This window comes from Metabacillus hrfriensis, from assembly GCF_030127205.1.
GTDB classification, from domain to species: Bacteria; Bacillota; Bacilli; order Bacillales; family Bacillaceae; genus Bacillus_P; species Bacillus_P dongyingensis.
Window position 1 is genome coordinate 3,095,761 of sequence record NZ_CP126116.1, and the last position, 57,671, is coordinate 3,153,431.

The window sequence follows — 57,671 nt, forward strand, 5'->3', positions numbered from 1 at the left end:
GATTAACTAAACCATGCATGGCAAAACCTATACCAATTATCAGGGATTTATCTGCTTTGCTATTCTCTAGCACTGAGTAGATGCTTTCCTTTATAAGGGTAATAAAATCTTCTTTAGAAGGAAGAGTTTCAAGCTCTTTAGAAAGATTATAGACAATGTGCCCATCCATTGTTGTCAGACTAACACGAATGATCTCCGCTGCCGCATAGACACCGATTATGTAACGAGCTTTATAATTAATACTGAGCATGATTGGCCTTCTGCCGCCTTGCTTTGAACTATTTGATTCTTTTTCTATGACCAGATTCTGTTCAACAAGGTTACTCACAATATCCCCTACTGTAGGACGCGTTAATTTTGTAATCTTCGCTATCTCTGCTCTCGATATTGGTTCTCTCAAGCGTATAAGATTGAGCACGGAAGATTGATTTAGGGATCTCATCCCTTCAAAGCTTCCCGTTTTAAGAGTAAACGTCATTTTATTCATCACGCCTTTTTTATGACTTCAGTTTTGTCATGTGCACTGCATAGAATTAGTAATTCTTTGTTAATTAAGTTACTTTACATTACTATAATATACTCCTAATAAATATACAAAAATATTCCTATAAGAGCTGCTAGGCAATTATAAAATCTATTTGCCCTTTAAATAAAGGAAAGTGATTATTTTTGTTGAACTTTTCTACAAATGTGAAAAAAGGAGAGCTATTATGATAGAAAAAGAACTTTCCGGCAGTGAAATGAATCTAACGACGCTAACAAAAGATCTTGCGAACTATAACCTATGGGCAAATACGAAAATGACCGGGTGGCTCAAAACAAAACCGTCTGAAAAAATGGTACAGGAAGTCCCTTCGAGTTTTCCAACTATCAAGCTGACGCTCAAGCATATTGCGGATGTTCAAAATTTTTGGCTGCAAGTGATTAAGCAGGAATCACCGCCAGATTTGGGTCAGTTTGGAGAGAAATCCACTCAGTCAATGGAGGAAGTGTTTAGTATGGTGGAGAAAAGTTCAAAAGAGTTATCTCAATATGTTCATTCACTTACCGAAAATTCCATAACAGGACCTTGTCAAGTTGAAACTCCATGGTTTAATGAAACTCGACCCAGATTTGAATTTATCCTCCAAGTCATGAATCACAGTACTTATCACCGAGGTCAGATTACAACGATTGGCCGTAATGCGGGATTAACAGATGCACCTATGACAGATTTTAATGTCTATAGTTTTTCAGGAAAGCCATCATGTTACTAATGGATTTCGCTGAAATCTGTTAGACATTGCTATTAATCAAAACTTTAAAACCCTTCCATGCTATTCTGATTGAATAAATGGAAGGGTTATTGCTTTTCTTTCTAAAGGCATATCTTTTCTTCTAATTCCCGCTTCTGACGTAAATGATGACGAAAATGCATGTCGACAAGATCGAACCATTCCTTTGCATTGAGCCAGCCGAAGCCCCCATGTTTTACTTTGAAGTTAGGATTAATGACATTTACCTTCTCTTCCCACACTCTCATTCTCTTCTCTACTTGAATGAGCCCCTGCATAAGTTCCTCTTTCCTTTTGGTATTGCTTGGTGTGTTTTCTGGATCTGCCGGCAGCTTGATTTTAATTGGAGGAAATCCTCCGCGTTTGTACAAAATCTCTCCTGCTTCCGTCTTTCCAAGTTTTTGTTCTTCAGATGCTGCTGAACAAGCTTCAACATTCTCAAGATACTCAAATGCAACCTCAATCAAGTGGAGATACATTTGCCCGATAGACCAGGTCCCTTCAGCAGAAATATGTCTTAACTGATCCTTCGAAAAGTGCTGCAGGTGGTTTTTGTAGATTTCAATTGTGTGATAATCATTCAAATTAAACACCTCTTTTATATTCTTTTATTCCAGGTTTACAGTTTCTAAAATATTTACTGCCAATCATTTATAGAACTATTCTAATCCGCCTTGTAAAAAAGCGGATGCTCATAGTTCGGCAATAGCGCCCGATTGTTGAATATCATACTAACTTCTATTAGCTAGTTTAGCTTAAATTTTCTTTTTAAAGGAAGTTAGAGATAAACGTTCATTTACTCTTGTTTCACCTATTTTTGAGAATCCGTTTTTTTCATAGAAATTTACTGCTGGTGTATTTTTGGAACCCGTTGACACTATTATTGTTTCAATGCCTTCTATATGGCTTTCAATGAAATCCAATAACATCTTGGCAATGCCTTTTTTAAAATAGTTTGGATGCACTATTAACCGATGTATATCCATTACATCTTTTTCAACCTTTATAGAAATAGCCCCGCATAACTCTTCGCTTATGTAATAACCAAAGAAAGTTTCACTACATTGCAGCAACGTTTCAACAGTATCTTTTAATGGCGGTATTTCATAAAAGTCAATTATTTCTGCCTCTACCTTATAAGATGGGAGTTGAACGTTTAAAACTTCTTCAGCAAATTTCGGATTAGTAATATCAATTTTTTTAATCAAATCTATCCCTCATTTAATTAGATTATGTTTCATATTCTTATAAAATAGTAAACGCTAATTCCGTCAACAATGGACTACTGAAATAGTCCATTGTTGCTCAATTCTTGCGCCGATACTTTAATAAACATTTTACTTATCTTAACTTAAACATGCTTATTTTCTAATTTATACTTTGATTTTTACTATTAATATAAGAATGTCTAAAAAACAAAAATAAAGGAAGAGCTAAAGATAATCCAACTGTAAACAGTGATATAAGACAAATCCATTTTTCTTTAATGTTATATTTTCGTGATTCATTGAACATAAATACCAAGAAAACAACACATGAGATTAAAAAATCAACTGCAAAAAAGGCCGATATCGTGTTAGAAAATAATAATTCCATTAATAAACCTAAATCAAGTCCATAATCCCTGAGGAACTGAATAAAAAAATAATACGGAAAAACAGTACCAATTAACCCTAAAATTAAATATAATTTTTTCACTGGATAATTTCCCCTTTTTTAACAAATTTACTATTAGATTACCATAACTAATTCTAAAATCGTTCAAAAAATATATATTATTTAAGATTCCTTTACTGAACAATCTGACCATTTAACTAAAGAGGATAGAAAATGACTCTTCCACAATCCAGCCCGTTAGTTTAAGTGAAAATCATCACAATTTCTGTTCTGTTTTTGAACAAAAATTTACGTTTATATATAGAAAACGTTCCTCAACAATCTGGCCATTTAACAGAACACAAGCTATCATTTCATAACAGCTGCAGAAAATTTTCCATATTAAAAAGAGCAGCTACCGCTGCTCTTTTATATGATTTGTATTAGCAAATAAGGTAATTTGACTGCTAGTTAATCAAGATATAAATGGGAGTTGTTTTGTTATTCTATTTATGTTTAACAGTCAGTTTATTGAACCAGTTTGCACCTTCAAAATACATTTTTCCAAATCCTCCAGAAGTATGGATCTCTAGCAGAAACACGATTGATTAATTGTGAAAAACATTGTGACACATGCTGATGTACATAAGAAAACTTTATATTTGAAAATTAGAAAGAAATAATATCCTAGAATGAGTTTTCAATTTTTGGTAAAATCATTGTTATAATACGCATCTATAAAACCATTAACATTATCAGAGTTAATTAGTAATCTTTTATAAATAAACAAGGGAGAAGGGAATTATTATTGTTTCAATCGAAAAAGTCCTGCCGACTAAAAAGATCCTTTTGTTTTTTATCCCCTTAGGATTATCAGCGAGCTTAGTTACGTTTTCCCATATGATAATTAATGGAACTTTAACAAGAGGAGAGAATCCCGAGGTCATTATTGCTAGTTATGCCATAGCAATGAGCTTATTTGGCATAACAGAACGTCTTGGTGTTTTATTGCGTAATGCCTGTTCTGCTTTGGTGCGTGACAAGGTGTCGTTTAAGGTGATGACGATTGTTGGTGCTTATGTTTTAACGGCTTTAATGGTGGTTTCTGGAACAATTGCGTATACACCTATCGGCAATTGGGTTTTTACTACACTTTTTGGTGCTAATGAGAACATGATTGCACAAATAGTTGATGTTTATCAAATTCTGATTATCGTAACCTTTTTTTCAGCAATTCGCTGTTTATTTCAGGGAGTTATTATTATAAATAGACAAACGAAGTGGTTGACAATTGGAATGGTCATACGGCTCATCGTGATGTATTTATTATCTTTAGTTTTTATTAATACCGGTCATATTAATGCCAAAACAGGAGCTTATATCTTTTTGGCAGGTATGATGATTGAAAGTATAATTAGTTTTACAGAAGGTAGAATTCTAGTGAAGAAGATGGTTGATGATGATAAGAAACATACCATTACAAAAAAATCTCAAATTTTTCGGTTTTATAATCCGTTAATTCTATCATCATTAATAATTGTTATGGTTGGTCCAGTTATTAATGTTTTTTTAGGAAAAACTAATGAAATTGAACTTGCGATTGCGTCTTATGCAATTGCCTTAAGTATTACACAATTATTCTTGAGCTTCTTCACTTATACTCATCAAATCGTCCTAACATTTTATAAAGATCATCCTCAAAAAGTTCAAAGATTCACATTAATAATAGGGTTTATTCCTACAGGTATTTTGTCTCTGTTTTGCTTTACTCCAATTGGTGCCTTTTTTATTGAGCATGTATTAGGTGCAAACGAACTCCTAGTAATGGCAAGTTTGGATAGTTTAAACGTTTTTTTATTAATGACACTTGTTTTTCCTTTTATAGACTTTTGTAATGGATTATTAATGGTACGGAACAAAACAAAGGTGATGGTTCTTTCTCAGTCAGCCAATTTACTCTTAACATTTCTTGTTTTAGTCATAACTTCTAGTATTGTTCCATATTGGAACGGGAAAATTGGTGCTATTGCACAATCAATAGGAATGTTAACAGAATTATGTGTATTGGTTTTTATTATATACAGGGTTGAGAAGAAAGTGTGCAATGAAAAACCAGGTAAAAGCAAATATATAAATGGATAAAAATTCTATAAATAAGTTTTTTAACTACATTGAGATGTTATTGAACCGGGTAAACATCTTTCTATGGGGGTCAATCCTGCCAAGCCTGAACTCCTTTTCAAAAAAAATGTATGCGCTCACAAAAAATGTTTGGAATAAAAGGTACGGTTATATTCTTAATTATACAGGGTGGACAAAAGAAAGGAATACCGCGGCTATCTTCACCGTATTTAGATATACAACAATAAAGTCGTTTAATATAAGTTAGCTTCTTCCACAATCGCAATAGGTAAGCGTTTGAAGCTATCTCCGGAATTTCCCCTGCTCCACACGGAACGTGCGAGTTTTCCCCCATTCCGCGCTCCCTTTAACCGAATCTACTTGATCATAAGTTCACCGTTACTTACACTGCAGCATCCTCCTAACAGAAGGGATGTTCCCACGTTCCTATCTGATTGGGGCAATGCACCAATCGTTCTTTCCCGTTAGACTTGGGCTGTTCCTCTACTCCCATTACAGGAGGTTCATCAGTCATGCCCCTATTTATTAAGCGACCATGCACTATATTGTAAATTATCATAAATTTAATTAAAAATTAAAATGTGATTTACATTATTCATCAGTTTCGTGGAGCCGGAAATTGTCTTGCACCATCAAATTTGCTAAACGTTTCTTTAAGTAAAATATTTAACACTCTTTATAATGACATTAACATAAATATCCAACATTAAATTTATCATGTATGGAAAACTAAAATATAGCCTCAGTCAAAAATCACTCAATTTTTCTTAAACTAAAGCACCCTATAGTTCTATAAGAAATTATTAAAAAACAGCAAGATTTTTTGGTATAAAAAGAGGCCACCCATAAGTATGGGTGGCCTCTTTTGTATCTGTTTTACAAAAATGAAAAAAAATAAATATGAACTTTTTTACAGTTTTATTTAGGTCTTGTAGCTCTTATTTTCCCACTTTCACCTAGCTCACGAGAAAACTCATCATCCACACGATCCGGTTCTATTTTTAAGTTTTTGGGAGTTTGAGGTAATGAATTTTTACTGCTAGATGGTTTATGATTGTTTGATCTTCCCATAATATTGCCTCCTAACGAAATTTTTAGTCTTTATTAGTATGGCTAAGAATCACAGTTTTATATCTAGATTTGCTCTTGAACGAACATTTTTATCTTAAATCCGTTTTTGGGGACAGCTCCTTCTTATTGATCTAATGCACCCTGCAGTTTAAGTGCATAATTTTACAATCTATCCCCTGCCGCCCTTCTGTAATAACGAATTTAGGGCCGAATAATACCTTTTAGGTATTAATTTAATGCAAATTAACAATTAGAAGTTATGAGTAAAGGAGCGTATTATTAAAGAGAAATAAAATCATAAGTGAGGTCATTCAAGTGGATTGGCATCAAATCAAGTATTTTCAAACAGTTGCACAAGTTCAGCACTTCACACGAGCAGCAGACCTATTATCCATTTCTCAGCCTGCACTTAGCCGGTCAATTTCAAAACTGGAAGACGAATTAGGCGTACAGCTTTTTGATCGTAAAGGCAGAAATATCTATTTGAATCGTTATGGAAGAATGTTTTTAAACCGTGTTGAGCAATCGATAAAACAAATTGAAATCGGCAAACAGGAAATATGGGATGAAATACATCCAGATAATGGGACGATATCCTTATCCTTTTTGCCTTCTCTTGGAATAAATGTTGTTCCCAACATAATAAGCACTTTCCAAAAAACTTACCCAAACGTCAAATTTCAATTAACACAAACATCGAATCAACAAATTATAGAGCAATTAAAATCGAGAAATGTGGATCTAGCTCTTACTTCATTGCTTCACGATGATAAGGACGTTTTCTGTCAGTTACTATTAACTGAAGAATTATATTTAGCTGTTTCCGTCGATCATCCACTAACTTTTTATAGTGAAATCGATTTGGAAATGGTTACAAATGAACCATTTATCTCTTTTAAAGATACTAATGTACTTCAAACAATTATTAAAAATTTATGTAAAAAAGCTGGTTTTTCACCAGAAGTTGTGTTTGAAGCAGAAGATATTGGCACTGTATCAGGGTTAGTCGGTGCGAAATTGGGCATATCTTTGTTGCCTGATTTGCAGCTTCTGGATAAAAGGAAAGTCAAACTTATCCGAGTCAATAATCCGGTCTGTAAACGGGAAATTGGAATGGCTTGGGTAAAAGATGGCTACATATCACCTGTTGTGGAGGGATTTATTCAATACATTAATCGCTTTTTTATAAAGCATTAAAGGGAGTAAGGTGTTAATCAATGACTTACATCAAACGTGGAACATCTGAATTTAAAAAAGTTAATATTGCTTTATTTGCAGGCGGATTCTGTACCTTCGCTTTACTATGGGGAACACAGCCCTTACTCCCCGAGTTCGCAGAAGAATTTCATATATCACCAGCGAGTTCAAGTATAAGTCAAACTTCAACAACAGTTGCTTTGGCTATCAGCCTTTTAATAGCGGGTTCCTTATCCGAGATTTTTGGACACAAGACTGTAATGTTCATATCTTTGGTCGCCTCATCAATACTTTCTGTCATCACAGGATTTGTTCCAAATTTCGGTTTGCTAATTCTATGCAGAATTTTACAAGGGATAACGTTAGCTGGTCTTCCGGCAGTCGCAATGGCTTATTTGGGAGAGGAAATTGAAAAAAAGAGTTTAGGTATGGCAATGGGTTTATATATTAGCGGAAATTCTATCGGAGGAATGGCAGGTCGTATTATTAATGGGATTTTGACTGATTATTTTGGTTGGCACATTGCTTTAATAGGAATTGGAATCGTTAGTTTACTTGCAACCTTTATTTTCTGGCTGGTCCTCCCTCCATCAACTCATTTTAAACCCCGAACATTTAGGATGAAACACTTAGTAATCACATTATTTAGCCAGTTTAAAGCACCTGGACTCATTTATCTATTTTTCATTGGATTTTTATTACAGGCTGGCTTTGTTTCTTTATATAACTACATAGGGTTTGAATTAATTAAACCACCTTATTCACTCAGCCAAACTTCGATTGGATTTATTTTCGTTGTCTATATTGTTGGAACATTTAGTTCAACGTGGATGGGGATGTTAGCAGATCAATATGGTAAAAGGAAGATTTTACAGTTATCGATAATCATTTTGTTAATTGGGGTTTGTATCACTTTAAACCTCAATATTTGGCTGAAAATTTTTGGATTAGCTATCTTTACCTTCGGCTTTTTCGCCGGTCATTCGATTGCCAGCAGTTGGGTTGGTGAATTGGCTGCCAATAATAAGGCTCAGGCAGCCTCATTATATTTATTTAGTTACTATTCAGGTGGAAGTGTAATGGGAACAGCAACCGGTGTTTTTTATGATTGCTTTGATTGGCTTGGTGTTGTTGCTATGATTGCTGTTCTTTCATTAATTTCACTCCTATTTCTGAATCGGTTAGGAACGGTTACAAAAGAAAAATTTAAATTTTCCCCTCATAAAATTTATTAATTACGCCTATGGGCGTTTTTTTTATTAAATTAACTGCCCCTTTACTTTAGAAGGATAGGCAACACTTTATTAAGCAATCGCCCCCGTTAGCTGAACAAATCCTTTCTATTTTGCTGCATATAATCTTCTTGCTGTTCACACCAATATTCGCTAATATTTACCAAACTATGTTATGATTGATAGATATATATATTTTATTTGTTTGGGACCTTTGAGACTTCTCTTAGTCAACCCCCCTATTAAATAGAAGGGAGACTAAGACGATATGTCCTTAGATCACATAGAATCTATGTTAAAAACCTTACAACAGTACAATAATTTTGAAATAACACTACCTTTCAAAAACAAGCATCAGGTTCCCATATTGTTAGTACGCTACCATAACAAGCGTTTTCAACTAACCTATTTTAATAATCACACGATCGAAACTTATGACTATAATAACAAGTGTTTTCAGCTAACTTATTTGAATAATCACACGATCGAAACTTATGATTATATTGAACCTGCAGTTTCAGCTATCGATAAAGCTTTACAATCTGACTTAAAAGAAGCTTCTAAATAATTTAGAGGTTTTTTATTTTTTTTATGAATTAATAAAATGTTACCTCGTGAAGCCCTTTTCACTTTTCTTGTGCTTTTTGTCTTCAGAATAGTAAATGAATACCGAACAGTTTGGGTAAGCATAACATAAATCATGACAGCTGCCACTGCACAGATAATTGCTAAGCCCGACAGTGCAATTTGCCAAGTCAGGTGAACTGTGATTGCCGACGGCGAGGGTCACGCTTTTCTGGGCGAACCTAGAACCTCCAAATAGTGCTGATTGTACATAATGCCCAGGATGTTCCCAAAAGGATCGACCACGGAAGCAGTTATGAACCCCTCGCCGCGCTCTGTGGGTGCCTCGTACTCATTCGCTCCCATAGAGAGCAACTTCTTGAAAGTTGCTGTTACATCGTCGACGTGCCAGTACACTACAGCACCGGCCGGGCCATTCGCTGAACCATCGGGCGCGTAGCGTCTATCGATCAGGCCCAGCTCGTGCTGGTAGTCGCCGAGGCGAAACTCAGCATATCCTGGACGTTCGAAGTATGGTTCGATGCCCAATAGCTCTGAGTACCACTTCCTTGCCTCTGCTAGATCATCCGTCCAAAAACTGACTGTGGTAAGTCCTCGTAATGTCTGTGTGTCGCTCATAATCGATTTCCTCCTTAATGTTGAGTAATACGTTTCGATGCTAAACTAAATAATAGCTTCTAAATTAACTTCGATTTACTTGCGAATAATCCCTTCTCTTATTCAAGAAAATGGCCCGATTGTTGATCAGAACAATTGACACCACTCTTCAATTAAACTGCCCTTTAGTTGAAAATGCTTTTCTGGATTTCCTTCTCAATTGGGGTGAAAAATAATAGCTTGTTCAATCCGTAATAGCGCCATCACCCACTTTTTCACAATGATCGCAGCGCCTACATAAAGCGGGGTTCCTGACACCTAAGGAAATTTGTTCGTAACAAACGAAAGCACACCTCCTAACCTAGGAAAGTGTGCTTATTGTAAACTATTTCGCTGTAAATGTGACGTTGTATGCTTCCGCCCAATCAATGAGAGGAACAATCGTATACGTTTCGCCTGACGTTAATGTACCTTTCACATCAAAGATTCCAACTGCTCCTTTTCGTGAAGAAAAACGATATTGAGCATCAACTGTACTGCCATCCTCTGCTTTTAACTGCAAACTTCTTCCAGCAAACAGCTCCATGCCGGGATCAGCATTTAGGGTAATTTCTAAAGATTTATTATCAATGGCATTAGCCGATTGAATGTTTAGCGGCTCAAAGTCAGCTGCTTTAAATGTAGCGTTCTTCACATCAGCCCATTCAGAAGTTACCGTGTAAGTTACACCGGGATTGAACGTTTCTCCAGCCGGCAGGCGGAATTTCGGAGCTTGTCTCATGTCAGCTGCTTGTGTGAACGGTACATAGTTTGCTGTAAATGTGTCGCCGTTGTCACCTTTTACGGTTATGACACGGTCACGAAGAGATGAAATAATTTCATACTGTATGCCGTTTTCGTCACGGTTCTGACGGTCTAACTCAAAAGATTGCTCTCCTCGGTTTGATCTGTAAGCTTCAATGATGTTCGCATAGTCTGTGACACCATCTTCTCGGAATGACTCGATCTCAAACGTGTCATCTGTTACTTGACGAGTATCACGGATATTGATTTTTTTATCGCTTCCTTTAAACTTCTTCGTACGTTCCCCTTTGTAGCTCAACGTATAAGGGATTCCTTCTTTTTGCATCGTCACGGGAACAATGTACGTGCTTTTTGCACCGATCTTCAATTGTGGTACGTTCACGATGCTCAAGTCATGGTTAAATGAGAAATGCTTCTTGATGTTTTCTAAGTTGCTTGGGTTCACATCTTCAGCTGCAAGCGGCTTGTTAAACGTCACTTGCAGTGTCATCGTGTTAAGTACATCAATGTTTGTAATGCGTGCTTCTTTCTGTTGCTGCTGTTGTGCTGACTTTTCCGCATTCACATAGTCTGATTGGTTATATGTTACAACACCTGCTGCTATAACTGAAAAAGCAAGTGCTGCTGTAAGGATTTTTTTACGTGGTTTCATTAATTCTTCTCTCCCTTTGTTATGGATTATTTGGCTCCTGCCTCAATTAGTAAGGTCTCGATTTCTTTAAATCCTTTTTGTTTCGCATGTTCTAGCGGTGTTACCCCTTCACCATCCGCCAAGTTGACATTTGCCCCATGCTGAATCAATAGCTCTACCGTTTTCTGCTGCTTTTCATTTCCGTTATTTAAGATAATCGCTTCTAACAGCGCCGTCCAGCCAAGATTGTTCACATGGTCCACATTGACATCTGTTTTCGTTAAAAGCATGTCCACAACTTCCACATAACCATGTTCAGATGCAGGAATTAATCCTGTTCCGCCGTATCGGTTTGTGATTTTCGTGTCAGCTTCTGCACCAATGATTATGCGCAGGATATCGCTGTAGCCTTCCGCACTTGCATACAGATACGGGTTGTTTTTCATGTTATCTTGAATGTTTACATCTGCGCCTGCTTGAATTAAAACCTTTGCAGTGTCATAGTCTTCGTTGTACGCAGCAATCATTAGAGGCGTTCGCCCTTGAGAGTCTTGTGCGTTTATATCAACGCCGTCCTTAATTAGTTTTTTCACTTGTTCGGTATCTTGCTGTTCTGTTGCTCGATGAAGTTCATTTGTCATGATTGATGTCTCCTTTCCTGGCGTATTGGTGCTTTCGCTTTTGTCGGTACACCCTTGCAGAAGTAACATAATGCTGAGTCCTGCTGCTGACCATTTCATCTATTCACCCCTCTTTTACATCTCTCCTTACTTGTTTTGTCTTACACAGATAAGGATAGAGGGAATTCATAAATTCCATCTAAACAAATTCTTAAGAAAAGCTTAAAAAAATATCCCGGGTCATATTCCGGGATAATAAATTATACGTTAAAGCGATAGCCTGCACCCCAAACGGTTTCTAAGTGTTCAGGTTTTGCCGGATTTTGTTCAATCTTCTCCCGAAGTTTTCGGACGTGAACCGTAACCGTTGATACATCAGCCGCAGAATCCATTCTCCAGATCCGCTCATACAACTGATCCTTCGATAGCACTTGATTCGGGTGCATCACGAAAAACACGAGCAGGTCAAATTCTTTTGTCGTAAACGGTACGTCTTTTCCGTTTACCTGTACTTTACGTGAGGATTGGTCAATTGATATCCCTTGTACAAAAAGCACTTGGTTTCTTGGCTGTTGACCTGCAAGCCGTTCATAACGTGATAGATGTGCCTTTACTCTCGCAACTAATTCACTTGGTGAAAAAGGTTTAGTAATATAGTCATCAGCTCCAAGACCGAGTCCTCTAATCTTATCGATTTCTTCTTTTTTAGCGGACACGAGCAGAATTGGGATATCTTTCTCAGCTCGAATCTGTTTACAAATTTCAAATCCGCTCATCCCAGGCAGCATGATGTCGAGGATAATGAGGTCAAAATCACCTTGCAAGGCTGCTGTTATACCTGACTTTCCATCATGCTTCATATCTACCTGGAAGCCTTCAATCTCTAAATAATCTCTTTGCAGCTCAGCAATGCTCACTTCATCTTCAATCAGCAAAATCCGTTTCACGGTGATCCCCCTTTTTTAACGTAAAGTATACAGATGTACCTTCTCCAAGATTGCTGTCTGCTTCAATTATTCCCCCGTGTGCATGTATGATTTGTTTCGCGATGGAAAGTCCAAGTCCGCTTCCACCTGTTGCCGTGTTCCGTGAAAGTTCAGACCGGTAAAAGCGGTCAAACACAAACGGAAGTGCTTCGGGGTCAATGCCTTGTCCGTTATCTGTGATGATAACCATAACATCTTCATTGTTTTCTTGTAGACTAATAGCAATTTTCTTCTCATCTTTATCTAAAAACTTTACACTGTTCTGAATTATGTTCATCATAACCCGTTTTATTTTTTCACGGTCGGCCGTCACAATAAGTGATGGAGCTATTATTGAAGCGTCCAGTTGGATGCCATGCGGCTGCAAATCGAATTGAACTTCTTCCGATATATCTTTAATAAACGGAACAAGATCCACTTTTTCAAAAAAGAACGGCTCCCTTTTGAGGTCTAGCTTTGAGAACAGGAAGAGCTCATCGATTAGAGAGTCCAAATCCCGCGCTTTTAAAGATATAGTTGATAAATACTTTGCTGTTTTCTCTGGCGTATTGGCAACACCGTCCCGTATCCCTTCTACATAACCGATGATGGATGTGATAGGCGTCTTTAAATCGTGCGAGATGTTAGACAGCAGCTCTTTTCGGTTTTCTTCGTATTTTATCTGAAGTTCTGTAGATTCCTTCAGCCGAATCCTCATCTCTTCAAAAGCAAGGTGAAGCTGACCCACTTCGTCATTAGAAGCTGGTGTGACTTTGAAGTCGAGATCTCCTGATTTGATGCGGTCCGCTGCTTGTTTTAAAAAGGAGACCGGCTTAATAATGCTTCTGGAAACCAGATAGTTCAGAAGACCAATGATCAATACAAACAAAATTACCAATAAAATTAATAATAACGGAAATAGCTCACGTGTCAGTTCCGCTACTGAACTTGCTTTTCGTAAGACGAAGATGCTGCCCTGCTCACCATCTTCAAAATAAAAATCAAACTTCACATACGTGTAGAACCTATCATCAATCCGTATTGTATCGCGGGTGTTTATATTGATTTCTTCAAATTCAGGCAGAAAACGCTGTAGTTTTTCTCGATTCTGCTCGTCAGTTGAATAGACGATTTCTCCGCCTTTCCTTACGGCAATATCAATCCCGACTTGTTTAATGTTTTGAAGTTCATTTGTATTTAAAAGTGTATTGGGATCTTTTTTTGCAAGTAATTTAAGATCTAAAAAGGTGCTTTCCTCCTCTGTTGTCAGAGGCTTTTGAATATAGGTTTTCTTAAATAAGTGCTCAACCGAATTTGCGTCTCCTGTGACTGTAAAAAGCATCAAAAAACCGGCTGCAAGACATAAGATGATTGAGACAACGATAACGCCTATATAAGACAGAAGAAATCTTATTTTAATCGACATGCTTTTAATCTCCTCATTACCGCAAGTTATTCTAGATATAGGTTTTCTTCCTTTATCTGTTTTAACCATCCTGGCGGTTTATCTGTACCACTTTACCACGTAAATCTTAAAATTTTCTTAAATGATCCTATTAAAAATGATCAACTTCGCTCTTGTTTTTTTAAGAGATAAAAAAATGACGTGCTTCTCAGCACGACTCAGACCGTAGACAAACCCCTCTTTGAACTTGAAGTTTAAAGAGGGGTTTATTCGATTTATTGAATTAAACTACAGTATTATTTTAAGGATGAAGATCTTAACAGATTATTAGAACTCGGATTTTCTAGCAGTTCTAGACGAAAAATCATAACAGATGATTTTATAAAAACAATATTAAAAAGACCAGAACATGATCTTAAAGAATTTTTAATCGCTCATTATCCTTCTCATTTCCTCTAAATAGACGCTTGGTTAGTATATGCTTAAGAATCTTAAACCCCGATTGTGGAAAATTACTCTGCATTACCGTGCTGCATAAATACATTCTATTACTGATCCGCTTGCTTTTACTTATTTAAATTGCTAATATAACTAACGAACGTTCGTTAAATTTGAGGTGATATTATTGAAAAGCAATGAAATTAAGCAGGCAGCTCTAAAATATTTCACAATTCATGGTTATGAAGGAGCATCCCTTTCTCTGATAGCTGAAGAAGTCGGCATGAAAAAGCAATCCATTTACGCCCATTTCAAAGGAAAAGATGATCTTTTTCTGAAAGTTTTACGTGATGCGAAAGAGACAGAGCTATCTTCGAAACTTCACTATTTTAGTAAAGTTGATTCAAAAAATCCTGAAAAAGATTTGTACGGATTTCTACAATTGGTCATCGATCTTTTCCAAAAAAATGAACAATTAAAGTTTTGGCTGCGTATGTCTTTTTTTCCGCCAGCCCATCTTGAAAAAGCAATCGAACAGGAAGTTATAGATATCGAGGAAAAGGTGCAGACGATACTGGAAAAAAAATTTCAGGATTGGATCAATGCTAAATTAATCATCGGAGATGCAGCAATAACACCCACCTTTGCTTTCTTAGGAGTAGTCGATTCCCTAATGCTGGAACTTGTATACGGCAATGATGAAAAACGGCTGAAAGATAAATTAGCCGCTTCTTGGACAGTATTTTGGAGAGGTATTTCACTTCAATGATACATACAGAAAAAGGTGTTAATACATGAAGAAACCAATAAAAAAACAAAAAGCAGTATTAATTATTCTTCTAAGCAATATATTCATTGCATTTCTGGGAATTGGACTTATCATACCCGTTATGCCATCTTTTATGAATATCATGCATTTATCAGGAAGTACGATGGGTTATCTTGTTGCCGTATTTGCGGTAGCTCAACTGCTTATGTCACCATTCGCAGGTCGTTGGGTTGACCGTTACGGCAGAAAGAAAATAATCATATTCGGCTTATTCCTTTTTGGTGTTTCAGAACTTATCTTTGGTGTAGGCACGAACGTATCGGTTCTTTATATATCAAGGATTCTAGGGGGAATTAGTGCCGCCTTTATTATGCCAGGTGTTACAGCATATATTGCAGATATTACATCCGTTCAGGAACGGGCAAAAGCGATGGGCTATATTTCTGCCGCCATTAGCACTGGATTTATTATAGGCCCTGGTATCGGTGGATTTATTGCAGAATATGGTGTACGCTTGCCCTTCTTCTTTGCAGCAGCCATTGCTTTTTTAGCATGCTTTTCATCGATATTTATTTTAAAAGAGCCGCTAACAAAGGAACAGCTTGCAGAAATTTCTGCTAAAACAAAGCAAACAAACTTTATAAGCGATTTTAAAAGATCACTTAATCCACATTACTTTATTGCATTTATCATTGTATTTGTACTTGCTTTCGGTTTATCAGCATATGAAACTGTTTTTAGCCTATTTTCTGATCATAAGTTCGGCTTTACGCCTAAGGACCTTGCCGCTATTATCACAATAAGCTCAATCTTTGGAGTTGTTGTGCAAGTATTTATGTTTGGAAAAATGGTAGATATACTCGGTGAAAAGAAAATGATCCAATTATGTTTAATTATAGGTGCAATATTGTCGGTGGCGTCCACCGTTGTATCTAACTTTTTGGGTGTACTATTGGTAACTTGCCTCATCTTCCTCGCATTTGACTTGCTTCGTCCGGCATTGACAACATTTTTATCAAAAGCTGGCGGGAAAGAGCAAGGATTTGTTGCAGGGATGAACTCAGCTTATACAAGCTTAGGAAATATAGTTGGGCCAGCCATGGGCGGCATATTATTTGACGTAAACATCCACTATCCCTATCTTTTCGCAGCTGTCATTTTGCTTATTGGCCTTGGTATTACAGTCATGTGGAAAGAAAAGCAATTGGCTGAAAGCTTTGCGGAATAATTAGAAAAGCACGATGCTCCCTCGGAACAAAACAAGAATCGTAAGAGAGGTAAAATAGAAGTCCAATAAATGTTTCATTAGAAAATGACATAAGGAATTACTTCACAGGTCTTAAAGAAAAGCTCCGAACCCTTGGATGCAAAGGGTTTAGAGCTTTTATTTAAGATTATTCAACTCAAAATTAACAAGTCACGCTTCCAAGCCAGAGTATTTTCAAATCTAGTAAACAAAATGAACATTGATTACCTATCCAAACGGTACTTAAAGGGCTGTGAATAATACGCTATCCTTGTTCTGGATAAGCGCCCTAAAATGCAATAACTTATTACTATGCCTCAATGTCAGGGTTGGCCCATAGGATTGCCTCGGTGGTCTCACAAAGTCTAGGCAGGAAATCAATGACGTCTTTGGATCTGCGGATGAGGTCGGTACTAGAAGTGATGCCCAAATCAGAGACGATTTCTTCAAAGGCTGGAGCAAGTGCGCGTTGCAGGTCTTGTGAAGTGTCTGCAGCCAGGACCGTGTGGCAACGTGCATATGTAGCAACAATCCAGAAGACCGCTTCGCGGTGGTAACCGGAACGTATAAGTTCTCGACTTCCATCAATTGCAATTGGCCGTGCTATGTTTGTGATGTCGGTGCTGAAAAAGAACGGTGTATTGGCAACTTCGACAGTAGCGTCGAACGTTCGAGCAAGATTATCGAGATGATGCTCGATGCGCTGTTTAGTTAAATGAGCGCAACCAAGCAATTTCAGCAAATCTGGATACAGGCTGGCTTGTCCGTATTCTATAAGCACCTCTCGTGCTGCAAGGTAGCGAAGCCGTACAGTAGGATTACGGAGCGCGGCCACGAGGAGAACGTGCGTTGTCACTCCAGTTGGGAACAGCCAGCCCATAACCTGATCTTGGAAGGGTGCAGAGGTATCGACTGCCCGTAACCCATTCATAACTCTGTTCAGTGCATTTTCACATCGGCGTCTTACCCAGGCCCGATCTGCAAAGTGGCGAGACACCCGTTTTTGTAATCTACTAACCTCTCCCGTGGGGTCGGCTATAATCGTGTTCACTCGAAAACTATTGGCCAGATGATAGGATGTCAGAACCTCTTCGACCGAGGTGAACTGGTACCAGGACAAATAAGTAACCTCCAAAAGCGTGCCCTTGTATACGAATTTCCCTAGTTTGAGTGGTGGCTCAGTTAGTGTGGTAATAATCATGACATCCAAATCAGAGCTATCCGGCAACATTGCCTCACCGGGTAGTTCAATGGTCGAACCGCTGAAGTAAGCTCCCTTGAACCAAGCTTCCCGACTTGCATGCTCCATGACCCATTCAATCGCTGCAGCTCTAGCTGATTCGATTCTCATAGACACCACCTTCACTTCGCTCGGTATTTTGGTTTGTGTTAAACAAATTTCGAACACTGGATAAGCATGCCGCTTTTCTATAAATCACTTTAAAATCTTCTCTTATGTTTTTTACACAAATCAACATAGAAGAGGTACCTCCTAGCATAAACACAGTATGATTAACTTAAATCAACTGAAGAATACCTTGATAATTAGTTAGTTGTTATGTAATGAATATTATAAAGTCACAGTCACTTTGCATATCTGCATCGCCTACCGCAAAAGAACCTTTTAAATTATCTCCAAGTATATTACTAGCAGATGTAACTAGAATAATAAGTAGTTCATTAAATTCTGAAAACCCAGTAGGATTTGGATTTATATCATCAAGAGTATTCTCCTAAATAAGTAGATGAGATATGTAAGTTTAATATTACTCTCATCTACCTAGGAGGTTAAATATTGATCTTTGCAAGATATAGGCTCAATAAGACGCATGCATTATCCCGTAACAATGACATAGAGTAGAATTCACCATTTATAAGCCAAATTAATCAGCTGAAATATTGACCGATTTGGACCGAGTTACATTGATTGATTTCATTTTCACAGATTTCCAATTGAAGGATAGATAGCGCCAGCTGTTAGCGATGCTTGTTAAGACAATTACACTGCTAAAGGCCACCCATGCCCCGGTCTGTCCGAAGTCATACACGAGAGTTAACAAAATCGTGCTAGGAATAAACAAGACCCAGTTGAGAAAAAATGACATCCTTGACAAATACGTTGTATCGCCAGCGCCTCTCAGCCCTCCTCCAAAAATAATACTTGCTCCGCTAAATAATTGAATAAATGCAGCTAAATGAATCAGGGAAATAGCAGTCAAATAAACCTCAGATTCTGATGTATACAGTTTCGCCACTGGTAAGGCAAAAATAAACAAAAAGATCGAAAACAAAAACATGAATCCCAGTCCAAGATACACTGTGACCAATCCAAATCGTTTGGCTTCCGCCGGCCTCCCCTTACCTATCTCTTGGCCAATTCCGATGGTTGACGCGGCTCCAAATCCATTGGCTGGCATATATCCAAATGAAAGGATATTTAAAGCAATTTCATTGGCTGCAATTGCTGTGGTTCCCAGCCGTGTGATACAACTTGTAAATACTAACAACCCTATACTGTTGGACATTTCCGTGATACTAAGTTTCACACTTTCAGACAGGAGCAACCGAATTTGTTGAAATTCAATCGGCACCCACTTACGGGTGTCATACAATTTGTTTGACAAACCGAAATACACCATCAGATTCAACAAAAATGCAATCCCTTCTGCCCCAACCATACTCCAGGCTGCACCTTGCAATCCCAAATTCGGAAAGCCAAACCTCCCATAGACCAGAACATAGGTCAAGATGACGACCAATGCACTGTTAATCAACGAGATAGTCATCGGTGTGCGTGTATCACCCGTTGCTCGCAAATATGCAAAAAATACCGTGTTAAAAATGGTAAACATTAAAGCTACCATGCGCACTTGAACATGAGGGGCTCCAAGGCTTAGTATCGTTTCATTCGCTCCCATGAGTTGCAAAATAAAATAAGGAAGGGTAAAGCTTGCAAAAAATAAAATCACAGCTTGTAAGGCTGTTCCTATCAACGCAATTTGCATGCGTTGATTACCCAATCTCATATTGTTTGAACCGAAGTTTTGAGCAACCAAATAATTGATGGATCCTTGGTTCCCTGAAAATAGGGCCCACAAATTGTACATTAAAATGTTTGAAATTCCCACCACCGCAATTGCTGCGGGTCCTAATCCTCCAACAATCATTAACACGAGTAAACCTGTAAACGTCATCGATGAAAAGGTTGCAATTGATGGAAGGGCCAAACGAAGAATTTGCTTAATTAATTGCATTCTAAATACCACCTGGTCTTATAAGAATTCAAACATAACGAATAGGTAATCACTCGCCATGAGCTTCAATTAAGTCATCGCACAGTGTAATAATGTCATCTAAGGATAATGCTGATGCTGAATGCGGATCCAACAGCGCTGCTTGATTAATGTATTCTTTCTAGTGATGGCAGCTTCAATGGTCACTAACTGCGTATTGATGTTGGTACGGTTAAGTGCCGCCAACAGAACTGTTCTTCAGATCACCCACATAACACGGAACAATGCCGCTGCGATCGGCCACACAAGGAACCTCTACACAGACATTTTCCGGAAGATTAGAGATTAAACGGCCTGTATTAAACACATTTCCTTCAAGTTTAAAAGCTCTGTTTATTTCAATGGCTTCGATAGTTTGAGATAACGCAGCATGGCAATAATAAAAAGGAGAGAATCAGGTGTTCTCTCCTTTTTATCTATACTAATTGCGGTAACTCCACGCTAACTTCTCTTCCTTGCTCTGATGATCGTAAAATACCATCTATAATCGCTTGATTAATGACAATTTGATCACCTGGGATAGGCGCAGAAGTACCATCTTTAATAGAACCGACGAAATCTCGAACCTTCTCATTAAATATATTTAGTTGATGATCTTTAACTGGAATGGTTGACTCAACATGATGGCCCTTTATGTCATGGAATAAGCTCATCGATCCGATTCCACCATCCCACACACCGCTCCATGGACCACTTCCAGCTGGTGTTAACTTTAAGCCAGCATTTGTTCCAAGGAATAAAGTTGGTCCAAGGGAATCCATATGCATCGCCCATGATATTTTAAAGTTTAAAACGATTCCTCCCTCCAAACGAATCATTGCCACACCAAAATCTTCAACTTCAAACTTTTCTGATTCACTATGATAAGCAGAATTCGTTCCAAAATAATTGGACGTGTAGGCGGAAACCGTTAATGGCTTAGGATAACCAAGAGCATTCAGAGCCAAATCCAAGGAATAACAGCCAATGTCTGCCATAGCACCTGCACCAGCTAATTGTTTATTAATAAAGGTACCCCCGGGCATTCCACGCCGTCTTCCACCACCAATTTCAACATAATAGACATTTCCTAACTGGCCAGACTGTACGATTTCCTTTACCGCTTGCATATTCGGATCATATCTCGGCTGGAAACCAACTGATAGCATTTTACTGGTCTTACGGGATGCATCAACCATTTCAATCGCTTGTTCCAGCGTAACAGCCATTGGCTTCTCAACTAACACATGTTTTCCGGCATATAATGCATCAATACTCGTGTTATGGTGAGCAACATTTGGTGTACATACACTGACACCGTCTATATCCATATTTAGCAGCTCAAGATGATCATCAAACCCTTTGGCATCTTTTAGTTCCAACTGTTCGATGAATAGATTGGCCTTACCAGGAATCACATCAGCAACAGCTACAATTTTGACATTAGGTATTTCCTTATAGGCTCTAGCGTGTGCAGTTGCAATTCCCCCGCTTCCAATAATTCCAATGTTAATTGTATTGGACATTACATTCCCTCCAACTCATTTTTATTAACATCCTAAAATTTAAGGAGTACATTTAATTTATTTCAATGTCAATTATTGAATGGATGTAATTGACTTATATCCTGCTGATTGATAAATTCTCTCCGTGAGCTTTACCACTTCTTTTGCGAAGTCTCCAGGTACCATAACATTGTGATGACCAAGGATCGCATCGATAAAACTTTTATCCGAATTAGTCGTTTGCTGAGGAAGCTCAGGTATGACGGGTTCTTTACCATTCAGACGAAGAACAATCTTACCGTTGTCAAAAAAAATCGCTCCATTTTCCCCACAAAAAACATATGTTTCATGCCAGCATGGGGCATTCCCAACAATATTCAGGCCTGCAACTACATTATTTTCAAAACGAATCGATGTAAATGAATCCTGTTCTACTGGAGTATGATGCTGTTCGATTTTTGATTCAACTTCGATCGGTTTTAATCCTGTCGTCCATAAAAGTACGTCTACAATATGACTGCCAGAATCCATTAGCATTCCTCCACCAGATAACGATGGATATTGCCGCCAGGTACCAGTGGTTAGATGTTTCCAATCCTGATATAGAGAAGCTGTTACCGATGTGAGATTTCCGATTGTGCCGCTTGAGATTGCTTCACGAATATAAAGAAATGCTGGTTCAAAATGTCTTTGGTATGAAACTTGTAGAACTCTGTTTGCCTTTTTTGCTATTTCAATAAGATGTTCTGCTTCCTCTAGCGAACAAGCCATTGGTTTTTCAATCAGAACATGACAATTATGGTTAATTGCATCCATCGCTTGTTTATAATGAAGGGTGTGTGGTGAACAAATAAGAACTGCATCCATTGGAATGTTCTCCAACATGTCAAGATGATCATCAAACTGTGCAATACTATCAAGGTTAAAACTCTTAATAAACGTATCTCTGTTACCTATATTTGGGTCGGCAATCGCAACAATCCTAGCGTTCTTTAATTCTCCCAACTGTTTACCATGTATATGTGATATACCCCCTGTACCAACAATACCGATTTTAACACTTTCCATTTAAATCCCTTCCCTCATAAAAGGATGCCTGACATTTGAAAAAATTAATCTAAACGGACCACATGTGGGTAAAAACGGGAGTTTACTTATTAGATACAAGACTTGATTGTTCTTCAAAATAAACAGCTTTCCCAGTTTTTGCAGATTCATAGATTGCTTCTAAGATTTGTGTAACGACAAATGTTTGTTCTGGTTTTACTACAGGTTCTGTATCATTGATGATATTATCAATCCATAGGCGAGCTTCTAGGTCAGCATCTGTTTCTGATTTTCCATCGTAAAATGCCACTCCATCTGAACCCAGTTCAACATTTGTCGTGTAAAGTTCACCGAAGTCTTCCCGGTTTATTCTGAGGCCATCCTTCATATCTGCTCCACCTTCTGTTCCACTCAGTGAACATTTCGCTTCATCGACATCTAAAGAGTTCAATGCCCAACTCGATTCCAAAACAATTGTTGCACCATTTTCCATTGTGATAAAACCAAACGCAGAATCTTCAACTGTGAACTTTTCAGGATCCCACGGTCCCCAAGCATTAGCCGCATCTTTCTTCTGACTTAATTTATGATAAGTCGTACCCATAACCGATTTTGGCTTATAGTTGTTCATCATCCATAATGTTAAATCAAGAGCATGTGTACCAATATCAATTAATGGACCGCCACCTTGCTTTTCTTCATCAAGAAAAACTCCCCAAGTAGGTACGGCGCGACGGCGAATGGCATGTGCTTTCGCATAATAAACCTCCCCCAGATCTCCTCGTTCACATACCTTATGTAAATGCTGGCTGTCCGGACGGAAACGATTGTTGTATCCAATTGTTAGTTTTTTACCAGATCGTTCAGCTGCCTCCAACATAAGACGGGCTTCAGCTGTCGTTTTCGCCATTGGTTTTTCACACATAACATGTTTCCCTGAATCAAGGGCAGCAACAGTGATCTCAGCATGGGAATCATTCGGCGTAAGTACGTGAACCACCTCGATTGACTCATCCTTAAGTAACTCTTGATAATCGTCATAAACCTTGGCATTTTCATATCCGTACTCAGCTGCTGCTTTTTCAGCTCGATCAACCAGTACATCACAAAATGCGACCAATTCAACATTTTTTAGTTTTGATAAGCTTGGCATATGTTTCCCATTTGCAATACCACCACAACCGATAATCGCTACTTTTACACTTCTAGACATATTTTTTCCTCCCATTACCATTGTATTATTTAAAATAAATTGCAAGATGTTCTTTTGCTTTTATGATTCCTTGACGCTCTGCCTCTAGAGAACCCCAATAACGATGATCTTCAAGTTCAATACTGATTGGTCCGGTGTATCCAATTTTTTCTAAACGCACAGCAACTTTTCCCCAGTTTACATCACCTTGTCCAGGAATTGTGTAACGCCAAGAACCCTCTGAAAAATCATACTTCGAACCAAAAGTAGCCTGAATGACACCGCATTCATATAACTCATCATGTAAAATTTCAGTATCTTTCCCATGACAGTAATTGACTCTTTCTCCAAATTCACTCAAAGCTCTTAAATGATCGATACCCAGTCTAACTAGATGGGATGGATCATAGTTAATCCCAAAATGTTTTGAAGGAATGACATTGAACATGGCTCTGAGCATTTCAGGTGTACAGCCTAAAGTTGGATAATATGGTGCAGGTCCTGGCCATCCTTCTAATGCTATGTAAATATTCTGTTGCTCAGCATGCTTTACAATACTAGGAAACGTTTCTTTCCAAATCTCAAAAGCTTTCTGACGCGGCATTGTAATATCATCCGGAACAAGACACATAAACATCACTTTGCCGCCAAGCCCCGAGACTTCAGTCATTTGATTTTTAAGTGCTTCTGCTGCCTCTAATCGACTATCTTCATTCTCGCTTAATAACTTTGTTTGACCAACTGCACCAACGCCATCAATCGAGCCGACTTCAAGTCCCTTTGCTTCCAAAACAGCTTTAACTTCTTCGTTATAATATGGTACATCTATCACATCGATCCCATTACTAGAGGCCCAACTTGCAATGGACTCCATTCCACCTGCACCCATTTTTGACGGGATTCTCATACCTATTTTATTGATCATAACCACAACCTCCTGTTAGAATAATAATTTTATAAACTATTTAATTCCACTAAATGTAATACCTTGAATAAATGTTTTTTGTAAGAAGAAGAACAATATGATCATTGGTACTGTCATCATTGTGGATACCGCCATCATTAAGCCCCACTCAGTACCCATTTGAGTTTGGAATTGCTGGAGTCCTAATGACAAGGTATATTGAGTTTCGTCTGTTAAGTAGAGTAATGGGCCAATAAAATCTGTCCAGCTAGCCATAAACTGGAATAATCCAACTGCAAGAACTGCCGGTTTTGCTAACGGAAGCATAATTTGCCAATAAATCCGAAACTCGCTTGCTCCATCTATTTTGGCCGCATCCCGTAACATATCTGGTAATCCTAAGAAGAACTGACGTAATAAGAAGATGTAAAATGGTACACCAAAGAACGCAGGTACAATTAAAGGTAAAGGTGATCCTACCCATCCAATCTTGTTAAATATTAAAAATAATGGAATCATTGTTACCTGACCTGGAATCATCATGACTGCAATGGTTATGAAAAATAAAACGTTACGCCCTTTCCATTCCAATTTCGCAAAGCTGTATGCTACAAGAGGACAAGTAAGGACAACACCAAGTGTACTGAAAAGAGTAATAACAACTGTATTATTTAGATAGGTAAAAAACGGTATATACTCAATTGCATCTAGATAATTCGACCACTGAAATGGGTTTGGAAGCCATTCCGGCGGAAAGGACATTACTTGTTTTAAAGGTTTTAATGATGTTGATACCATCCATATAAATGGAACAATGAAGAGAACTGATGCGATAATTAAAACAATGTGCGTGAAGACTTTCTGTAGTTTAATTTTAACTTTCAGATCCATTTACTATTACTCCTTTCTACTTTCCTTGATAGTGAACCCAACGATTTGAAGTCATAAAGATTACTGTAGTTAGGGCCATAATAATGACAAAAAGTATCCAAGCCATCGCTGAAGCGTACCCCATTTGGAAAAACTTAAACGCATTATCGTATAAGTGCATTACGTAAAAAGTTAAGGAGTTTGCTGGAGTCCCCTGACCTTGGGTCATAGTGTACGGTAATGTAAACTGTTGAAATGCTCCAATAGCTCCCATTACCAGGTTAAAGAAAATAACAGGAGTAAGTAACGGCAATGTTACATGGCGTGTTTTTTGCCACCAACTGGCACCATCGACTTCAGCTGCTTCATAAAGTTCCTCTGGAATATCACCAAGTCCAGCTAGATAAATGATTACTGCCTGACCAATTCCCCAAAGAGACATCAAAATAAGTGACGGTTTAGACCATATTTCACTTCCGAGCCAGTTCGGCCCCTGTAATCCAATCATTTCAAGCATACCATTTACAAGACCAAAACCAGGATTTAATAGCCACATCCATAGAACTGCTAAAGCAACGTGTGGTACAAGCGTAGGTAAAAAGAAAATCGTACGATAAATTGCCATTCCTTTTATCTTCATATTCAACATCATCGCTAGACCAACCCCGAATATAATGCTTAAGGGGACAAAAAAGATTGTAAAATAAATTGTATTGTAAATAGATTTCCAGAATAAGTCATCTTTAAAAAGATCTTGGTAATTTTGAAAACCAACGAATTCCCCTGGTTTTAGAATACTATATGTTGTGAAACTAAAATAAATCGAAGCTATAAGCGGAAAAGCAAAAAACACTAACAAACCTATAATCCATGGTGACGCAAAAAGCCATCCTTGAAGATTTGATTTTGTAGATAACTTCTTTCGCTTCACAACTACTGATTGTTGAACACGAGTACTTTTAGTTACTTCCGCCATATAGAATCCCCCTTTCAATTTTTAAAGTATAGGCAAGGAGAAGAAGTCTCCTTGCCCTAAGAATTATTTATACTTCTCTAGTGCCTTGTTGACAGTTTCTGTTGCTTTATCTAAGTTTTCTTGCGCTGTACCCTTACCTCTCGCGGTTTTTTCTGTTGCATCTACTAATTCATTCCACATCAATTGACCTTCAGGTATAACTGGTCTGCTATGAGAGTTTGGTAAGATATCGGTAAATTTCTTTAACATTTTATTATCTCCGCGACCTAACTTCTCGTTAACACTAGGTATTACAGAAAGATCGCCAGGAAGCTCTGCGAAGTATACCTCTTGTCCTTCTTCAGAACCGAAATACTTTGCGAATTCCCATGCTGCTTCTACATTTTTTGCACCTTTTGGCAGGACAATAGCGTGACCACCAGACCAAGTAGTGAAGTCAGTGCCAGTTGGAGTAGGAATAGGTGTTACTCCATAATTCAAATCTGGTTTGTATTTTTCAATAGAAGATATTGCCCAGTTTCCATCCACTTTCATACTGATTTGTCCTGAAATAAACGGGTCCATAGCCCCAGAACCTGCAGAACTTTCAAATCCAGCAATGTCCTCTACACCGAATTTTTGAGCGACACCTGCCATCCACGTTAGCGCTTCAACAATTTTAGGATCATTTGCTGTTACTTCACCAGTTTCTTTATTGTAGAATTCCCCGCCATAGCTCCATCCCCAGCCATAAAGCCAACCTTGACCGTACCATGGAATAAAACCAATTTGTTTAAAACGTTTTCCTTCTTTTTTCGTTAGCTTTTCTGCAGCTTCTTCCAATTCTTTAGTAGTTTTAGGCGGATTTTCTGGATCTAATCCGGCTGCCTTAAAATGGTCCTTATTATAATAAAGCATGCGTGCATCTGTTGTATAAGGAAGTCCATATAATTTCCCTTGATAGTTCGCTTCCTCCCAAGCATATGGATAATAAGTATCCCCTTTTATGCCGTCTTCAGCAGCCATATCAGTTAAATCTGTAAGTGCATCTTGAGTTGCCCATGAACCAACCTTAAATCGGTCAAAAAGAGCTACGTCAGGTGGATTACCGCCAGCTACAGCAGTTAAAAGTTTTTGGTCTGCTCCTTCACTAGCTTCGGTATACACCATTTTCACTTTAATATTAGGATTTTTTTCTTCGAATGCTGCTACCATTTTTTTCAATGCCTGTAAACCAATATCAGTATAACCATGCCAGAGAGTTATTTCTGTCGTGCCTTTTGCTTTTCCGCCGTCATCTGAAGCACCTGATTCCTCTGACGAACACGCCGCTAAAACTAAACTGAAAATAAGAAAAATAGACATGCTCAAAATTCCAAATTTTTTACCCCGAATTTTCACAAAAACTTACCTCCCCTTTGTTTGTTAATTTTCTTTTTTGATTCCCCTAAAAATAGTAAACGTTTTCAATCCCCCTTATTTAAAATCTTTATATATGATAAATCAAACCTATAATAAGTTTGACTTTACCCAATAACAAGAAGTGATCACCACCAAATGAATACGCTTACATATAGTTGAAAAAATTTTTTCCTTTTAATATATTGCTGCTTGGACATAATAACGCAATTTAAATTTCAGGTTTGAAAAATATAGATAAGATGACTATTATTTTGCAGTCTCAAAAGATGAAACATTCTATGTATATATGGATATCATATCAACTATCAATATATCAATTGTTATGATAACCATATTCCTTTATATGTTAGTATATCAATTTAAAAATACACATGTCAACGCTTTTTTAATAACATTCTGAAAATTCAAACTAACTATACCAAAGCTCCTGTCTAAAAATAAGAGTATTTTTAATTAAAATAATTATGACAAATAACTTACCTCCACCCCGTTCTTTTGATTTTAGTTGATTTCCCATTTTTAAGAGCAAAGAAAAAAATAAAAAGCTATATTTAATAAATGAACATAGATTCTATACTTGAACTGCTTTCATTGATCTAGATTGTGTAGATCTACCTTTTATTACCTTAAATCCAACCTCGGAGTGAATTGGAGGCGTATCGTTTTCTTGTAAGTGTTTAATTAATATATCCACTGCATTACAACCCATTTTTTTTTCGTCTTGCAATATATGAGTGAAAAGCGGTTCGATTATCATATCTGCGGGCGAATCAAAGCATGCAATAGAATAATCTTCTGGTACCTTTTTACCTAATGAGGCTAAGACTTCATAGAGAGTAACAGCAACCAAATACTCACTTGTTATGAAAGCTGTGATTTCAGGGTTATTCTCAATTATATTTTTTATTTCGTTTCTATCATTTTCATCAATTGTTAGCTCTCTAAGATTAATACTTGAACATTCTTGCAGTGAACTCCTCATATTCTGTAAGATCGTATCAGGTATAATTCTTACACCTTTTTCCGCCATTGCGACATGAAATCCCATTAGTCTATCTTCAAGAGAAGAAGTTCCCCCAGTTGGAGGTGAAAGATAAGCGATATGCTCATGTCCAAGTTCTAACATATAGTTTGTTAACTCAATTGCTGCCATTTTATTATTAATACAAACTGAACTAGAAGGAATTCCTGTTAAGTACCTATCTACTAAAACAAGTGGGTAATTCTCTATAATTAACCTTAGTAATGCATTACTATAATGCTTTCCTGGAGAAGGCCATAAGATTAACCCCCTAACTCCAAGGTTTACTAATGAATTTATTGCTTTTTCTTCTAATTCAGGTTTACCTAATGTTTGTTTAATGACTACAGCCAGATTATGTTTAGAACATTCTTTCTCTATCGAATCGAGAAGCTTTATGCCGTAATCATTACCAATCCCCGGAAAGATATATCCAACTAATTCCTGTTTGGAATTTGAATCAGTTAAAAAAGTATTATTCTCTTCCTCTACCGTTGAATTAATTGTAGTCGTGTTAATATCCGAAACATAAGATCCTTTTCCCTGAAAACGTTCTATTATATTTCTTTGAGCTAACATATCTAACGCTTTTTTTGTTGTGATACGGCTTACATTGAACTTTTCGGCAAGCTCATTTTCCGAAAGAATTCTATCTCCAGTTTTCAATGTTCCATTTTTTATTTCTTCTAAAATATCAAGGTAAATTTTCTTATATAATTTGCTCATCTTAAACTCCTCGCAATATTTTAATTGATATACCAAGTATAACAAGCAAAACATGCTTTGACAACTGTTCTATCTTAATATAAATACTTATTTGAATTTATTGAATACTTCATTATAATTGTTAAAAAATCCTGGAAAATAAAAGTCCAATTGAATGCAGAAGAAGGAGTAATTTTTAAAAATCTGAGGAGATATGTTTATGTGTAGGACTTCTACCGCTTCTGAACACAAGGAGAATCTCAGTGTTGCAAAAGACTACCATGTTAATAGCTTTATAGTGGTAGTAAAATATTACAAAAAGAGGTGAGAACGCATGAGGGGTTTGCTCGATGCAGCATTATTAATATTGAACATAGATAAGAATGATATTGAAATTTTAGGTGAGGGAATTGGGAGTCTCGTTATTGAACAGAAAGACGGAACTCTCTTTAGGATTGCTAAAAACATGGAAACAGCTCGTCAATACACAAAAGAGTTTCATATGCTACCTCAGATCCGTCCTTTCCTAGATATTGAAATACCGTTGCCTATTATCTATATGGTTAATCCGTCGATCCATCCTTCGGGAATCATGGGATATAAAAAATTGAAGGGAACCCCTCTTAATCCGGATTTACTCATCTCTAAAAAACGAAATATAATTGCCAAACAACTTGCGGAATTTATTATAAAGTTACATAAAATACCAATCGGAATGTTAGATTGCAATTTCCAGCAAGAATCAAACAACAAAAGCCATATAAAGATATTACGTGAAGATACACAAGAAATATTAAACCAGGTTTTAACCGTAAAAGAGCAGCACAAAATGGCTAAATGGTGGGAAGAAGCATTGGAAGATAGTACGTTTTTTTCCCATCACTTTGTTTTGTGCCACGGAGATTTATGGTATGAAAACATTTTGGTTGATGATTTATGTTCAGGTATAACGGGAATAATCGACTTTAGTAATATGACTATAGGTGACCCTGCAAAAGATTTGGCAACGCAAGGTTATATGGGAGAGGAATTTTATAATCAGATATTAAGTGAATATAAACACTCATTTCCAGAAGATACGACTATTGAACATAGAGTAAAAAGACATCAAGGACTTCGTGAATTAGATGGATTACGGTACGCAATTAAACATGATAATTCCGAAATCGAAGATTCATTTTCAAAAATAAGAAACGTAATATTTGAATCAAATGTTTTTTGACTTTTCCTGTTAGCGGAACAACTAGATTGGAGTAAAAAACACCGTCCATTAGGATTTTATAGAAAAGCAAGTTTAACAGAGGAGTTATAAATAAAACAGCTATTTTTCTTTTAGATAAAAATTAATAAAGGATGATTAATTTATGAACTCTGACATAGCAAAACAGGCAGTTTTTAATTACTTACAAGAGGATGCAATATCTGTGAATTCAATTGTCGGAAAGGGAATAGTAAATAAAATTTATGTTGTAAGGACTGCAAATCATAAAGTGGTAATTAGAATGAACGATGATCCGAGTTCATTTCGAGAATATGAAAAAGAACGCTGGTGTATCCTAAAAGCTATTTATAAGGGAATTCCAAGCCCAGAGGTACTAACAATTGGAAAAATCGGTAATATAGCCTACATGATCCAAACACATATTGAAGGCGTGAATGGAGTAGATGCCACGTTAGATAAAACGTATATTTGGAGAAAGTTAGGTATGTACGCGAAATCAATTCATACAATTGAGGTAAAAGGTTTTGGAGAAGTACTGTTTGATGCTGAAAAGAAAATCTTTCAAGCACCGACACATGACAACTTTGATGGGACATGGACCAGTTTTGTAAACTACAACATTACTAGTTTAACAAAAGATGATGATCTAATATGGTTGGGTGTATTAGATTATGAAACATCAAAACAGGTTAAGCGTCGATTTCAAGGACTGATTGATTATGATTTTAACTTTGGCTTAAATCATGGGGATCTTTCCTTAAAAAATACAGTAGTGAATAAAAATAACGAGGTTTATTTATTAGATTGGGGTAGTTCAGAAGTAAATATTGCTCCTCATTGGGATGTTATTCAATTAATGCAGGTGAATATCTTAAATACTAATACAAATGAATTTGAGGCATTTCTAGATGGGTACGGAATTAGTCAACATGACTTTAAGTCTATGGAATATGTATTAAATACTTTATTATTACTAAGGGCCTTTGATAAACTCCGCTGGGCAATTGATTGTAAACCCCAATCAATTACATACTTTACAAATTATGCAAAGTTAATCTTACATAGAGTTTTATAACAAAGCGGGGAGTTGATAAAGACTTCCTAGTAAATTGTTCAGGAAATTGAAACAATGCCTTGATTATGCTGCATTTTAATATTTGCAGATTGTAAGCCGAATGATACGCATCACATAAAAATTTCTAATGACCAAGAAAATGGTGCCCTAATAAAGGGACTATTCCTATCTCTTCTTCAATTAACCTGCCCTTCCACATCTTAGTTCAACAAATCTTGATTTTCACCTTTTTTACCTAACAATGCACTTTAATTTAAGATCGAAAAAAGCCCTTATGACTTTAACAATCTGGCACAATTCCAAAAGCGCCTCCTTACTTTAGAAGCGCGACCGATATTAGAATTACTTTCGTAAAACTTATTTATTATTTAAGAGATTATTCTATAAATAAAATTTTTCTTTAATGATTTTCGCTACTTCTTCTGCTCTCAAGTTAATATTGTTTATTTTTATATATTCTTCTTTCTTTATTTCACTCTCTAAGGAATTCAATCTGTATTTTTCCATTGTCTCCTTTATATCTTTTTCAGACCATTTAATGTTTCTTTTTGCAGGCTTATGTTCGAGTCTATGAGAACTTTAATTCCGATCAAGTCTTTCATCCAGATCAGCCTCAAGCTCTACAAAGTAAACAGTTCCTCCTCTGGATAGGAGCATCCGTGAAGACCTTTAAAAAAAAAGTGGATCAATTAAACTTTCTTTTCATAGTCATAACAAAAATCTACTAGAAGCGATTGAGTTATTATGAGTCACTCTATCCCGCGCTTCTTCTAGTATCTTTTAAAAACAATTGCCTGCTCCCAACGATTTGAAATCTCTGTCGGGGAAGGATTTGAATAATGGGTAATAGAATAGTCTAGAGGAACAGGTTCATAAACAAGAGGTAGAACATCACCTGATTTAGCTTCGTTCAATCAGTATGACAATACCTTTTCCCACCAACAACAACTCTTTCTTCATTGGATGATTCCCCTGGGCCAATGTCAATTTGAATCTGCTGTCCATAAGAAACACGGGCATGAATAGATGATGTCCTTTTCAATAGTAGTACATCAAAACACTCTTCTGCTTTATCTGATTAACACCCCTAGCTAACACATAATGGGATAAATCGATTGTTAATCGCAAATCAGGAATTTCATTCACATATTGTACTGTCCGAATTAAGTCCAGGGTATCCGGCCTCGATGAGTTACCACAAAATACTAATGTTTAATGTGGGTAACCTGCTTCAAACTCATTTCCACATGGACCAGAATCTTGATTTGTTTCTGGTTCAACCTTGCTTCCATCTTCTCTGAACAGCGGGCTGTAAAAGTTGCCTATTTTTGTAGTTGATTCTCCTGCATAATGACAAATAAAAGCTTTACGAAACCGGTCCTTCGTTTTATTCCGATAAGAGCCATGAATTAAATTCCCATTAAAAAATAAGACATCTCCTTGATCCATAATAGCTGGTACCGCTTTCAAACCTATTGGCACTTTTACATAATGATTAGTAAACGATTCTTTAGAGTCAGCTAATTCTGGGCAATAAATTTCATCATTATTCGTTTTTGGAACAACCAGTAAAGTACCATTTTCTTGATCAGCTCGGTCTACAGCCGTCCATGCAGCAATACACGTTCCAGGCTCTACTTTTAAATAAAAATTGTCTTGATGCAAAGCTTGCCCCCGTGCAAGAGGCGGCTTAAAGTAAAACATGCTTTGAGCTGCCAATGCATTTTCATCAAATAAATCAGACAAGATGAGCATAATTTTTGGATGAAGCATGTATTTCATAGCCAAATCATTTACACGATGAGGATGCATCATTCTTGGATATCGCTTAAGTGGATCTTCATCTTCTGAGGAATGATCCATTATAGGCTCAAAACAACCAGGAATCGCTTCTTTACTCATTTCCATAAAGGTTTGATCGATTTCTGTTATCTCTTGTTTAGTAAATACTTCTTTAATGATTAAATAACCTTCTTTTTCAAACTGATCTTTTTGCTCCTGAGAAATTGTTTTTAATCCAGTTACCATATTACCCATCCCCCTTTTATCAAAATATTCTGCAATCAACTCTATAAGAATATTGTATTAATCTTCTAATCAATGTAAAAGTAACAAAACAGCTAAAAACTATAATAATACTGCTAAAATTAATCACATTTGCGATATATTACATGCATTTAAGGATAGTATTAGTCAAATGAGGAGGAAGGAATATGCCGGATGTAGATTTCCCATCAGATTATGAGGTATATCCAGAGCCAGGTGTCTTAATCGCTGGGCACTTTCTTGTAAAGGAAACGTATAAAACAAAACGGCCTAAAGGCATGAGTGATTGGTTAATAACTTTTACTCTTGGAGGAGAGGGCTATTTCAAAGTCGATGATGAAAACATTACATGCAGTCAAGGTGACGTCACCTTATTAAAGCCAATGGTACCTCATCAATATGGAACTAGTAAAGGAAAAGATTGGAATTTCCTATGGGCTCATTTTTCTCCAGAGCTCTTTGAAACAAACTATCTTTCTGATGAGAAGCTAGTTAGACTTACGATGGAAAACGGCTATGGAAGAAATAGGTTGAGCCATGCCTTTGAGAAGCTTATTCAAGATTACCGAGAGAGAAATAAATATTGGTATGAGTTATGTCAAAATTCGTTAAAGGAAATTCTTTTACTTATAGCTCAAAAGCAAAAACATTCAATGGAACCGCGTATAGAAGAAGTTCTTCATATACTATCTATACAAATGAGTGAGTCTATTAAAATTGAAGAGTTAGCAAGAAAAGTTGGGCTATCACCCTCTAGACTTTCCCATTTATTCAAGGAAAACGTAGGGAGCTCTATTTTGGAAACATTAAAACAAATGAAATTAAATCAAGCTGCGCTTTTACTAGAGCATACTGACCAGAAAGCATCTGAAGTTGCAGTAGAAGTTGGATTCCAAAACTATAATCATTTCGCTATTCAATTCCGCAAACGATTTGGTGTTGCGCCAAGAAATTATAAAAAATTAAAGCAACAACATTCTTACAAAACATAGGGACTGAAAAATCACCTTTAGTACCTATAAAAAAAAGGGCTAGGAGGCCCTGTAGAAAGAGGTATTAGCATGATACATACTCAAGATAAACAAAGTGGTTTATTTCAAATGGATATACCACAAATTGAAATGGCTGGAGACTTTATTATTAAATCTGGCTGGACTTTAGGTCCTAGAAGCCTAACTGAATATGAATTAGTTTATTTCCCAAATGGTTCAAAAACTAAATACGAAGTGTTCGATCGTACTTATTTATTAAATGAATCATGTTTTATTATCACACGACCTTCAGAAGAACACATGTATATTTTTGACCAAATACAACCGACAAGACATCTCTTTATTCACTTCAAATGTGATGTTGCAAAATCAGATTCACCATTAAAAGACTTAATTTTAAATGGGTCCTCATATATTGCTGCCGAGGAAACATCCTTCGTTCCCCGCATGTTGAAACATATTTTGTATTTAGCAGATACAAGACCTTATCAGTGGTATGAAAGGTGTAATTATTTGTTATTAGCAGCACTGGCAGAACTAAACGGAACTACCGAATTAAAGAAGACTGAACCAAATAGTAAAATTAAACCTATTCAAATAATAAGAGCACTAGACTATATTGATAAAAACCTTACCCGTAATCTTAATGTTGCAGAAGTTGCAAATATTACTGGTTGGACACATGAGCATTTTACGCGCATTTTTACTGATCACATTGGTCTTCCACCTCAAAAGGCAATAATGTATCGGCGTGTTGAACGTGCATGTCAGCATCTTTTGCATGAGCAATGGAGTATTAAACAAATTGCATTTGCAGTCGGTTTTAAAGACGAGCATTATTTTTCACGCACTTTTATTAAAGTAAAAGGAATAACTGCTACTGAATACCGCAACAAATATGCTGATTCCCGGCTGCATCATTTAGCACCTGCTGAAGAATACAGTTCTCCATACCCTTTCAACAAATATATATTATTTTCATGATCTATGCGCAAGATCAAATAAATCCAGTAAACATACGTTTAACTATATTGAGTTGAAACTTTATCTAATCAATAATTGATATAGGCCTATTAAACTATAATTATGCCAAACTTAGCGCACAATGGAGGGTGAAGGAATGTTAAAATATGCAGGTATTCAAAATCCCTATTCTGTCGGTGAATACAGTGTAGAGAAAAATGCCAAAGTGATACAACGCTATCGTTACATCCATGAAAGTCTGATCACCATTGCTGCAGGTCAATTACCTGCACGTGAAGACTGGGATCTCAAGGTTGCTCTTGGCAAACACCTCTATGAAGATGCTGAAGCAACTGATAAACTAAGAAAACGCCTAAGTCATCTTAGAACATCTTCTCAATTTGTTAATCGCGATCCAGATCCATCTTTATCACTATTAATGGATGAATTAATTCAAGCAAACAACGACTTGGAATTAGCCATTGGCATATACGATGTAATTAAGCCAGCCCTTATTCAAACATATAAAAAACATATTGCCGAGACACAGCAAATTGTCGACCAGCCTACCATTCGAATACTGCGTTCGATCTTACTTGATTTAGAAGAGCAAGTTGAGTGGGGACAAGGAATGATCACGGTTATCCAACAAGCTAATATTTATCCCGAAGGATCTGATGAATTCAAAGAGAAGCTGCAGTCTTTTCTCATTGCTGCAGGAGGCATTGATGGTTTTCAGAAGAAATCATCCAGTTTACCTCATCGTTGGCGTTCACAAAAAGCTTACGAATTACCATTTAAATCAGTCCGTGACCCGAGAAACATGGGACCGACTACTTGGTCTCGAACTGGCGTCCCTAATCCTCCAGAAAATCAAATACAAGCGGAGCTATTAGATAAAATGCGTGTCCGACAAGAAGAAATGACAGCTGCTGAACTCATTGCAGGGGTAATGTTTTCTCAAAAAAATATGCCTTGGGAATTTTACTATGACTTAGCAAGACATCTTTGGGACGAGGTAAGACATGCTTTGTTTGGTCAAGCGGCCCTTGAAGCAGAGGGTATTGAATGGATGAGCCAGCCACAGTACACTTCAGATTATGACATAAATGCACACAAACTACCCGGAGCACAATATACATGGTTATCGATCGGTATTGAAGAAGGAGCAATGGCACGTACAGGAAAACGTGCGGAATATGAATTTTGTCGTGATGAGGCCAAACATCCATTGATGACACAGTTTCAAGATTACGATTGGGCTGACGAGGTCGTACACGCTAACTTCGGACGGAAATGGGCCCCAGATCTAATCGGTGAAAATATTGAATTTGTTCGAGAAGTAGCAAAAAAAGAGCTCGATTATTTTTGGGATAAAGTAAATGCGGCCGGTTCCAATAATTAATGTATAACAGCTCCCTTCAATAATGAAGGGGGCTTCTCATTTATTTTAGGGGGTTTAACCAGCATTTTGGAGTGATGTAATTGAACATTCGGACCAATAATCTTTTGCAAAATAGACACTATATTTGGATGGATAATGTTGTCGATGCCTATTTACCAGGGAGAAGTTTTTGCTTTCCTAGAAAACGATTTCAAAATGAAATTGCAAAAAAACGACTACCTCCATCTAAAAATTCAAGATGGACTAGTCGTTTTTCATTTCTATTTCACATACAACACAGATCCATTATCCGTAAACTGTGGCAACCAATCTCCATGTGCTTCGATTAATTCATCACACATTGCAATGATATCATCCATTGATAACTCTGCAGCAGTATGTGGATCCAGCATTGCTGCTTGGTATACAGATTCTCTTTTTCCTGAAATAGCAGCTTCAATGGTTAGTAATTGAGTGTTGATATTTGTTCTGTTTAGTGCAGCTAGTTGCTCTGGCAAATCACCAATGTATACTGGCATAATCCCACTTCGATCGACAACACATGGAACTTCTACACAGGCTTTCTCAGGAAGATTGCTGATCAAACGGCCGGTGTTCAACACATTTCCACCAAATTTAAAAGGCGCATTCGTTTCCATCGCTTCAATAATTCTTGAGCCATATTCATGTGAACGAGTATGCGTAAGCTGACTATTATTCACGATATCTTCTCTCATCGATTCCCATCGCTCAATTTGATCAACACAACGACGTGGATATTCATCCAACGGGATGTTGAATCGATCAATGAGCTCTGGGTACTTACTTTTGATAAAATAAGGGTGATATTCAGCATTATGCTCTGATGATTCTGTTACATAATATCCAAACTTATCCATTAATTCAAAGCGAACCATATCATCATGCTTTTTTTGTTGTTTTTCCTTTGCACGGCGTTTGATCTCAGGATACAAATCCTCGCCGTCACGCTTTACCTCAAGCAGCCATGCCATATGGTTAATGCCGGCAATTTTTTCTTCAATTCCTTCTGGATCCATTCCTAATGATTTGAAAAGATGACTTGTGCAAACCTGAACACTGTGGCATAGCCCAACCGTTTTTACATTTGTATAACGAAGCATTGCTCCAGTTAATGATGCCATTGGATTCGTGTAATTTAACAACAGAGCATCGGGACAAACCTCTTCAATATCCCTGGCAAAATCAAGCATTACAGGAATTGTACGTAATGATCGGAAAATCCCACCAATTCCAATTGTATCTGCGATCGTTTGCTGCAGGCCATACTTTTTGGGAATCTCAAAATCTATAACTGTACTTGGTTTGTAGCCGCCAACTTGAATGGCATTGATCACATATTTGGCTCCTCTTAATGCCTCTTTTCGATCTAAATAAGATTTAATTGTGATATTTATCTTATAGTTTTTCTTTATGTTATTAAGCATGTTTTCAGAGTCTTTTAAACGCTGTTCATCAATATCGAAAAGGGCAAATTCAAAACCTGCTAACGCTGGTACAAACATACAATCTCCAAGAACATTCTTTGCAAAAACGGTACTGCCTGCACCAATAAATGTAATTTTAGACAACGCTCATCATCCTTTCAGTTTTATGTATTTCGACTATTTTCTTGCATTGATCATTGATATGCAGCTCGCTTTTGCCGGATCTTGTGGAATGCAATTTTTGCATTCCATGTTAGCCAAACCGCAATGGTACTTCCAAAGAAAAAGATAAACAAACCGGCAAACTTAGCAAATACAACAAAAATCGTTAAGCACCCTAAAATCATGATCACACTATGAAGAATCCGTGTGATACTAATAAATAAGACATTTTTCAAAAATTTTCTAAGTGGCATTTTCTCTTGGACAAAAAGTGGAAAAATAAACTGCAGCATAATCACAAACACAAATCCTGCTGTTAACACGAGGTATCTAAGCATGTAAAAGAGCATTCCATCTTTTTGAAAAAAGAATTGAATATCAAAATAGAGTAAGATAGCTGCTGCTACTAGGATAACTCCTAAAAGTTGTGACCTGATAAATTCTTCTTTGAATTTAGTGAAAAAGGTCTTGAATACAGGAAAATCTTTGTTTCCGCTTAGCCATTCTTTTGCAATATGAAACATTGAAACAGTAGAAGGGAACAACCCAAAAACAAGTAGTCCAGCTAATGTAAACAGTACCCACAATGTATTTAGGTAGAGTAAACGATAGATCCAATCAAAAACCTGCATTAATTTATTCACATGAACCACCCCTTTCCACATATTTATTTATTAGCTCTTCGAACCTGTTAAAGCAACACCTTCAATAATTTGTTTTTGTGCAAAAATATACACAATAATGACTGGGATAACTGAGATTGTCGTTCCAGCCATCAATAACGACCAATCAGTAAAGTATAGACCTTTAAATGTATTTAACAGTAAAGGCACAGTAAACTTTTCTGGTGATGTCAAATAGATTAATGGCTCTAAGAAACTGTTCCAAATACCCATAAAAGCAAAGATGCCGAATGCGGCTAATGCTGGTTTAATTAATGGTAAGATGACACTCCAATAAATCCGTAATGGATTTGCTCCATCAATAACAGCTGCTTCACTTAATTCATTTGGAATCCCTCTAATGAATTGTCGCAATAAGAACACCCCAAATGCATTAAACAAACCAGCAGGGACAATTAACGATAAATGTGTATCAATCCAGCCTAGATAATCCATGATCAAATAAAGCGGCACCATTGTTACTTGTTTTGGAATCATCATTGTTGCTAAAAACAAAATAAATAATAAGTTAGAACCTTGGAAACGGATTTTAGCAAATGCATAGGCAGCCATTGAGCACGTTAATAAATTCAGAAGAACAACTACAGCTGTAATATAAAAACTATTAAAATATGCTTGACCAAACGGCATTGCCGTTAATGAGTTCGGATAGTTTTGAAAAGTAATTGGATCCGGAAACCATTTTGGAGGGATAAGGAAAATTTGCGATACATCTTTTAAGGAACTGCTTAGTGTCCACAAAAATGGAGCAACCATCAAAAAGGCACCAATGATTAAAACAATGTGAAGCAAAATTCTTGTTGGCTTTATTTTTTTCCCAAGGCTCACTGACACATTCAGATTCGGTACTGTTTTTGTTTGAACATCACTGATCTTCATAATGAACCCACCTTTTTGACATCTTAAACTGGAATAACGTAAACATGAGAATGATGACGAATAGAATCATAGCAGATGCAGAACTAATACCCATTTTAAAGTCAACGAATGCTGCTTCATAAATGTGATAAACGAATGTGTAGCTTGATTTTGCCGGTCCCCCACTTGTCATTACATAGGCTTGGTCAAACACTTGGAATGACGAAATGATCGCCATGATTGTAATAAAGAAGGTTGTTGGTGATAACAATGGCAATGTGATATGAAGAAATTTCTGCCAACTAGATGCCCCATCAATATCTGCTGCTTCATAATAGGATTTTGAAATCCCTTGAAGTCCTGCTAAGAAAATAACCATGTTATAGCCCAATCCCCACCAAATACTTAAGAGTGCGATCGACGGCATAACCCATTTTGTATCGGTCAGCCACATCGGACCATCGATTCCAATGTTAGCTAAAACTTGATTTAGGATTCCGAAGTCACCGTTTAAAATCCACATCCAAATGACACCGATTGATACGGAACTTGTGACAACTGGCATGAAATAGAACAAACGGTAAATGTTTTTCCCTCTTATTTTATTTAGAGCAATTGCAACTGCTAAAGAGATTCCAATACTAAATGGGATAACCAAAACTGTGTAATAGACGGTATTCACTAATGCTTTCCAAAAGTCAGGTTCTGTAAATTGATCGATATAGTTTGCTAGACCGACAAATTCCTTTGCACCAAACCCATCCCATTTCATAAAGCTCAATACGAGTGTGAAAATAACTGGAATTAATGAGAACGCGATTAAACCGATTAATTGAGGAGCTAGAAATGTATATCCCCATAGATTTTGACGACTTCTCAATGGTATCACCTTCTTCTGTAATAGATGAGGGTGACTCAAAAGGGTCAAACCTCCAAACGGTACTCATATAAGAGACTATTATTGTGTTGGAGTGGTTTGACCCTTTGGTTTTGAGTTACTCTCTCGTTTCCTTGAACTAGTTACTCACCTTTGTGCTCAGCAATCATTTCTTTCGCTTTCTTCGCTAATTTTTTTACTGTTGTTTTTGCATCATCCTTTCCGAGATACATTAAGTCAATGAGGTCAATAACCTCTTTGTCTAATCCCGGAACTGTAGACTGAACAGAGTTTGCAAAACCTTGCTCACGAGCATCAAAGATATATTCAACATGTTCAGGCACTTTTGAATCAGTTACAGATTCATCAATTCCACCGATTGATGGGATCGCATTTCCTATACCTGCAAGACGCGTTTTTTGTCCCATTTTAGATGTGTAGTATGTTACGAATTTCAGAGCTTCTTCTTTATGCTTTGAATCATTGTTTGCAGCCATATATGCGGTAGGGATTCCGACTGGCTCAGTTTTGTTTTCTGTGTTTGATGGCCAAGGAATATAATCCCACTCTAAAGCTTTGTTTTCATGGAATAAAGGAGTATACCATCTGCCTGCACCAACCATCCCTACTTGGCCAGACATAAACATTGCTTCAGCACCTTGACCTTTAGGCAGTGAACCAGCATATTTAAAGTTTTTCTCATCAATCATACGATCTAGAAAACTCATTGCTTCGATCCCTTTTTCATTTTTATCTAAAACAAATTCACCTGTTTCTTTGTTGTAAATTTCTCCACCATTAGCCCAAATCCAGCTAAATACTGGACCCCACCAGTTATCAACGATAAATCCGTATTTTCCAGCTTCACGTAATTGACTTGTTACTTCTTCCATTGCAGCAAAGTTCCATTCGCCAGCATCAAAATATTCTTGAGGAGATTTAATATCTAATTCTGAGAGGAGTTTTTTGTTGTAGTATATTAACATAGGGTTACAATCAACCGTAACACCATAAATTTCATTATCTTTTTTCGCGCCACCCCATAAACCTTCAGAAAACTCATCAGGTTTTACATAGCTTTCAGAGCTATTCATGAATTCACTAAGTGGAGCAAGTTTACCAGTTTCAATGATTTTTGAAATATCACCGTCACCCAAGTAGAAAACGTCAGGGGCTTGACTACCTTGAAGTTGTGTTTGTAATTTTTGAATGTATCCATCACTAGGGATTGGTACTAGTTTTACTTTAATATTAGGATTTTCTTTCATAAAGCCATCAACAGCCTTCTGTATCACTTTAAGCTCTCCTGGGTTTCCCCATGTAGAAAACGTTAAATTTACTGTTTCACCAGAATCTGTTGAACTTGTACTACTAGAATCGCTACATCCCTGTAAAACCGGAACTATTACCAGCAATAAAGCAAGAAATAAAAATGCAAGTTTTGCTTTCCTCATACATTTACCCCCTTATTTCATTTTTCATTTCGTAAAAGCTTTTTACTAATAACTTAATTAAAATGTTTCCTGCGTTAAACAGTTTTGACACTAGATCATTGCTTGCTTATGTAATAAATATCACCTCCTTAAAACCCAAATATGTAATCGCTTTCATTTGTTTAGAGTCTTAGACCTAGAATTTATTAATTGAAGAGTTTTATAGTTTTAATATAATAATGAAAGAACACATAATGATTACGTCGTTTGCTGTTATTGCCTTAATCATATCCCTTTTGATTAATTATAAATGCTCGGAATATTGTTGAATTTAAACACCAGCTGTTTTGAAAATATCTTTAACGGTTGTCTTCCTTTGTCAGAATATGCAACTATGATTAACTAGAATATATAGGAACTACAAGATCAAGTCAATGTAGTTTTTTAAATTTTCTTAATCTTTAGAACTATTCATATATTTAAAGGTTTTTATATTTATTGACATAATTCCTAATTTTGCAGAGAAAATTCTCAAATACAAACTTTGTCATTTGTGCTAGATATGAACTTCCTTCATGCTACAAACGAAGCTCCAAGTTTTGTTATACCCCCATAAATAAAAGCAAAATAAACAAGCTCTCCATTATGGAGAGCTCAATGGTTAGATCGGGTTTAACCTACTGCCTAGGGTTTCATTTGTGGAAAATGAGTTTGCATATTTATTCTCTATTGGGCTGTGAGCTGTGGAGTATCTTTTTTTCAAGTCCAATCTCCCTGTAATGCAGAGTAGGGTTCATATTATAAAATTCTCTTTATTCTTCAAAAAATACGTTAGATAACCTCCCCTAAATACTTACAAGTAATTCTTAATCCTGTATGTTTAAAGTATCAAAGGCAAAGGGGTTGTCAAAATGAAAAAAAATGACGTAGGATTCCTTACATTTTTAGTTTTATTAGTAAAAATTGCATTTACTTACTGATATGAAACGAAACTATCAATAGCCCTCCACAATCAATGGTTTGATCTGTTGTTTGGTTTTAAACCTCAAACTTAAGGCTGTGTAAATCATATAAAAATCCAGTTTACATAAACACAAAAGAAGGCAGCAAAAGAGCCAAACTCTTACTATCAAGGGTTTGGCTCTTTGTCGTTTTTTATCGTTGATACACCTTTTTTACCGTTGATTTATAAACGTTTCTGGCTTATTCAGAAGTCTGGTGGCTGCATAAAAAAATGGGGTTTTACGCAATCTTTTCTTAAACTAAAGCACTCGTTAGTTCACCAAGAACTAATTATCAAAGTTAACTATACTATCTCCTATTGGTGTCACTATCCCATCCATACTTATAGAATTTTTCTTTTTACGATATTCTTCTAAATCTTGTTCGCTTTTATTGGCAGCCCACTGTTGAAGAGTATCTCGTTCACCATTGTATGAATAAAATGGTACACTAAATCCACATGACGTTTTTACCGTTTCTATCTTTGCATAAATAATTTGACGTGAACCAGGAAGGATGTCAAAATGTTTAGCCATATCATCCCATTCAGGTGTACCAGGTAATACCACGTTACCTCTTCCATAAAGACGTAAAATCATCGGGGGACCTTCAAAAGCTAAGAACATAAATGTTATTCTCCCGTTATCTTTTAAATGTGCACTTGTTTCATTTCCACTGCCAGTTAAATCTAAATAAGCGACTTCTGTTGAAGAGAATATCCGCAGTACATCATGACCTTTTGGGGAAATGTTAACATGTCCGTCTGCTGATAGAGGGGATGAACCAACAAAAAAAATTCGTTGTTTTCTTATAAACTCTTCGTGATTTGGAAGTATGGATGAATAAACTGTTCCCATAAAATATTCCTCCTTGTCTTAACGAGTGTTCAAAATAAAAAGCCTATCATCTCATAAGAGACGATAGGCTTTACCTTCGTGGTACCACTCTTGTTGATTTGCTTATACAACAAATCCACTTTAAAACAGATTACGGATGTCAACCGTTAAGACCTACATATCAGTCTTACCACTTGTGGGCGAGTTGGGGACTTTATTGACTGTCTTTCACCAACCGACAGCTCTCTAAACAATAAACATTCCTTAATACTCCCAGTCACTGTGTTTTAATATTTTTAGAATTTTCTTAATTTTATTATGTGTTATTAAATAAGTCAACCTATATTTTACCATTTACTCTTAAGCTAACCTACCTCAATAAACTAATCACAATCTCACGATTGCTCTAGAATTCTTAGGTTTTCATAGCCATATCAATTTTGTTATTAATTAAGATGGCTATGTTTTTTCGCATAAGTGAAATATACAATTACCCCTAGTGCAATCCAAATAACGAAAGATACCCAAGTGATTTTTGGCAGACTAAGTGCAAGATATAGACAGAACGAAGCACTTATTAACGGAAATACCGGTACGAACGGAACTCTGAAAGATGCCTTTATTTCAGGGAATTTTTTACGCAATACAATAATCGCGATGGACACTAAGGTAAAAGCAGCGAGTGTACCCATATTAACGAGGTGGGCCAATGTCGTTAAATCAACAAATCCTGCTATGCTTGCAGCTATAATTCCAGTTAGCCATGTGTTGCTAAATGGTGTTTTATATTTTTTATGAACCTTCGATAATGTTTCCGGCAGCAAACCGTCTCGGCTGATCGCAAACGATAATCGGACTTGGGCATAAATTAAGGCAAGAAGAACAGTTGTGATACCAGCAACTGCTCCTACGGAAATAACCCCCGCAATCTTATCTTGGCCAACTGAAAATAAAGCAAAGGCAACCGGATCTGCTACATTCAATTTTTCATATGAAACCATACCGGTCAAAATTCCAGAAACGGCAATATATAGCACAGTACAGATTAATAGGGAAGCAATAATACCTATTGGCATGTTCCGTTTCGGATTTTTCACTTCTTCTGAAGCTGTTGCAATGACATCAAAACCAATGTATGCAAAGAATACTGTCGCTGCTCCAGTTACGATTCCTTCAAAGCCAAACGGAACAAATGGAGTCCAGTTTTCAGGTTTAACATATCCGATTCCTGCAAAAATAAACAGTAAGATAACCGCGAGCTTAATAAAAACCATTACATTATTGAATTTAATGCTTTCTTTAACCCCTCTGCTTACAAGTGCAGTAATAACAAGGATAATGATAAAAGCCGGCAGGTTAATTAGTCCGCCTTGTCCCATAGCTGGGGCAGAAGCCAAAGCAGCAGGAACCTGCAATCCAAAACCTTTAATCAGTGATTGAAAATAAGCAGACCATCCTGTAGCAACGGCCGATATCGCCAAAACATATTCCAGCATCAAATCCCAGCCAATTAAAAATGCAAAGAACTCGCCTATAGTGGCGTATGTGTACGTATAGACACTTCCCGAGACAGGAACAGCTGATGAAAACTCTGCATAACAGAAAGCCGCCAGTGCGCAGGCAATTCCTGCAATAACAAACGAAATCATTATCGCTGGCCCTGTACTTTCTGCGGCCACAACTCCAGTTATAACGAAAATCCCAGTGCCGATTACACAGCCGACCCCAAGGAAAATTAAATCAAGAAGGCCCAATGAGCGAGAAAGCTCTTTTTTCCCGCTCTGTTCCAATAAGCCAGCCATTGATTTCTTTCGAAAGATTTGATTCATGAAAGTCCTCCTGAGTAAATTAATATGCTTTTCTCCTCCGTTAACTTATCATTATCTCCTAATTAATTAGTTATAGAATTTTCATTTTGCAAATAAAAGAATAACACCTAATAATAATAAAATATTCTGAAAATTACTCTTGCTATTAACTAAAAAATGAAATAATTAAAATAGAACATATACGAGTATATTGTCGAATTTTGTTGAAGTCAAGGTAATTTTATTTGAATAGTTTCCCATATAAAAACCACGTTCAGATTTTAAGAACGGAGTTAACAAACAATCATAAAATATTTCTATTCATTAGCAATCCTATCTCCCATTGAAATCAAGAGTAGAATAGGAAGAGCTACAAAGTTATTAGAACATATAAGACCTGGCGATACAGTGATGGTGACAAAAATAGATTGTTTGGGCCAGGTCGATTATTGATTTAAATAAAATTATAAAAACACTGCAAGAAAAACAAGTTGATATCCATTTTTTCAAAGATAATTTATCTTTTAAGGTCAATGAAACAGCAAACCCTCTAAAATCTTTATTATTCAATGTTTTAGGTTCTTTTGGGCAGTTTGAAAGAGATATAATAGTTGAACGAACATCTGAAGGCAGTGAAAGAGCAAAATTGAGAGGTAACCACATGGGGCGTCCTTCACAACCAAGAAAGAATATAGAAGGAGCCTTACGAATATATTATAGTAGAAACACGAATGGATTAAGCGTGAAAAACTCACTAGTGTGCCTAAAGCAATTTAATATGCAGAAATTAGAAAGAAACGTGCAAACAACTTAGAATAGTTGTTGCACGTTTGGAATGTCTCAATTACACCTTACTATAATGAGTGTTAAACCCTTTTTTTATGTGAAGAAAAAATCCCCAATAAGTTTTACCCTGTTGGACTACGATTTCTTCTTAAGTTAGCGTAGCAGGATAGATAAACAAGAGGGCACAGCCCTCTTGTTTATCACTTTTTAGAAATTATTACTGGGAATTAAATATTACAGAAGGTTCCTATTAAGCTGCCTGAAACAGCATCGTAATCTGGTATTATACAGACTATGTAGGCTCTATGTCTTTATAAACCTTTTCACACCAGAACCAAAGTTTGTTAGTTAGTTGTGATTTTGTACTCTGGCAGTAGAGGTTCCGAGATACCATCTACCCCCACAAGACCAAGCATAGTTAAAAATGCTCTTTGTGGTCCTTGATAAGCATCAGTTGGGTCAAACCATTCATCAGGGGAATGAGCTAATCCACTTTTACCCCCTCCTCCTAACACTAATGAGGGAATTCCTAGGCTAATTGGGAGATTTGCATCCGTGCTACTGGCTTCATTTAAGGCAGGAGATAAATTAATTGCCTGAGTAGATGCCCAAGCAGCTTGAACATTTAATGCATCATCAGGCTGAGTTCCTGCAGGACGATCACCAAGTAATTCAATTTCAGCTTTTATACCTTTTTCCTCTTTATACTTCCAGCGTTTATTTTCAGCTTTTGCTGCATTTTTTGCAATACGTAAGATTTTGTTTTCTAATTCTACTAATTCATTCTCATCATTTGATCTCATATCAACAAGCATGTTAGCTTCGGCGGCGATTGCGTTAACAGATGTTCCACCTTCTACAGTGCCAACTGTAAATGTAGTCTTAGGATTCTTTACTGTTTTTACATTTGAGATGTCTGAAATAGCTCGTCCTAAAGCATGAATAGCACTAGGTGTTCCAAATGCTCCAAAACTATGTCCACCTGGTCCTTTATATGAAATTTTATAACGATGACTTCCAGTTGCCTTATATGTAATCCCTGTTGCACTTGTGCCATCTAATGAAATATACCCGTCTACTTCAGGGTGTTCTTTAAAAAATGCTTTAACTCCTCTTAGATCACCTAACCCTTCTTCTCCAACCGTTCCTCCAAAGATAATGTCCCCTTTCGTCTGAATACCTGACTCATTGAATGCTCTTACTATGGAAAGAAGTGCTGCTAATCCTCTTCCGTCATCTGATATTCCCGGAGCATATAATATCCCGTCTTTTTCTATGACCTTTGTGTCAGTACCTTCTGGAAAGACTGTATCTAAATGTGCTGAAACAAACAATACAGGACCCTCCCCTGTTCCTTGACGAATACCAAATACATTGCCCTCCTCATCCATTTGCACATCTTTAAGTCCTACCTCTTCTAAACGCTTCTTGTAATCTTCAGCACGCAGTTGTTCTTTAAAAGGCGGGGCTGGAATCTCTGTGATATCAATTTGTTCAGAGACTGTTTGTTCATGATCAGCTTTAATGAAATCCAATCCTTGTTTAACTTGAACATTAGCTGTGATTTGCTCATAATATTTTTTCACTTCCGGTGACAAATTGTACGAGGTATCCTCGTTTTCCCCTTTACTTTTACTATTGGTTTGATCTTGTGATGCGCTGTAAGAAAAGGCAGAGAGACACAGAACTGATGTGGTCATAATAATTGTTACTGCTTTCCAAGAAAGTCTTTTCATTACTCGTATTCCTCCTTGTTATAATTTAAATTTAGAAACTCTAAATTTATTCCCTAATATTATAGAATATTCTGATTTTTTTGAACAGAATACATGTTAACGGGCCAAAAGATGGATCTTTCTTACAGTCTCTATTCTTGGGATACCACCGCATGTCCATCAAGCTAAAACCTGTGAATGATGAGAGGGAAGCCGTTCCCGCAAAGTCAACACTATATGGGGTACAGCCAGGAAAATGCGGATTTACAATAGCAATTACGGAATAAAATATCGGTGTTTTAAAAACGTTAAGGTTTTTGAAACAAGCCTAATGAGACATAGTGAAGCCTGGGAATTGGCATGAATATCATCTCTAGCAGTACAAGCAATCAACTAGTAAACTATCGCCCGAATATCAGACACAAAAACACAAAAATAAGTGTTTAATATTCATTTTTTTAATCAAATGCTGCGATAAGCAATTTCTAGAAGGCTCTTTTCAGAACTGCTTGTGAATTACTGTATTTAACTAAAGGGGCTTTTCTTAAATAAGAACGAGTTGAAAACCAAGTATTTCTCCATACCATTTTACTGATATTTCAGGGTCCTTTATTCCTAGTATATCCAGTACCGTAATTCAGTTCGTGTTTTACTCTATTGCAAGAGCGTAAGTATGATCGTATTAGATAAAAATTCCAGCTTAAAAAAACCTTCAAAGGAGCGTTTGAAGGTCGAATTATCATTTGAATTTGTTGAGAGAATCCATTTAGGATTACGATACTGAATGAGACCAAATCATATCAGGAATCTCTTTTTTGATTACTGGGATTACTTCTTCAGAAAACCGATTAATCTGCCCATGCTGCTCCCTTTCGGTTAAACCGTCAAACAATTGGAGAGTCCCACTGACCGATTGACCCAACTTAGCTACTAAGATTCGATCTATTTGCACATTATCAACCGATGAGGTGATATTTTCCAAATACGTCTGCCAAGATTCAGGACTAGTAAATTCTTTTTCATATTGGCTGTAGCTTTCAATCAACAATTGACGAACGGTTTCTCTATCGTGTTCCTCTAGACTATGAATTGATCATTCTTGATTCATTTATATCCGCCCCCTTAATGTTTCTACTCGTCATTTCATGTTCCGATTATTTTACAGTCCGAATATTTGGAGATTCTTTTTCTTGTCTATTAATATAACAAGTGACAAATTCGGTTAACTTTAAAGTCAGTCCGCCACTTCCAAATCTAATAAATTTTTTGGGCTTTAATTCATCAGATTCTTCTTTCACAAAGCTCAAGAAAGCTAAAATATAAATTCTTCTGTATATAACATTCAAAATGCCATATTCATAAAACCAGTTGTCAATAGTGTTATACACCCCTCTATTAATAGAATATTGCTGATAGCACTTACTATAAAATATCAAGTCAGGAAGATTTAAATATTGGCTTTCCATTAAAGAGGACTTGCTCTCGTACTGAAGTATATCCAATGAAGTTAAAACGTTTCTCTGCATATAAAATGTCCCCCTTGATTTGATTTGTCAGCAGCTCTAAAGAATCAAACTTCCTTTCTTCTCTTATTTTAAAAAGAATATGGCATCTTAGGTTTTCTCCGTAAATATCCCCCTGAAAATCAAGCAAATGTATTTCACATGTTTTTTGTAAGTTAGAGTCAACAGTCGGCTTCACACCAACATTCATAACACCCAAGTATCTTCTGACATCCAAAATGACTAATGCACCATATACCCCATTACTCAGTCTGCTTACATTGGAATCAATATTTGCGGTAGGAAACCCCAGTTCTCTTCCAATTTTTCTTCCAGTAACGACTCTTCCTTCAATAAATACATCACATCCTTTTTAAAATCTGATAATATGTTGGCTGTTCCCAATATTGAACACTCCCTGTATTTAAGCAAATTACCTGTTAAGTTTTCAAAAAAGCCCAACCATATAATAATATGGTTAGGCTTTTGGTTATCCAATCGACTCGATTTTTTATCTTACATATTCAGTTTTGAGACTCCTTTTGATTTAGTTTAAATAAAAAGACATAACTCATTCCTTACCCTTAACCTGAATTTCAAGAAATTCCTTGTATTAACTGTGGTCTGATTCTCTTCAAAAATTGTTTTGTGCGATCTTCTTTTGGATTTGTAAAAATTTCAATTGGGGATCCTTCTTCTACGACCGTTCCCTGATCCATAAATACCACGTGATTTGATACTTCTTTTGCAAATCCCATTTCATGTGTGACAACTATCATAGTAATACCTTCTAGCGCTATTTTTTTAATTACCTCAAGAACTTCCCCCACAAGTTCTGGATCAAGCGCAGAAGTTGGTTCATCAAAAAGTAAGACTTCCGGATTTAAAGCAAGTGCACGGGCGATTCCTACTCGCTGCTGCTGCCCGCCAGATAACTGACTTGGATACGCATTTATCTTGTCAGATAGTCCTACCTTCTCAAGCAATTCTAATGCTTTTATTCTTGCAGCTTCAGGTTTTTTCTTTTGAACAATCACAAGCCCTTCCATTACATTCTCAAGCACTGTTTTATGTTTAAAGAGATTATATTGCTGAAAAACCATAGCGGTTCTTTTTCTCAAAGTAAGAATATCGAGTTTGCTTGGCCTCTTGCAATCTACTGAATAATCACCAATCGCAACTTCTCCATCACTCGGCTTTTCAAGAAAGTTTATGCAGCGCAGAAAGGTTGTTTTCCCGGATCCGCTCGGACCTAGTATAACGACGATTTCGCCTTTTTTTACGGTGAGATTTATACCTTTCAGGACTTCCTGGCCATGAAATGATTTTTTGATGTTTGTCAGTTTAATCATTCTCATACCCCCTTCTCATAAACAAGAACTCTTCTTTCAATCCAAGCTGCCGCTTGCTCCACTATAATAGTTAATCCCCAGTAAATAAGCGCAGCGGCAATATATGCTTCTAAAAATTTCAAATTACTTGAGGCTACAATATTAGCAGCACCGTTCAGCTCCTTTAATGAGACAATAAAAGCAATTGAAGAGGCGTGCAAAAAACCAACGAAGATATTTGTTAAATTTTGTATAGCTGCTGCGAATGCCTGAGGAATAATGATTCTTCTAATTGTCTGGACAGAGCTCATTCCAATAGAATAAGCCGCCTCTATTTGACCCTTATTTACAGCAAGGATGCCTGAGCGAATAATCTCAGACATATACGCACCTGAATTTAACGAAAAAGCAATTATAACAAACACGGCAATCGGAATAGAGTTTGATTTAAACGCCCATCCATATTGATCTGCCATTGTGTCATATACCATTGGAATACCTAAATAAATGACCATAATATGAAGCAAGATGGGTGTACCTCTGAAAAAAGAAACATAGAATTCTGCAATGCGATGAATAAACTTGATCTTATACATTCGAATTACAGCAATAATTAGACCTATTCCCAACCCTGCCAGTAATGGAACAATCGTGACTGTAAGTGTCAAAGGCAAAGCTTTAATTATTTCAAGGAATGCAGTAAAGATAAAAAGAGCATCAATAACCACCAATTTCCCTCCTTTTTAATTTGCTGTAATCCCATAGTCATGTCTCTGAAGATGAATTTCTGATTTTTTAAATCCTTTTTCAAGCAATATGGCGATAATATAGTAGATAATAGATAAGGATATATAGACCTCTAACGCATGGGCTGTTGCAGCAATCAGAGTATCACCCCTGCCAAGCATATCCATTACTCCAATTGTAAACGCCAGGGATGTGTCTTTTAGAAAACCAATGACAGAGTTCCCGAAATTGGGGAATGCAATTAAAAGTGCCTGTGGCAGAATAATTCGATAGAACGTTTGTCTTTTATTCATTCCAATACTATATGCAGCTTCTTCCTGACCTTTTTCTACGTTTGCTGCACTGCCGCGGATAATTTCAGAAAATGTTGCACCGCTGCTTAACGCATAGGTTATTATCACGAAGTTCATAGGGTTCATTCGGGTAATATCAACACCTACAACCTGCAGGATTGCTGGTAAACCATAGTAAATTAAGAACAATTGAATGATGATGGGTGTACCCCGCATAAATGATACAAATAGGATAGCCGTGCGATTTAAACCTGGAATTTTATATATTCGGGGGATCGCAATGATAAAACCTATAACGATCCCAAAAAGGATGGAGAACACTAATATAAACAATGTAATGTGCAAATATGAAAGCAATTTTGGAATAAAATCCAGGATAAGGGTTAAATCAAATGCTTTACCCATTATTCAATCCCCCCTTTAATTTGATTCAACTGAATAATCATCTCCAAGCCACTTTTTGCTCAGATTAGCCAGCGTTCCATTTTCTTTAAGCTGCTTAAGCGCTTCATCAACTTGTTCCTTCAACTCCGATTCAGCCTTATTAAACAAGAAATACACCTTAGAATTAATAATGATATCACCAACAACCTTTTGTTCTGCATCAACAGCTTTATTGCTGAAATCTACCGCAAATGGCGTGGCAAGTGTTGCATCCACACGGCCATTTTTCAACTGAGTTGTTGCATCGTCTGATCCCTGCCCGGCATAAACAATGTTGATCTTATTGCTGTGTTCATTATTGTATTTCTCCAAAAAGACAGCCGCGTTGCTTGTTGCGCCGACAATGATTTTTCTGCCATGTAAGTCGTCAAGTGATTCAACATCATCAGTATCCACATTGACAGTGATATAAAGCGGCGAATAATTGTATGTTTCATCATTAAATAAGAATTTCTTTTTTCTTTCTTCATTCTGAGCCATATTATGGGCAATCATATCAATCTTCTTCGTTTCGAGACTTAAGAGAAGATTAGAGAATTCCATGGTTTTAAAATCAAATTCATATTCAGGTAAGAGCTTATCAATGGCACGGATAACTTCCACGTCATACCCTGTTAATTTCCCGTTTTCATCAATAAAACAAATGTTGGGAAACTGGGTCCCGGTTCCAACAATCACTTTTTTCACTTCACCGGTTTTATCTTCACCTTCAGCATTTGTCGTTGGTTTTTCACCGCATCCTGCTGTTATTGTAAGTAAAAGGATAAGTAGAAAGATAGATCCTATTTTTCTCATTCCAGCCTCCTGATTAACCGTTTTTAGTTGGCTACTGTATAATCTGCTCCAAGCCATTTGGTGCTCAGTTCAGTCAACGTTCCATCTTTTTTGATTTCCTTTAATGCTCCATCTACTTTATCCCTAAGTTCCGTGTCGCCTTTTTGAAGTAAAAAGAACACTTTTGAATTAGATAATGCTGGACCGACGACTTTTTGCTGTGCATCTGCAGCATCATTTAGAAAATCAACTGCAAATGGAGTGCTGATGGTTGCATCTGCTCTTCCCGTTTTAAGCTGCGTTTTTGTATCATCTGATCCTTGCCCAGAATAAACAATATTGATTTTTCCGCCATTCTCTTTATTGTACTTTTCAATCAGTACGGCAGAATTGCTTGTCGCACCAACAATCACTTTCTTTCCTGCTAGATCCTTAACGGACTTAATGTCCTGATTATCTTGATGAACGACAACATTGAGAGGAAACACATTATAAGGTTCATTGTTGAATAGAAATTTTTCCTTCCTTTCTTCATTGACTTCCATTTGGTGGGCAATAAGATCAATTTTTTTAGTCTCAAGGCTTAACAGCAGATTTGAAAACTCCATCGTTTTGAACTCAAATTCATAATCTGGGAGACGTTTATCAATTTCACGGACTAGCTCTACGTCATATCCTGTTAGTCTTCCTTTGTCATCCAAGAAGCAAATGTTAGGAAACTGTGTACCTGTCCCCACTATAATTTTCTTCACTTCATTCTCAGCCTCTACTTTGCCGCCAGATGCCTTGTCAGAGGTAGAACCGCATCCTGTAAGGAAAATTCCTAACGCAATTATGGCTGCACTTATATTAAGTTTTTTCATATTTTTCTCCTGTTTGATTTAGTAGAAGTAATCAGTTACCCAGTCCTTTTAATCTAAAATTAATAAATTTATATATTTCTTCAGCCTTATCTAACCGTAATATCTCTTCCGGCAATCAGACTTTCTATTAGAGTGAAATCTTTTTCGATTACGCCCCGGAAAGTATAATTAAAACCAATTTCAACTACAGGTACGTGGCGAATGCCATACTTAAGTTCAAGAATATCTCTCAGATGGTCTTTTCCTTCTACATCAACCACTGTGTACTCATACTCATTTTTTCCGAAAAATTCTTTTATCTCATCGCAATAGTGACATCCTTTTCTGCTCCATAAAATAATCTTGCTTTGCTGTGTCATGGTAATCCTCCCTACGAATTTAAAGATTTTGTGATAATTCATGAACAAGTTCCTTTTTCAAAAACACGCCTTTTCCTTCTTCTCCGTAGTCCCTTTCGTAAAATCGGACGTAACCATTTCTCTCATACATTTCAATTAACCAAGGATGACGATCTGAAGTTCCAAGTGCAACTGCCTTTGCATTTAAACGGTCTCTTAATATGTCCTCTTCAACATACTGCAATATCCTTTTTCCATATCCCTTTCCTTTAAATTCTGTATCCACTGCAAACCACCAAACACATGGAAGATCCGTAATTTCTTCAAATCGTCTGATTGTAATCGTTGATACAATCGATTGGTCTACTTCTAAAACATAACAAGTGTGCTGTATGATGTTTTGTTTTACGAGCTCTAAATCTGCTGTAGCTGCAGGAAATTTAATGTTCAGCTTTCTAATAGGTTCATAGGCTCTCAGTGTCAATCCCAAGAGCTCTTCTGCATCTTCGAGTCTCGCTAATCTATATATATGACTCATCATTTCACCCCTGTATTCAATTGCTCTGCTTGATTTATGGATGCCGTATATCTGTTTTCAGGTTTTTTAAGGCCCAAATTTCCCCGGAGGGTGTCTTTCTCATATTCATTTCGGAAGAGGCCTCTATTCTGCAAAATAGGGACAACTTCGTTTGCAAAATCATCTAAACCGTCAGGCATGACAGCACTTCCAATCATAAAACCATCTGCAGCTCCTTCTTCAAACCACCTTTGAATCAGGTTTGCAATTTTTATAGGTGTACCCGTAAACTGACTCTTGGGTGTTGTCACTCTCAATGCAACCTCACGGAGTGTCAGATTTTCTTCTTTACCCATTTTTTTAATCCGGTCTGTCGTACTCTGAAAGCTGTTTTTACCGATATCGCCTAACTCCGGAAACGGATCATCCAAAGGAAACTTTGAAAAATCGTAATGATCAAAAAATCTTCCTAAATAATCAATCGCATTTTCAATGGTTACTAAACTTGCAATCTCCCGGTATTTCTTCTCCGCTTCCTCTTCCGTCCTTCCAATGATTGGACTAATTCCAGGGAAGATTAGTATGTCATCAGCAGCTCTCCCATGTTCCACTGCTTTTTGTTTTACTTTTTGATAGAATTCTTTTGCCTGTTCAATTGATTCATGTCCAGTAAACACAGCATCTGCCTCTTTAGCGGCTAAGTTAATGCCAGCTTCCGACGAGCCTGCTTGAAAAACGACTGGATGCCCTTGCTTGGACCGGTCTATATTCAGCGGTCCTGCAATAGAGAAATATTCACCCTCATAATTGATGCGGTGCAATTTATCAGGATTAAAAAATACACCGGATTCTTTATCTCTTATAAAAGCATCGTCTTCCCAGGAATCCCATAATCCTCTTATTACTTCCAGGTATTCTCCTGCAATTTTATAGCGATCAGCATGAGTTGGATGTACTTTTTTGCTGTAATTTAAGGCTGAGCCTTCAAGCGGTGATGTAACAGCATTCCATCCTGCACGGCCGTCGCTTATTTTATCCAGAGATGCGAATTGTCTGGCTACGGTATATGGTTCGCTGTATGAAGTGGAAAGTGTTCCTACTAAACCTATACGCGAAGTAACAGAAGCAAGACTTGAAAGAATGGTGATTGGTTCAAAACGATTCAAAAAGTGAGGCAGAGATTTTTCATTTATAAACAGTCCATCTGCAATAAATATTAGATCAAACTTTGCATCTTCTGCTTTTACCGCCATTTCTTTATAAAACTGGAAATTCACACTGGCATCTGCAGTTGCATTTGGGTGCCTCCAAGAAGACATGTTGCCTCCTGCACCGTGTAATAGGGCGCCTAGTTTTAATTGTTTTATCGTCATTCAGTTCCCACCTTTGTCAAAAATTTATCTGAATCCACATCTCCTTCTGTAAAAGCTTCACCTAAAAGTGAAAAACTTTTTTGTTTAGCCTCAACATCCACTAGAGGGGTTGAAACAATGATTTCATTTATCCCCAGACTGTTTTGCAATTCTAAAACCTGTCTTCTTACCGTTGCTTTTGAACCGTATATAATTGCGGCAACTTGTTCTTCTATGGAGTAAGATTCACCAGCCTGTTCTGCAAATTTTTCTGCTTGTTCAATGCTTTTAACCGTTACATGTCGTCCGCTTTCCAGATTTACTCTTATCAATTTACTCTCACCCCTGAGATTTTCTGCTTCACGATCCGTATCCGCAACTATGATAGATAACGCTAAATGAAAGTCTTGATTGTTACCTCCCCCATTAAGGTAGGCTTGCAGTGATTTTTTCAGTTCATTTGGATCACCGTTAATAAATTGTGCATAAACGAATGAAATGTTCAATACTGCTGCTAACTTCGCACTATTCTCACTGGCTCCCAGGAGAAAAAGATGCGCTGGTTCAGGAGGAATAGGATAAGCTTTCACACCGTATAGCTCGTGTTTCTCATGTAAGCTGTTATGCATGAGACTTTTTAAATCACTTAATTTCTCTTGAATGCTTTGACCACCTTTCAAAAGATTTTGCTGAAGCGCTCTTGTGGAAAGGGGCAGGCCGCCCGGAGCTTTTCCTAT

The 57,671-nt window shown here is 36.9% G+C and carries 53 protein-coding genes, 2 pseudogenes and 1 other annotated feature (2 of these 56 only partly in view); of the genes and pseudogenes, 12 read left to right on the plus strand and 43 right to left on the minus strand.

Annotation, left to right across the window (positions count from 1 at the left end):
• Window positions 1-487 carry the 5' portion of an ROK family transcriptional regulator gene (locus QLQ22_RS15225; RefSeq protein ID WP_338036979.1) on the minus strand. Its footprint begins 752 nt before the window's first position, so only the first 487 of its 1,239 coding nucleotides appear in the window; its start codon is at window positions 485-487; its stop codon lies beyond the left edge, outside the window.
• A gap of 223 nt (window positions 488-710) precedes the next feature.
• Here QLQ22_RS15225 and QLQ22_RS15230 point away from each other — a divergent pair, with 223 nt between their 5' ends.
• Window positions 711-1,256, plus strand: a complete 546-nt coding sequence (locus tag QLQ22_RS15230) for a DinB family protein (RefSeq protein WP_223435823.1) — start codon at window positions 711-713, stop codon at window positions 1,254-1,256.
• Window positions 1,257-1,357: 101 nt separating this feature from the next.
• On the opposite strand, the gene QLQ22_RS15235 is transcribed toward QLQ22_RS15230, so the two are convergent.
• From QLQ22_RS15235 to QLQ22_RS15245, 3 genes are all read right to left on the minus strand, one after another.
• Window positions 1,358-1,858 carry a DinB family protein gene (locus QLQ22_RS15235; protein ID WP_223435825.1) on the minus strand — a complete coding sequence of 167 codons (501 nt, stop codon included), beginning with the start codon at window positions 1,856-1,858 and terminating at the stop codon, window positions 1,358-1,360.
• Between the two features lie 171 nt (window positions 1,859-2,029).
• On the minus strand, window positions 2,030-2,482 hold the full coding sequence (locus tag QLQ22_RS15240) for a GNAT family N-acetyltransferase (RefSeq protein WP_223435827.1): 453 nt from the start codon (window positions 2,480-2,482) through the stop codon (window positions 2,030-2,032).
• 160 nt (window positions 2,483-2,642) lie between these two features.
• Window positions 2,643-2,972 (minus strand): DUF2834 domain-containing protein, encoded by a 330-nt coding sequence (locus QLQ22_RS15245; RefSeq protein ID WP_284015121.1) that lies wholly within the window; start codon window positions 2,970-2,972, stop codon window positions 2,643-2,645.
• 798 nt (window positions 2,973-3,770) lie between these two features.
• Between QLQ22_RS15245 and QLQ22_RS15250 the strand changes: the two genes are divergently transcribed.
• Entirely contained in the window at window positions 3,771-5,012 is a 1,242-nt protein-coding gene (locus tag QLQ22_RS15250) for a multi antimicrobial extrusion protein MatE (RefSeq protein ID WP_223435830.1), read from the plus strand.
• A gap of 918 nt (window positions 5,013-5,930) precedes the next feature.
• Here the strand turns inward: QLQ22_RS15250 and QLQ22_RS15255 are convergent.
• Window positions 5,931-6,083 (minus strand): YfhD family protein, encoded by a 153-nt coding sequence (locus tag QLQ22_RS15255; RefSeq protein ID WP_223435831.1) that lies wholly within the window; start codon window positions 6,081-6,083, stop codon window positions 5,931-5,933.
• Window positions 6,084-6,398: 315 nt separating this feature from the next.
• On the opposite strand from QLQ22_RS15255, the gene QLQ22_RS15260 reads away from it, so the two are divergent.
• Window positions 6,399-7,280 carry a LysR family transcriptional regulator gene (locus QLQ22_RS15260; protein WP_284015122.1) on the plus strand — a complete coding sequence of 294 codons (882 nt, stop codon included), beginning with the start codon at window positions 6,399-6,401 and terminating at the stop codon, window positions 7,278-7,280.
• A gap of 20 nt (window positions 7,281-7,300) precedes the next feature.
• Window positions 7,301-8,515: an MFS transporter gene (locus tag QLQ22_RS15265; protein ID WP_284015123.1), complete on the plus strand. Its 1,215-nt coding sequence runs from the start codon at window positions 7,301-7,303 to the stop codon at window positions 8,513-8,515.
• A 783-nt stretch (window positions 8,516-9,298) separates the two neighbouring features.
• Here QLQ22_RS15265 and QLQ22_RS15270 read toward each other — a convergent pair.
• From QLQ22_RS15270 to QLQ22_RS15290, 5 genes are all read right to left on the minus strand, one after another.
• Complete coding sequence (locus QLQ22_RS15270) at window positions 9,299-9,715, minus strand: VOC family protein (RefSeq protein WP_223435834.1); 417 nt, start codon at window positions 9,713-9,715, stop codon at window positions 9,299-9,301.
• Between the two features lie 364 nt (window positions 9,716-10,079).
• Window positions 10,080-11,150 (minus strand): hypothetical protein, encoded by a 1,071-nt coding sequence (locus QLQ22_RS15275; protein WP_284015124.1) that lies wholly within the window; start codon window positions 11,148-11,150, stop codon window positions 10,080-10,082.
• Window positions 11,151-11,176: 26 nt separating this feature from the next.
• Complete coding sequence (locus tag QLQ22_RS15280) at window positions 11,177-11,869, minus strand: ankyrin repeat domain-containing protein (protein ID WP_284015125.1); 693 nt, start codon at window positions 11,867-11,869, stop codon at window positions 11,177-11,179.
• A gap of 140 nt (window positions 11,870-12,009) precedes the next feature.
• Complete coding sequence (locus QLQ22_RS15285; protein ID WP_284015126.1) at window positions 12,010-12,696, minus strand: response regulator transcription factor; 687 nt, start codon at window positions 12,694-12,696, stop codon at window positions 12,010-12,012.
• Complete coding sequence (locus QLQ22_RS15290; protein WP_284015127.1) at window positions 12,674-14,140, minus strand: sensor histidine kinase; 1,467 nt, start codon at window positions 14,138-14,140, stop codon at window positions 12,674-12,676. The genes QLQ22_RS15285 and QLQ22_RS15290 overlap by 23 nt, the downstream gene beginning before the upstream one ends.
• Window positions 14,141-14,744: 604 nt before the next feature.
• Between QLQ22_RS15290 and QLQ22_RS15295 the strand changes: the two genes are divergently transcribed.
• Window positions 14,745-15,326, plus strand: coding sequence for a TetR/AcrR family transcriptional regulator (locus QLQ22_RS15295; RefSeq protein ID WP_223435838.1), 582 nt, complete (start codon window positions 14,745-14,747; stop codon window positions 15,324-15,326).
• A 25-nt stretch (window positions 15,327-15,351) separates the two neighbouring features.
• Window positions 15,352-16,554: an MFS transporter gene (locus tag QLQ22_RS15300; RefSeq protein ID WP_284015128.1), complete on the plus strand. Its 1,203-nt coding sequence runs from the start codon at window positions 15,352-15,354 to the stop codon at window positions 16,552-16,554.
• 328 nt (window positions 16,555-16,882) lie between these two features.
• On the opposite strand, the gene QLQ22_RS15305 is transcribed toward QLQ22_RS15300, so the two are convergent.
• The 11 genes and pseudogenes from QLQ22_RS15305 to QLQ22_RS15355 all read right to left on the minus strand — a co-directional run bounded on the left by QLQ22_RS15305 (window position 16,883) and on the right by QLQ22_RS15355 (window position 29,486).
• Window positions 16,883-17,923, minus strand: a complete 1,041-nt coding sequence (locus QLQ22_RS15305; protein ID WP_284015129.1) for a hypothetical protein — start codon at window positions 17,921-17,923, stop codon at window positions 16,883-16,885.
• Window positions 17,924-18,455: 532 nt separating this feature from the next.
• Window positions 18,456-19,826, minus strand: coding sequence for an MATE family efflux transporter (locus QLQ22_RS15310; RefSeq protein WP_284015130.1), 1,371 nt, complete (start codon window positions 19,824-19,826; stop codon window positions 18,456-18,458).
• A 49-nt stretch (window positions 19,827-19,875) separates the two neighbouring features.
• Window positions 19,876-20,226, minus strand: a pseudogene (locus tag QLQ22_RS15315) (family 4 glycosyl hydrolase); the annotation flags it as partial.
• 55 nt (window positions 20,227-20,281) lie between these two features.
• Window positions 20,282-21,370: a Gfo/Idh/MocA family protein gene (locus QLQ22_RS15320; protein ID WP_223435843.1), complete on the minus strand. Its 1,089-nt coding sequence runs from the start codon at window positions 21,368-21,370 to the stop codon at window positions 20,282-20,284.
• Between the two features lie 72 nt (window positions 21,371-21,442).
• Complete coding sequence (locus QLQ22_RS15325; protein ID WP_223435844.1) at window positions 21,443-22,417, minus strand: Gfo/Idh/MocA family protein; 975 nt, start codon at window positions 22,415-22,417, stop codon at window positions 21,443-21,445.
• Between the two features lie 82 nt (window positions 22,418-22,499).
• Window positions 22,500-23,609: a Gfo/Idh/MocA family protein gene (locus QLQ22_RS15330; RefSeq protein ID WP_284015131.1), complete on the minus strand. Its 1,110-nt coding sequence runs from the start codon at window positions 23,607-23,609 to the stop codon at window positions 22,500-22,502.
• Between the two features lie 25 nt (window positions 23,610-23,634).
• On the minus strand, window positions 23,635-24,513 hold the full coding sequence (locus QLQ22_RS15335) for a sugar phosphate isomerase/epimerase family protein (protein ID WP_223435846.1): 879 nt from the start codon (window positions 24,511-24,513) through the stop codon (window positions 23,635-23,637).
• A 36-nt stretch (window positions 24,514-24,549) separates the two neighbouring features.
• Window positions 24,550-25,383, minus strand: a complete 834-nt coding sequence (locus QLQ22_RS15340; protein WP_223435847.1) for a carbohydrate ABC transporter permease — start codon at window positions 25,381-25,383, stop codon at window positions 24,550-24,552.
• A 16-nt stretch (window positions 25,384-25,399) separates the two neighbouring features.
• Complete coding sequence (locus QLQ22_RS15345) at window positions 25,400-26,338, minus strand: carbohydrate ABC transporter permease (RefSeq protein WP_223435848.1); 939 nt, start codon at window positions 26,336-26,338, stop codon at window positions 25,400-25,402.
• A 63-nt stretch (window positions 26,339-26,401) separates the two neighbouring features.
• The gene (locus tag QLQ22_RS15350) at window positions 26,402-27,718 is read right to left on the minus strand and encodes an ABC transporter substrate-binding protein (RefSeq protein ID WP_284015132.1); all 1,317 of its coding nucleotides are present in this window, start codon (window positions 27,716-27,718) and stop codon (window positions 26,402-26,404) included.
• A gap of 592 nt (window positions 27,719-28,310) precedes the next feature.
• Entirely contained in the window at window positions 28,311-29,486 is a 1,176-nt protein-coding gene (locus tag QLQ22_RS15355; protein WP_284015133.1) for a GntR family transcriptional regulator, read from the minus strand.
• A gap of 313 nt (window positions 29,487-29,799) precedes the next feature.
• Between QLQ22_RS15355 and QLQ22_RS15360 the strand changes: the two genes are divergently transcribed.
• Both QLQ22_RS15360 and QLQ22_RS15365 read left to right on the plus strand, forming a co-directional pair.
• Window positions 29,800-30,687 carry a phosphotransferase gene (locus tag QLQ22_RS15360; RefSeq protein ID WP_284015134.1) on the plus strand — a complete coding sequence of 296 codons (888 nt, stop codon included), beginning with the start codon at window positions 29,800-29,802 and terminating at the stop codon, window positions 30,685-30,687.
• Window positions 30,688-30,829: 142 nt separating this feature from the next.
• Complete coding sequence (locus QLQ22_RS15365; protein WP_284015135.1) at window positions 30,830-31,762, plus strand: phosphotransferase; 933 nt, start codon at window positions 30,830-30,832, stop codon at window positions 31,760-31,762.
• A 381-nt stretch (window positions 31,763-32,143) separates the two neighbouring features.
• Here QLQ22_RS15365 and QLQ22_RS15370 read toward each other — a convergent pair.
• Window positions 32,144-32,410: pseudogene (locus QLQ22_RS15370) on the minus strand (shikimate kinase); the annotation flags it as partial.
• Between the two features lie 564 nt (window positions 32,411-32,974).
• Window positions 32,975-33,790, minus strand: coding sequence for a phytanoyl-CoA dioxygenase family protein (locus tag QLQ22_RS15375; protein ID WP_223435854.1), 816 nt, complete (start codon window positions 33,788-33,790; stop codon window positions 32,975-32,977).
• Between the two features lie 185 nt (window positions 33,791-33,975).
• Here QLQ22_RS15375 and QLQ22_RS15380 point away from each other — a divergent pair, with 185 nt between their 5' ends.
• From QLQ22_RS15380 to QLQ22_RS15390, 3 genes are all read left to right on the plus strand, one after another.
• On the plus strand, window positions 33,976-34,800 hold the full coding sequence (locus QLQ22_RS15380) for a helix-turn-helix domain-containing protein (RefSeq protein WP_284015137.1): 825 nt from the start codon (window positions 33,976-33,978) through the stop codon (window positions 34,798-34,800).
• 69 nt (window positions 34,801-34,869) lie between these two features.
• On the plus strand, window positions 34,870-35,784 hold the full coding sequence (locus QLQ22_RS15385) for an AraC family transcriptional regulator (RefSeq protein WP_223435857.1): 915 nt from the start codon (window positions 34,870-34,872) through the stop codon (window positions 35,782-35,784).
• Window positions 35,785-35,920: 136 nt separating this feature from the next.
• Window positions 35,921-37,168: a hypothetical protein gene (locus tag QLQ22_RS15390; protein ID WP_284015138.1), complete on the plus strand. Its 1,248-nt coding sequence runs from the start codon at window positions 35,921-35,923 to the stop codon at window positions 37,166-37,168.
• Between the two features lie 260 nt (window positions 37,169-37,428).
• Here QLQ22_RS15390 and melA read toward each other — a convergent pair whose 3' ends face one another.
• The 7 genes from melA to bcaP all read right to left on the minus strand — a co-directional run bounded on the left by melA (window position 37,429) and on the right by bcaP (window position 46,293).
• Entirely contained in the window at window positions 37,429-38,757 is a 1,329-nt protein-coding gene (gene melA / locus QLQ22_RS15400; protein ID WP_284015139.1) for an alpha-glucosidase/alpha-galactosidase, read from the minus strand.
• A gap of 50 nt (window positions 38,758-38,807) precedes the next feature.
• On the minus strand, window positions 38,808-39,419 hold the full coding sequence (locus tag QLQ22_RS15405; protein ID WP_284015140.1) for a YesL family protein: 612 nt from the start codon (window positions 39,417-39,419) through the stop codon (window positions 38,808-38,810).
• Between the two features lie 30 nt (window positions 39,420-39,449).
• Complete coding sequence (locus QLQ22_RS15410) at window positions 39,450-40,337, minus strand: carbohydrate ABC transporter permease (protein ID WP_223435861.1); 888 nt, start codon at window positions 40,335-40,337, stop codon at window positions 39,450-39,452.
• Window positions 40,324-41,196 carry a carbohydrate ABC transporter permease gene (locus QLQ22_RS15415; RefSeq protein ID WP_284015141.1) on the minus strand — a complete coding sequence of 291 codons (873 nt, stop codon included), beginning with the start codon at window positions 41,194-41,196 and terminating at the stop codon, window positions 40,324-40,326. Before QLQ22_RS15415 ends, QLQ22_RS15410 begins: the two co-directional genes overlap by 14 nt.
• Window positions 41,197-41,336: 140 nt before the next feature.
• Window positions 41,337-42,647 carry an ABC transporter substrate-binding protein gene (locus tag QLQ22_RS15420; protein WP_284015142.1) on the minus strand — a complete coding sequence of 437 codons (1,311 nt, stop codon included), beginning with the start codon at window positions 42,645-42,647 and terminating at the stop codon, window positions 41,337-41,339.
• Between the two features lie 1,268 nt (window positions 42,648-43,915).
• A complete protein-coding gene (locus QLQ22_RS15425; RefSeq protein WP_284015143.1) occupies window positions 43,916-44,485 on the minus strand; it encodes a pyridoxamine 5'-phosphate oxidase family protein in 570 nt (189 codons plus the stop codon).
• A 53-nt stretch (window positions 44,486-44,538) separates the two neighbouring features.
• Window positions 44,539-44,754, minus strand: a binding site (T-box leader).
• A 156-nt stretch (window positions 44,755-44,910) separates the two neighbouring features.
• Window positions 44,911-46,293 (minus strand): branched-chain amino acid transporter BcaP, encoded by a 1,383-nt coding sequence (gene bcaP / locus QLQ22_RS15430; RefSeq protein ID WP_252207104.1) that lies wholly within the window; start codon window positions 46,291-46,293, stop codon window positions 44,911-44,913.
• Window positions 46,294-46,720: 427 nt separating this feature from the next.
• Between bcaP and QLQ22_RS25175 the strand changes: the two genes are divergently transcribed.
• Entirely contained in the window at window positions 46,721-47,086 is a 366-nt protein-coding gene (locus tag QLQ22_RS25175; protein ID WP_223443483.1) for a recombinase family protein, read from the plus strand.
• A gap of 316 nt (window positions 47,087-47,402) precedes the next feature.
• On the opposite strand, the gene QLQ22_RS15435 is transcribed toward QLQ22_RS25175, so the two are convergent.
• The 13 genes from QLQ22_RS15435 to QLQ22_RS15495 form a co-directional block, all read right to left on the minus strand.
• Window positions 47,403-48,794 (minus strand): M20/M25/M40 family metallo-hydrolase, encoded by a 1,392-nt coding sequence (locus QLQ22_RS15435; protein ID WP_349654959.1) that lies wholly within the window; start codon window positions 48,792-48,794, stop codon window positions 47,403-47,405.
• A 1,133-nt stretch (window positions 48,795-49,927) separates the two neighbouring features.
• Entirely contained in the window at window positions 49,928-50,299 is a 372-nt protein-coding gene (locus tag QLQ22_RS15440) for a hypothetical protein (protein ID WP_284015144.1), read from the minus strand.
• Window positions 50,211-50,600, minus strand: a complete 390-nt coding sequence (locus QLQ22_RS15445) for a riboflavin kinase (protein ID WP_349654982.1) — start codon at window positions 50,598-50,600, stop codon at window positions 50,211-50,213. The genes QLQ22_RS15440 and QLQ22_RS15445 overlap by 89 nt, the downstream gene beginning before the upstream one ends.
• Window positions 50,552-50,680, minus strand: coding sequence for a hypothetical protein (locus tag QLQ22_RS15450; protein ID WP_284015145.1), 129 nt, complete (start codon window positions 50,678-50,680; stop codon window positions 50,552-50,554). The genes QLQ22_RS15445 and QLQ22_RS15450 overlap by 49 nt, the downstream gene beginning before the upstream one ends.
• Window positions 50,681-50,871: 191 nt before the next feature.
• Window positions 50,872-51,627 (minus strand): amino acid ABC transporter ATP-binding protein, encoded by a 756-nt coding sequence (locus QLQ22_RS15455; protein ID WP_223435867.1) that lies wholly within the window; start codon window positions 51,625-51,627, stop codon window positions 50,872-50,874.
• A gap of 2 nt (window positions 51,628-51,629) precedes the next feature.
• A complete protein-coding gene (locus QLQ22_RS15460) occupies window positions 51,630-52,334 on the minus strand; it encodes an amino acid ABC transporter permease (protein WP_223435868.1) in 705 nt (234 codons plus the stop codon).
• 15 nt (window positions 52,335-52,349) lie between these two features.
• Complete coding sequence (locus QLQ22_RS15465; RefSeq protein WP_223435869.1) at window positions 52,350-53,051, minus strand: amino acid ABC transporter permease; 702 nt, start codon at window positions 53,049-53,051, stop codon at window positions 52,350-52,352.
• Between the two features lie 15 nt (window positions 53,052-53,066).
• The gene (locus tag QLQ22_RS15470) at window positions 53,067-53,885 is read right to left on the minus strand and encodes an amino acid ABC transporter substrate-binding protein (RefSeq protein WP_223435870.1); all 819 of its coding nucleotides are present in this window, start codon (window positions 53,883-53,885) and stop codon (window positions 53,067-53,069) included.
• Between the two features lie 23 nt (window positions 53,886-53,908).
• Complete coding sequence (locus QLQ22_RS15475) at window positions 53,909-54,727, minus strand: amino acid ABC transporter substrate-binding protein (protein ID WP_284015146.1); 819 nt, start codon at window positions 54,725-54,727, stop codon at window positions 53,909-53,911.
• Between the two features lie 86 nt (window positions 54,728-54,813).
• Window positions 54,814-55,086, minus strand: a complete 273-nt coding sequence (locus QLQ22_RS15480) for a glutaredoxin family protein (protein WP_223435874.1) — start codon at window positions 55,084-55,086, stop codon at window positions 54,814-54,816.
• A gap of 19 nt (window positions 55,087-55,105) precedes the next feature.
• Window positions 55,106-55,603, minus strand: coding sequence for a GNAT family N-acetyltransferase (locus tag QLQ22_RS15485; protein WP_223435875.1), 498 nt, complete (start codon window positions 55,601-55,603; stop codon window positions 55,106-55,108).
• Window positions 55,603-56,955, minus strand: a complete 1,353-nt coding sequence (locus QLQ22_RS15490) for an LLM class flavin-dependent oxidoreductase (RefSeq protein WP_284015147.1) — start codon at window positions 56,953-56,955, stop codon at window positions 55,603-55,605. Before QLQ22_RS15490 ends, QLQ22_RS15485 begins: the two co-directional genes overlap by 1 nt.
• A protein-coding gene (locus QLQ22_RS15495) for an LLM class flavin-dependent oxidoreductase (protein WP_349654960.1) crosses the window boundary here: on the minus strand, window positions 56,952-57,671 show its 3' portion. It continues 318 nt past the right edge of the window; the window shows 720 of its 1,038 coding nt (coding positions 319-1,038); its start codon lies off the right edge, out of view; it ends in the stop codon at window positions 56,952-56,954. Before QLQ22_RS15495 ends, QLQ22_RS15490 begins: the two co-directional genes overlap by 4 nt.

Excerpts from the sequence above, each read along its gene's own strand:
- QLQ22_RS15230 (WP_223435823.1), top strand. The coding sequence starts at position 711 with ATGATAGAAAAAGAACTTTCCGGCAGTGAAATGAATCTAACGACGCTA.
- QLQ22_RS15250 (WP_223435830.1), top strand. The coding sequence starts at position 3,771 with ATGATAATTAATGGAACTTTAACAAGAGGAGAGAATCCCGAGGTCATT.
- QLQ22_RS15255 (WP_223435831.1), bottom strand. The coding sequence starts at position 6,083 with ATGGGAAGATCAAACAATCATAAACCATCTAGCAGTAAAAATTCATTA.
- QLQ22_RS15265 (WP_284015123.1), top strand. The coding sequence starts at position 7,301 with ATGACTTACATCAAACGTGGAACATCTGAATTTAAAAAAGTTAATATT.
- QLQ22_RS15270 (WP_223435834.1), bottom strand. The coding sequence starts at position 9,715 with ATGAGCGACACACAGACATTACGAGGACTTACCACAGTCAGTTTTTGG.
- QLQ22_RS15275 (WP_284015124.1), bottom strand. The coding sequence starts at position 11,150 with ATGAAACCACGTAAAAAAATCCTTACAGCAGCACTTGCTTTTTCAGTT.
- QLQ22_RS15280 (WP_284015125.1), bottom strand. The coding sequence starts at position 11,869 with ATGAAATGGTCAGCAGCAGGACTCAGCATTATGTTACTTCTGCAAGGG.
- QLQ22_RS15290 (WP_284015127.1), bottom strand. The coding sequence starts at position 14,140 with ATGTCGATTAAAATAAGATTTCTTCTGTCTTATATAGGCGTTATCGTT.
- QLQ22_RS15300 (WP_284015128.1), top strand. The coding sequence starts at position 15,352 with ATGAAGAAACCAATAAAAAAACAAAAAGCAGTATTAATTATTCTTCTA.
- QLQ22_RS15305 (WP_284015129.1), bottom strand. The coding sequence starts at position 17,923 with ATGAGAATCGAATCAGCTAGAGCTGCAGCGATTGAATGGGTCATGGAG.
- QLQ22_RS15310 (WP_284015130.1), bottom strand. The coding sequence starts at position 19,826 with ATGCAATTAATTAAGCAAATTCTTCGTTTGGCCCTTCCATCAATTGCA.
- QLQ22_RS15320 (WP_223435843.1), bottom strand. The coding sequence starts at position 21,370 with ATGTCCAATACAATTAACATTGGAATTATTGGAAGCGGGGGAATTGCA.
- QLQ22_RS15325 (WP_223435844.1), bottom strand. The coding sequence starts at position 22,417 with ATGGAAAGTGTTAAAATCGGTATTGTTGGTACAGGGGGTATATCACAT.
- QLQ22_RS15330 (WP_284015131.1), bottom strand. The coding sequence starts at position 23,609 with ATGTCTAGAAGTGTAAAAGTAGCGATTATCGGTTGTGGTGGTATTGCA.
- QLQ22_RS15335 (WP_223435846.1), bottom strand. The coding sequence starts at position 24,513 with ATGATCAATAAAATAGGTATGAGAATCCCGTCAAAAATGGGTGCAGGT.
- QLQ22_RS15340 (WP_223435847.1), bottom strand. The coding sequence starts at position 25,383 with ATGGATCTGAAAGTTAAAATTAAACTACAGAAAGTCTTCACGCACATT.
- QLQ22_RS15345 (WP_223435848.1), bottom strand. The coding sequence starts at position 26,338 with ATGGCGGAAGTAACTAAAAGTACTCGTGTTCAACAATCAGTAGTTGTG.
- QLQ22_RS15355 (WP_284015133.1), bottom strand. The coding sequence starts at position 29,486 with ATGAGCAAATTATATAAGAAAATTTACCTTGATATTTTAGAAGAAATA.
- QLQ22_RS15360 (WP_284015134.1), top strand. The coding sequence starts at position 29,800 with ATGAGGGGTTTGCTCGATGCAGCATTATTAATATTGAACATAGATAAG.
- QLQ22_RS15365 (WP_284015135.1), top strand. The coding sequence starts at position 30,830 with ATGAACTCTGACATAGCAAAACAGGCAGTTTTTAATTACTTACAAGAG.
- QLQ22_RS15375 (WP_223435854.1), bottom strand. The coding sequence starts at position 33,790 with ATGGTAACTGGATTAAAAACAATTTCTCAGGAGCAAAAAGATCAGTTT.
- QLQ22_RS15380 (WP_284015137.1), top strand. The coding sequence starts at position 33,976 with ATGCCGGATGTAGATTTCCCATCAGATTATGAGGTATATCCAGAGCCA.
- QLQ22_RS15385 (WP_223435857.1), top strand. The coding sequence starts at position 34,870 with ATGATACATACTCAAGATAAACAAAGTGGTTTATTTCAAATGGATATA.
- QLQ22_RS15390 (WP_284015138.1), top strand. The coding sequence starts at position 35,921 with ATGTTAAAATATGCAGGTATTCAAAATCCCTATTCTGTCGGTGAATAC.
- QLQ22_RS15410 (WP_223435861.1), bottom strand. The coding sequence starts at position 40,337 with ATGAAGATCAGTGATGTTCAAACAAAAACAGTACCGAATCTGAATGTG.
- QLQ22_RS15420 (WP_284015142.1), bottom strand. The coding sequence starts at position 42,647 with ATGAGGAAAGCAAAACTTGCATTTTTATTTCTTGCTTTATTGCTGGTA.
- QLQ22_RS15425 (WP_284015143.1), bottom strand. The coding sequence starts at position 44,485 with ATGGGAACAGTTTATTCATCCATACTTCCAAATCACGAAGAGTTTATA.
- bcaP (WP_252207104.1), bottom strand. The coding sequence starts at position 46,293 with ATGAATCAAATCTTTCGAAAGAAATCAATGGCTGGCTTATTGGAACAG.
- QLQ22_RS15435 (WP_349654959.1), bottom strand. The coding sequence starts at position 48,794 with ATGAAAAGACTTTCTTGGAAAGCAGTAACAATTATTATGACCACATCA.
- QLQ22_RS15440 (WP_284015144.1), bottom strand. The coding sequence starts at position 50,299 with ATGCAGAGAAACGTTTTAACTTCATTGGATATACTTCAGTACGAGAGC.
- QLQ22_RS15455 (WP_223435867.1), bottom strand. The coding sequence starts at position 51,627 with ATGATTAAACTGACAAACATCAAAAAATCATTTCATGGCCAGGAAGTC.
- QLQ22_RS15465 (WP_223435869.1), bottom strand. The coding sequence starts at position 53,051 with ATGGGTAAAGCATTTGATTTAACCCTTATCCTGGATTTTATTCCAAAA.
- QLQ22_RS15470 (WP_223435870.1), bottom strand. The coding sequence starts at position 53,885 with ATGAGAAAAATAGGATCTATCTTTCTACTTATCCTTTTACTTACAATA.
- QLQ22_RS15475 (WP_284015146.1), bottom strand. The coding sequence starts at position 54,727 with ATGAAAAAACTTAATATAAGTGCAGCCATAATTGCGTTAGGAATTTTC.
- QLQ22_RS15480 (WP_223435874.1), bottom strand. The coding sequence starts at position 55,086 with ATGACACAGCAAAGCAAGATTATTTTATGGAGCAGAAAAGGATGTCAC.
- QLQ22_RS15485 (WP_223435875.1), bottom strand. The coding sequence starts at position 55,603 with ATGAGTCATATATATAGATTAGCGAGACTCGAAGATGCAGAAGAGCTC.
- QLQ22_RS15490 (WP_284015147.1), bottom strand. The coding sequence starts at position 56,955 with ATGACGATAAAACAATTAAAACTAGGCGCCCTATTACACGGTGCAGGA.